The 57,671-nt window shown below is 67.7% G+C and carries 49 protein-coding genes, 3 tRNA genes and 1 other RNA gene (2 of these 53 only partly in view); 12 read left to right on the top strand and 41 right to left on the bottom strand.

The annotated features are described in order from the left end of the window. The 11 genes from IEV67_RS14030 to IEV67_RS14080 form a co-directional block, all read right to left on the bottom strand. Positions 1 to 6, bottom strand: the 5' portion of a protein-coding gene (locus IEV67_RS14030; RefSeq protein ID WP_188437185.1) for an isochorismatase family protein. It extends 594 nt beyond the left edge of the window; the window shows 6 of its 600 coding nt (coding positions 1-6); its start codon is at positions 4 to 6; its stop codon lies off the left edge, out of view. Positions 7 to 76: 70 nt separating this feature from the next. Further along, positions 77 to 152 (bottom strand) — tRNA-Thr (locus IEV67_RS14035). Between the two features lie 80 nt (positions 153 to 232). After that, positions 233 to 1,735, bottom strand: coding sequence for an alpha/beta hydrolase (locus tag IEV67_RS14040; RefSeq protein ID WP_188437264.1), 1,503 nt, complete (start codon positions 1,733 to 1,735; stop codon positions 233 to 235). Between the two features lie 65 nt (positions 1,736 to 1,800). Then, positions 1,801 to 2,958 carry a DNA polymerase III subunit delta' gene (locus tag IEV67_RS14045; protein ID WP_188437186.1) on the bottom strand — a complete coding sequence of 386 codons (1,158 nt, stop codon included), beginning with the start codon at positions 2,956 to 2,958 and terminating at the stop codon, positions 1,801 to 1,803. A 32-nt stretch (positions 2,959 to 2,990) separates the two neighbouring features. Beyond that, positions 2,991 to 3,617: a dTMP kinase gene (gene tmk / locus IEV67_RS14050; protein WP_188437187.1), complete on the bottom strand. Its 627-nt coding sequence runs from the start codon at positions 3,615 to 3,617 to the stop codon at positions 2,991 to 2,993. A gap of 6 nt (positions 3,618 to 3,623) precedes the next feature. Continuing rightward, entirely contained in the window at positions 3,624 to 6,455 is a 2,832-nt protein-coding gene (topA, locus tag IEV67_RS14055) for a type I DNA topoisomerase (protein WP_188437188.1), read from the bottom strand. Between the two features lie 77 nt (positions 6,456 to 6,532). Next, entirely contained in the window at positions 6,533 to 6,862 is a 330-nt protein-coding gene (locus IEV67_RS14060; RefSeq protein ID WP_188437189.1) for a helicase, read from the bottom strand. Continuing rightward, positions 6,862 to 7,206 carry a TadE family type IV pilus minor pilin gene (locus tag IEV67_RS14065; RefSeq protein ID WP_188437190.1) on the bottom strand — a complete coding sequence of 115 codons (345 nt, stop codon included), beginning with the start codon at positions 7,204 to 7,206 and terminating at the stop codon, positions 6,862 to 6,864. The genes IEV67_RS14060 and IEV67_RS14065 overlap by 1 nt, the downstream gene beginning before the upstream one ends. A gap of 30 nt (positions 7,207 to 7,236) precedes the next feature. Then, positions 7,237 to 7,434, bottom strand: a complete 198-nt coding sequence (locus IEV67_RS14070; RefSeq protein ID WP_188437191.1) for a DUF4244 domain-containing protein — start codon at positions 7,432 to 7,434, stop codon at positions 7,237 to 7,239. Between the two features lie 29 nt (positions 7,435 to 7,463). Next, a complete protein-coding gene (locus IEV67_RS14075; protein WP_229703132.1) occupies positions 7,464 to 8,381 on the bottom strand; it encodes a type II secretion system F family protein in 918 nt (305 codons plus the stop codon). Then, positions 8,375 to 9,379, bottom strand: a complete 1,005-nt coding sequence (locus tag IEV67_RS14080; protein ID WP_188437192.1) for a TadA family conjugal transfer-associated ATPase — start codon at positions 9,377 to 9,379, stop codon at positions 8,375 to 8,377. The genes IEV67_RS14075 and IEV67_RS14080 overlap by 7 nt, the downstream gene beginning before the upstream one ends. 373 nt (positions 9,380 to 9,752) lie before the next feature. Between IEV67_RS14080 and acs the strand changes: the two genes are divergently transcribed. Further along, the gene (acs, locus tag IEV67_RS14085; protein ID WP_188437193.1) at positions 9,753 to 11,720 is read left to right on the top strand and encodes an acetate--CoA ligase; all 1,968 of its coding nucleotides are present in this window, start codon (positions 9,753 to 9,755) and stop codon (positions 11,718 to 11,720) included. Positions 11,721 to 11,785: 65 nt separating this feature from the next. Here the strand turns inward: acs and IEV67_RS14090 are convergent, their stop codons facing one another. Next, positions 11,786 to 12,244 (bottom strand): RidA family protein, encoded by a 459-nt coding sequence (locus IEV67_RS14090; RefSeq protein WP_188437194.1) that lies wholly within the window; start codon positions 12,242 to 12,244, stop codon positions 11,786 to 11,788. Continuing rightward, positions 12,241 to 12,498, bottom strand: a complete 258-nt coding sequence (sp36, locus tag IEV67_RS14095) for a Sp36 family protein (protein ID WP_188437195.1) — start codon at positions 12,496 to 12,498, stop codon at positions 12,241 to 12,243. The genes IEV67_RS14090 and sp36 overlap by 4 nt, the downstream gene beginning before the upstream one ends. Before the next feature lie 78 nt (positions 12,499 to 12,576). Here sp36 and IEV67_RS14100 point away from each other — a divergent pair, with 78 nt between their 5' ends. From IEV67_RS14100 to IEV67_RS14120, 5 genes are all read left to right on the top strand, one after another. Continuing rightward, on the top strand, positions 12,577 to 15,162 hold the full coding sequence (locus IEV67_RS14100; RefSeq protein ID WP_188437196.1) for a transglycosylase domain-containing protein: 2,586 nt from the start codon (positions 12,577 to 12,579) through the stop codon (positions 15,160 to 15,162). Continuing rightward, a complete protein-coding gene (locus IEV67_RS14105) occupies positions 15,153 to 16,103 on the top strand; it encodes a metallophosphoesterase (RefSeq protein WP_229703134.1) in 951 nt (316 codons plus the stop codon). The genes IEV67_RS14100 and IEV67_RS14105 overlap by 10 nt, the downstream gene beginning before the upstream one ends. 59 nt (positions 16,104 to 16,162) lie before the next feature. Continuing rightward, positions 16,163 to 16,236: transfer RNA gene (locus IEV67_RS14110), tRNA-Pro, on the top strand. A 94-nt stretch (positions 16,237 to 16,330) separates the two neighbouring features. Then, positions 16,331 to 17,086 carry an HAD-IIB family hydrolase gene (locus IEV67_RS14115; protein WP_188437198.1) on the top strand — a complete coding sequence of 252 codons (756 nt, stop codon included), beginning with the start codon at positions 16,331 to 16,333 and terminating at the stop codon, positions 17,084 to 17,086. Between the two features lie 33 nt (positions 17,087 to 17,119). Next, positions 17,120 to 17,962: a DUF1295 domain-containing protein gene (locus IEV67_RS14120; RefSeq protein ID WP_188437199.1), complete on the top strand. Its 843-nt coding sequence runs from the start codon at positions 17,120 to 17,122 to the stop codon at positions 17,960 to 17,962. Here the strand turns inward: IEV67_RS14120 and IEV67_RS14125 are convergent. The 8 genes from IEV67_RS14125 to IEV67_RS14160 all read right to left on the bottom strand — a co-directional run bounded on the left by IEV67_RS14125 (position 17,951) and on the right by IEV67_RS14160 (position 26,501). Next, positions 17,951 to 19,210 (bottom strand): alpha-hydroxy acid oxidase, encoded by a 1,260-nt coding sequence (locus IEV67_RS14125; RefSeq protein ID WP_188437200.1) that lies wholly within the window; start codon positions 19,208 to 19,210, stop codon positions 17,951 to 17,953. The genes IEV67_RS14120 and IEV67_RS14125 overlap by 12 nt on opposite strands. A gap of 13 nt (positions 19,211 to 19,223) precedes the next feature. Then, positions 19,224 to 19,934: a FadR/GntR family transcriptional regulator gene (locus tag IEV67_RS14130; RefSeq protein WP_188437201.1), complete on the bottom strand. Its 711-nt coding sequence runs from the start codon at positions 19,932 to 19,934 to the stop codon at positions 19,224 to 19,226. 63 nt (positions 19,935 to 19,997) lie between these two features. Further along, complete coding sequence (locus IEV67_RS14135) at positions 19,998 to 20,651, bottom strand: thymidine kinase (RefSeq protein ID WP_188437202.1); 654 nt, start codon at positions 20,649 to 20,651, stop codon at positions 19,998 to 20,000. 9 nt (positions 20,652 to 20,660) lie between these two features. After that, positions 20,661 to 22,091 carry a malate dehydrogenase (quinone) gene (gene mqo / locus IEV67_RS14140; RefSeq protein WP_229703154.1) on the bottom strand — a complete coding sequence of 477 codons (1,431 nt, stop codon included), beginning with the start codon at positions 22,089 to 22,091 and terminating at the stop codon, positions 20,661 to 20,663. Positions 22,092 to 22,191: 100 nt separating this feature from the next. Next, positions 22,192 to 23,262 carry an aspartate-semialdehyde dehydrogenase gene (locus tag IEV67_RS14145; RefSeq protein WP_188437204.1) on the bottom strand — a complete coding sequence of 357 codons (1,071 nt, stop codon included), beginning with the start codon at positions 23,260 to 23,262 and terminating at the stop codon, positions 22,192 to 22,194. 43 nt (positions 23,263 to 23,305) lie between these two features. Next, the gene (locus tag IEV67_RS14150) at positions 23,306 to 24,592 is read right to left on the bottom strand and encodes an aspartate kinase (RefSeq protein ID WP_188437205.1); all 1,287 of its coding nucleotides are present in this window, start codon (positions 24,590 to 24,592) and stop codon (positions 23,306 to 23,308) included. Between the two features lie 92 nt (positions 24,593 to 24,684). After that, the gene (locus IEV67_RS14155; protein ID WP_188437206.1) at positions 24,685 to 25,302 is read right to left on the bottom strand and encodes a response regulator; all 618 of its coding nucleotides are present in this window, start codon (positions 25,300 to 25,302) and stop codon (positions 24,685 to 24,687) included. Then, positions 25,299 to 26,501 (bottom strand): sensor histidine kinase, encoded by a 1,203-nt coding sequence (locus IEV67_RS14160; protein WP_188437207.1) that lies wholly within the window; start codon positions 26,499 to 26,501, stop codon positions 25,299 to 25,301. The genes IEV67_RS14155 and IEV67_RS14160 overlap by 4 nt, the downstream gene beginning before the upstream one ends. Before the next feature lie 95 nt (positions 26,502 to 26,596). Between IEV67_RS14160 and IEV67_RS14165 the strand changes: the two genes are divergently transcribed. Further along, positions 26,597 to 27,049 carry a DUF2871 family protein gene (locus tag IEV67_RS14165; RefSeq protein WP_188437208.1) on the top strand — a complete coding sequence of 151 codons (453 nt, stop codon included), beginning with the start codon at positions 26,597 to 26,599 and terminating at the stop codon, positions 27,047 to 27,049. On the opposite strand, the gene IEV67_RS14170 is transcribed toward IEV67_RS14165, so the two are convergent. The 10 genes from IEV67_RS14170 to ffs all read right to left on the bottom strand — a co-directional run bounded on the left by IEV67_RS14170 (position 27,018) and on the right by ffs (position 38,984). Next, the gene (locus IEV67_RS14170; RefSeq protein ID WP_188437209.1) at positions 27,018 to 27,947 is read right to left on the bottom strand and encodes a DMT family transporter; all 930 of its coding nucleotides are present in this window, start codon (positions 27,945 to 27,947) and stop codon (positions 27,018 to 27,020) included. The two genes, IEV67_RS14165 and IEV67_RS14170, sit on opposite strands and share 32 nt — an antisense overlap. Positions 27,948 to 27,987: 40 nt before the next feature. Continuing rightward, a complete protein-coding gene (gene recR, locus IEV67_RS14175; protein WP_033106606.1) occupies positions 27,988 to 28,581 on the bottom strand; it encodes a recombination mediator RecR in 594 nt (197 codons plus the stop codon). Next, entirely contained in the window at positions 28,581 to 30,761 is a 2,181-nt protein-coding gene (locus tag IEV67_RS14180) for a DNA polymerase III subunit gamma and tau (protein WP_188437210.1), read from the bottom strand. Before IEV67_RS14180 ends, recR begins: the two co-directional genes overlap by 1 nt. Positions 30,762 to 30,802: 41 nt before the next feature. Continuing rightward, positions 30,803 to 33,286: a glycoside hydrolase family 65 protein gene (locus IEV67_RS14185; protein WP_188437211.1), complete on the bottom strand. Its 2,484-nt coding sequence runs from the start codon at positions 33,284 to 33,286 to the stop codon at positions 30,803 to 30,805. Beyond that, complete coding sequence (locus IEV67_RS14190; RefSeq protein WP_188437212.1) at positions 33,283 to 34,038, bottom strand: HAD family hydrolase; 756 nt, start codon at positions 34,036 to 34,038, stop codon at positions 33,283 to 33,285. Before IEV67_RS14190 ends, IEV67_RS14185 begins: the two co-directional genes overlap by 4 nt. A gap of 108 nt (positions 34,039 to 34,146) precedes the next feature. Further along, positions 34,147 to 35,367 (bottom strand): acetate/propionate family kinase, encoded by a 1,221-nt coding sequence (locus IEV67_RS14195; protein ID WP_188437213.1) that lies wholly within the window; start codon positions 35,365 to 35,367, stop codon positions 34,147 to 34,149. Then, positions 35,364 to 37,496: a phosphate acetyltransferase gene (gene pta / locus IEV67_RS14200; RefSeq protein ID WP_188437214.1), complete on the bottom strand. Its 2,133-nt coding sequence runs from the start codon at positions 37,494 to 37,496 to the stop codon at positions 35,364 to 35,366. Before pta ends, IEV67_RS14195 begins: the two co-directional genes overlap by 4 nt. Before the next feature lie 9 nt (positions 37,497 to 37,505). Next, complete coding sequence (locus IEV67_RS14205) at positions 37,506 to 38,066, bottom strand: type 1 periplasmic-binding domain-containing protein (RefSeq protein ID WP_188437215.1); 561 nt, start codon at positions 38,064 to 38,066, stop codon at positions 37,506 to 37,508. A gap of 149 nt (positions 38,067 to 38,215) precedes the next feature. Further along, positions 38,216 to 38,827 (bottom strand): rhomboid family intramembrane serine protease, encoded by a 612-nt coding sequence (locus IEV67_RS14210; protein WP_229703136.1) that lies wholly within the window; start codon positions 38,825 to 38,827, stop codon positions 38,216 to 38,218. A 60-nt stretch (positions 38,828 to 38,887) separates the two neighbouring features. Continuing rightward, positions 38,888 to 38,984: signal recognition particle sRNA small type (ffs, locus tag IEV67_RS14215), an RNA gene on the bottom strand. Positions 38,985 to 39,066: 82 nt separating this feature from the next. On the opposite strand from ffs, the gene IEV67_RS14220 reads away from it, so the two are divergent. The 4 genes from IEV67_RS14220 to IEV67_RS14235 all read left to right on the top strand — a co-directional run bounded on the left by IEV67_RS14220 (position 39,067) and on the right by IEV67_RS14235 (position 46,495). Beyond that, entirely contained in the window at positions 39,067 to 41,988 is a 2,922-nt protein-coding gene (locus IEV67_RS14220) for a DEAD/DEAH box helicase family protein (protein ID WP_188437216.1), read from the top strand. A 95-nt stretch (positions 41,989 to 42,083) separates the two neighbouring features. Next, entirely contained in the window at positions 42,084 to 43,061 is a 978-nt protein-coding gene (locus IEV67_RS14225; protein ID WP_188437217.1) for an AAA family ATPase, read from the top strand. Positions 43,062 to 43,074: 13 nt separating this feature from the next. Then, complete coding sequence (locus IEV67_RS14230; protein ID WP_188437218.1) at positions 43,075 to 44,274, top strand: DUF58 domain-containing protein; 1,200 nt, start codon at positions 43,075 to 43,077, stop codon at positions 44,272 to 44,274. Further along, positions 44,261 to 46,495: a transglutaminase TgpA family protein gene (locus IEV67_RS14235; protein ID WP_188437219.1), complete on the top strand. Its 2,235-nt coding sequence runs from the start codon at positions 44,261 to 44,263 to the stop codon at positions 46,493 to 46,495. The genes IEV67_RS14230 and IEV67_RS14235 overlap by 14 nt, the downstream gene beginning before the upstream one ends. Here the strand turns inward: IEV67_RS14235 and trhO are convergent, their stop codons facing one another. Together trhO and IEV67_RS14245 are read right to left on the bottom strand one after the other, a co-directional pair. Beyond that, positions 46,496 to 47,392: an oxygen-dependent tRNA uridine(34) hydroxylase TrhO gene (gene trhO, locus IEV67_RS14240; RefSeq protein WP_188437220.1), complete on the bottom strand. Its 897-nt coding sequence runs from the start codon at positions 47,390 to 47,392 to the stop codon at positions 46,496 to 46,498. Between the two features lie 9 nt (positions 47,393 to 47,401). Then, positions 47,402 to 48,703, bottom strand: a complete 1,302-nt coding sequence (locus IEV67_RS14245) for an LssY C-terminal domain-containing protein (RefSeq protein WP_229703138.1) — start codon at positions 48,701 to 48,703, stop codon at positions 47,402 to 47,404. A 108-nt stretch (positions 48,704 to 48,811) separates the two neighbouring features. Here IEV67_RS14245 and IEV67_RS14250 point away from each other — a divergent pair. Further along, a tRNA-Ser gene (locus IEV67_RS14250) sits at positions 48,812 to 48,899 on the top strand. A 41-nt stretch (positions 48,900 to 48,940) separates the two neighbouring features. Here the strand turns inward: IEV67_RS14250 and IEV67_RS14255 are convergent. The 8 genes from IEV67_RS14255 to IEV67_RS14290 form a co-directional block, all read right to left on the bottom strand. Next, positions 48,941 to 49,543, bottom strand: a complete 603-nt coding sequence (locus IEV67_RS14255; protein WP_188437221.1) for a GNAT family N-acetyltransferase — start codon at positions 49,541 to 49,543, stop codon at positions 48,941 to 48,943. Between the two features lie 13 nt (positions 49,544 to 49,556). Beyond that, positions 49,557 to 50,201: a phosphatase PAP2 family protein gene (locus IEV67_RS14260; protein ID WP_188437222.1), complete on the bottom strand. Its 645-nt coding sequence runs from the start codon at positions 50,199 to 50,201 to the stop codon at positions 49,557 to 49,559. 33 nt (positions 50,202 to 50,234) lie between these two features. Beyond that, positions 50,235 to 51,461, bottom strand: coding sequence for a multidrug effflux MFS transporter (locus tag IEV67_RS14265; protein WP_188437268.1), 1,227 nt, complete (start codon positions 51,459 to 51,461; stop codon positions 50,235 to 50,237). 225 nt (positions 51,462 to 51,686) lie between these two features. Beyond that, positions 51,687 to 52,841, bottom strand: a complete 1,155-nt coding sequence (locus IEV67_RS14270) for a cystathionine gamma-synthase (RefSeq protein WP_188437223.1) — start codon at positions 52,839 to 52,841, stop codon at positions 51,687 to 51,689. Between the two features lie 66 nt (positions 52,842 to 52,907). Continuing rightward, on the bottom strand, positions 52,908 to 54,290 hold the full coding sequence (locus tag IEV67_RS14275; protein ID WP_188437224.1) for a cystathionine beta-synthase: 1,383 nt from the start codon (positions 54,288 to 54,290) through the stop codon (positions 52,908 to 52,910). Between the two features lie 40 nt (positions 54,291 to 54,330). Next, a complete protein-coding gene (locus IEV67_RS14280; protein ID WP_188437225.1) occupies positions 54,331 to 55,308 on the bottom strand; it encodes a carbohydrate ABC transporter permease in 978 nt (325 codons plus the stop codon). Next, positions 55,305 to 56,444, bottom strand: coding sequence for a carbohydrate ABC transporter permease (locus IEV67_RS14285; RefSeq protein ID WP_188437226.1), 1,140 nt, complete (start codon positions 56,442 to 56,444; stop codon positions 55,305 to 55,307). Before IEV67_RS14285 ends, IEV67_RS14280 begins: the two co-directional genes overlap by 4 nt. Before the next feature lie 101 nt (positions 56,445 to 56,545). Next, positions 56,546 to 57,671: the 3' portion of an ABC transporter substrate-binding protein gene (locus IEV67_RS14290; RefSeq protein ID WP_188437227.1), read on the bottom strand. Its footprint extends 194 nt past the window's final position; 1,126 of the gene's 1,320 nt are visible here — the last part of the coding sequence; the start codon falls outside the window, past its right edge; it ends in the stop codon at positions 56,546 to 56,548.

Below are 57,671 nucleotides of genomic sequence, written 5' to 3' on the forward strand. Positions count from 1 at the left end.
CGTCATGATTCGAGGGTACGCCGATGCCTCGGCCGAACGGCGAAGCCCCGTGATGTCGTTCACATCACGGGGCTTGTGGAGCCGCCTGTCAGAATCGAACTGACGACCTTTTCATTACGAGTGAAATGCTCTGCCGACTGAGCTAAGGCGGCGTGCGCTGCAAGAGCGGCACGATCAACGATATTACCCTGTCGAAGCCACCATCGCGAACCGACGCCTTGGCGCGGTCAGATCAGCTGCATTCGAGGTCGGCCTCCGGCACGGCGTCATCGAGGAAGTACGCCTCGACCGCCTCGTCCACGCAGGTGTTGCCCTTGTTGTACCCGGTGTGCCCCTCGCCGACGCGGGTGATCAGCACGCCCTCTTCGAGCTGCTCGGCGAGCGACACCGACCACTCGTACGGCGTCGCCGGATCGTTCGTCGTGCCGACCACGAGGATGGGACCCGCGCCTTCGGCATGGATCGCACCGCGCGTGCCGGTGGGCGGATACGGCCACACCGCGCACGTGTCGGGACCGCTCCAGTACGGCGCGATCGTCGGCGCAGCAGCTTCGATCTTCGCCATCGTGGCGTCCTCGGCGGCCTGATCGTCCTCGACCGGGTAGTCCATGCAGTTGTACGCCGTGAAAGCCTCGCTGGAGTTGGAGAGGTAGACGCCGTCTTCACGTTCGTTGTAGAAGTCGGCGAGGTAGAACGCGCTGTACGGATCGCCCTGCAGCGTTTCGTCGAGCGCCTGGGTGAGGAAGTCCCAGCTGTCCGCGGAGTAGAGCGCGGCGATGATGGCGGTCATCAGCGAGTCGGCGCCGAGCATGCGCCCGTCGTCGTTCTTCAACGGTGTGCGGTCGACGCTCGCGAGCAGCGCTCCGAGGTCTGCCATGGCCTCATCCACCGTGCCGTTGAACGGGCATGACCCGGAGTCGAGGCAGTCCTGCATGTAGGCGCGCAGCGCCGCCTCGAACCCGATGGCCTGGGTCGCGCCGACCTCGAGTCCGGGAACGGCGGGGTCGATCGCACCGTCGAGCACGAGCCGGCCGGCCTTCTCCGGATACAGCTCGGCGTATGTCGCGCCGAGGAATGTGCCGTAGGAGTAGCCGAGGTAGTTCAGCTGCTTGTCGCCGAGCACGGCGCGGATCAGGTCCATGTCGCGGGCCGAGTTCACGGTCGTGATGTACGGCAGGATGCCGTTGCTGTTCGCCTCGCACGCATCCGCGAACGCCTGGTCGGCCTTGGTGAGTTCGGCCTCCCATGCATCGGTGCCGCGCGCGGCGGTGGGGATGTCGTAGAGGTACTTGTCCATGTTCGCGGCATCGAAGCAGCTCACGGCGCTGGAGTCGCCGACGCCGCGCGGGTCGAAGCCGATCACGTCGTAGTTCTCGATCAGGTCGGCGCCGACGGCGTAGTCGAGGCTGTCGAGGATGAAGCCGCGGCCGCTGCCGCCTGGACCGCCGGGGTTCGTGAGCAGCGATCCCATCGGCGTGCCAGTGGCCTGGTGGCGCACGATCGACAGCTCCATCGTGGCGCCGTCCGAGGGGTTCTCCCAGTCCAGCGGCGCCGTGACGTATGCGCAGTCGAATCCTGCCGCCGCTCCGCCGTCGCACTCGGTCCATTCCAGCGTCTGCTCGTAGAACGGCAGCAGTTCGGCCGCGACGCCCTCGGTGTCGGGCTCGTTCGTCGTGGACGGCCTCGGCTCTGCGCCTTCAGGGATGAGCGAGTACAGGCATCCGCTCAGCATCATGGATGCTGCGGCGAGACCCGCGGTGATTGCGACGATGCGTCGCACGCGAGAAGTCTGTCGAGTGGTCACGGTTTCCTCCCGCTCGCGACAGTCACGAGCAAACTCTCCAGGGCGAGCGTCGGGGCGACATTGCGCTCCAGCGATTCCCGGGTCTCGGCAAGATGGTCAAGAACAACCAGCGTACGTGTCACCGACCACGCGTGAGCCATCGCGCTCAGATCGTCACGCAATTCCCGGTTGATGAGGTCTTCGCCCCGGCCGTACTGCAGCATCACGACGTCGCGGAACATCGACTGCAGGTCGGTGAGCACTCGATCGATGCCGTCGCGCAGGCTGCGGGTCGCGCGCTTCTTCTGGTCGTCCTCCAGCGCGGATATCTGTGAGCGCAGCGCAGGCGGCACCGCCTGCCCCTCGGCGATGCCGACCGTGCGCAGCAGACTCGCGCGTTCCGCGGCGTCGCGCTCGGCGGTCAGCGCCTTGGCGTCATCGGTCGCCGCCTGGATGATGTGCCCTGCCACCTCGACCGCACTGCCGACTCCACGGACACCGAGCACGGAGCGCAGCGTCGTGTCGCGCCTGTGCCGTGCCGCGTCGTCGGTCGCCAGGCGCTGCGCCATGCCGATGTGGCGCTGGGAGTGGCGAGCGGCCTGCTCTGCCGTGACCTCATCGGCGCCGGTGCGCTGCACGATCAGCCGTGTGACGTCGTCGACATCGGGTTCGCGCAGCCGCAGGGGGCGAACGCGGGAGCGGATAGTGGGCAGCAGATCGGCCTCGCTCGGTGCGCAGAGGATCCAGACCGTGTTCTCCGGTGGTTCCTCGAGAGCCTTCAGCAGCACATTCGAGGTGCGCTCGACCATGCGGTCGGCGTCTTCCACGACGATGACCCGATAGCGACCGGCCGACGGTGCGAAATACGATCTCTCGACCAGCGCCCTGGCCTCTTTGATCGTGATGATGACCTTGTCGGTGCGCAGCGCCGTGACATCAGGATGCGTGCCGGCGAACACCTGCCGCATCGCGTGCTCATCGTCGGGGCTGTCCGCGACGAGCGCTGCAGCGAACGCGTAGGCGAGGGTGGATCGCCCGGATCCTGGAGGGCCGGTGATCAGCCAGGCGTGCGAGAGCGCGGAAGGATCGGATGCCGCGGTGCGCAGCGCCTCGACCGCGTCGTCCTGCCCCCAGACGTCCGTCCACGGGAACGGGGCGAGGGTGGGTGACGACATGGATTCAGCGTAACCTGCAGCGCCGACGTCGATCAGACGAGCCGCGCGACGCGGAGGCGGATGGCTTCGGCGATCTCCTCGGCGGATGCCGCGGCATCCAGCACCAGGAAACGCACGGGCTCAGCGGCGGCGAGCGCGAGGAATGATTCGCGCACTCGGGTGTGGAACTCGGCCTTCTCGGATTCCAGCCGGTCGAACGGCTTGTCCGCTGAATCGAGACGTGTTCTGGCCGTCGCAGGATCGAGATCGAGCAGCAGCGTCAGATCGGGCAGCGCACCCTCGGTAGCCCACAACGACAGTTCTCGCACCTCGGTGGCATCGAGCACGCGTCCGGCGCCCTGGTAGGCGACGGAGGAGTCGAGATAGCGGTCCTGCAGCACGATCTCGCCCCGCTCGAGCGCCGGTCGCACGACCGTCGCCACGTGGTGCGCGCGGTCCGCCGCATAAAGCAGCGCCTCGGCGCGCGGTGCGATGTCGCCGCGGTGATGCAGCACGATGTCGCGGATCAGCTGACCGACCTCGCTGCCGCCCGGCTCTCGCGTGCGCAGCACGGTGTGCCCGGCATCCGTCAGCCACTTCTCGAGCATCTCGGCCTGGGTGGTCTTGCCGGAGCCGTCGCCCCCCTCGAGAGTGATCCACACTCCTGAGCGTGCACTCACCGGCGCCTACTTCTTCGCCGCGTTCGCGGCACGCGTGGCCGCGGCCTTCTTCGCCGCAGCCGAACGTGCGGCGGCCTTCTCCTCGTCGGTCTTCGCCGCGGGCTTCTTCGCGGGCGCCTTCTTGGCAGGCGATTTCTTCGCCGGAGCCTTCTTCGCGGGGGCCTTCTTCGCAGGTGCCTTCTTCGCGGCGCCCCGCTTCGGAGCCGGACCCTTGGCGCGCTTGTCCGCGAGCATCTGCGTGGCGATCTCGAACGTGATGTCCTCGGGCTTCTGACCGCGCGGGATCGTGACGTTCGTCTCGCCGTCGGTGACGTAGGCGCCGAAGCGTCCGTCGCGGATGCGGATCGGCTTGCCGCTGACGGGATCGGCCTCGAACTCGGCGAGCGCGCTGGAGGCACGGCGGGAGCCTGCACCGTATTTCGGCTGCGCGTAGACGGCAAGGGCCTGGTCGAGGGTCACATCGAAGATCTGCTGCTCGCTCTCGAGCGAGCGCGAGTCGGCGCCCTTCTTCAAGTACGGCCCGTAGCGGCCGTTCTGTGCGGTGATCTCGTCACCGGACTCCGGGTCGGCGCCCACGACGCGCGGCAGGCTCAGCAGAGTCAGTGCGGTGTCGAGGTCGATGTCCTCCACGGACATCGAGCGGAAGAGCGAGGCCGTGCGCGGCTTGGGCGCATCCTTCTTGGCCGTCTTCTTCTTGGGCTTGTCGACGACCTCCCCTGTCGCCTCATCGACCGCGACGTCCTCCTCCGGCAGGTTCTCCTGCACGTAGGGACCGTAGCGGCCGTCCTTCACGACGATGAGCCGACCATTCTCGGGGTTCTCGCCGAGAACACGGTCACCCGCGACAGGTGCGTCGATGAGCTCCTGCGCCTTCGCCGCTGTCAGCTCATCGGGTGCGAGTTCCTCGGGAACGTTGACGATGCGTCCGCGCTCCTCGGGCTTCGTCGGATCGATGACCTCGAGGTAGGGGCCGTACTTGCCGAAGCGCAGTGTCGCGGTGTCGGTGATGGGCGTGGAGTTGAGCGCACGCGCGTCGATCTCGCCGAGGTTGTCGACGACCTGACGCAGACCCACCTGCGCCTCGGTGCCGAAGTAGAACGACTTGAGCCATTCGACGCGCTTCTGCTCACCGCGCGCGATCGCGTCGAGGTCGTCTTCGAGGGCGGCGGTGAAGTCGTAGTCGATCAGGTCTGCGAAGTGCTCCTCGAGCAGACGTATGACGCTGAACGCCATCCAGGTCGGTACGAGCGCCTGTCCGCGCTTGGTCGCGTAGCCGCGATCGATCACTGTGCCGATGATGCTGGCGAACGTCGAGGGGCGGCCGATGCCGTGCTCTTCGAGCGCCTTGACCAGCGAGGCCTCGGTGAAGCGCGGCTTCGGAGTGGTCTTGTGGCCCTTGGCCTCAGCATCCGACATCCCGAGCTCGTCGCCGACGGCGACCGCGGGCAGCGACTGGTTCGAGTCGGCGTCGGCGTCGCCGCGCTTCTCGTCCCGGCCCTCTTCATAGGCTTCGAGGAAGCCCTTGAACGTGTAGACGGTTCCGGACGCCGTGAACTCGGCGACCTCGCCGGCGGCATCGACCGACAGCGTGACCGTGGTGGTCTCGTACTTGGCGTCGGCCATCTGGCTGGCGACCGTGCGCTTCCAGATGAGGTCGTACAGTCGCAGCTCTTCGCGGTCGAGCTCGCCGGATACCGAGGACGGCTTGCGGAAGTTCTCCCCCGATGGGCGGATCGCCTCGTGCGCCTCCTGCGCGTTCCTGCTCTTGGACTTGTACACGCGGGGCTTGAGCGGCACTGCCTTGTCGCCGTAGAGCGCGACCGCCTGGCTCCGTGCCGCCTGCACCGCCTGGGTGCTCAGCGCGACGGAGTCGGTGCGCATATAGGTGATGAAGCCCTTCTCATACAGGCGCTGGGCGACGCTCATCGCCTGCTTCGCGCTCATCGAGAGCTTGCGTCCTGCCTCCTGTTGCAGCGTGGAGGTGGTGAACGGGGCGTACGGGCTGCGCGTGCCGGGCTTCGCCTCGACCTTGGTGACGGTGCCGGCACCCGTGGCGTCGACGGCGTGCGCGAGAGTCAGCGCCCGCTTCTCGTCGAGGACGACGACGGCCTTCTTGAGCTTTCCGTTGTCATCGAAGTCGGTGCCCCTGGCGAGCTGACCCCCGTCGACACGGACGAGTCGCACCTTGAAGGCCGTGCCGGTGGCGGAGGCGGATGCTTCGACATCCCAGTAGTCGGCGGAGACGAACGCCATGCGCTCGCGCTCACGCTCGACGATCATGCGAGTGGCGGCGGACTGCACGCGTCCGGCGGAGAGACCGGTCTTGACCTTGTACCACAGCACCGGGGAGACATCCCAGCCGTAGAGACGGTCGAGGATGCGACGGGTCTCCTGGGCGTCGACGAGTGCGAGGTCGAGCTCGCGGGTGTTGCCGATGGCCGCCTGGATCGCGTCCTTGGTGATCTCGTGGAACACCATGCGCTTGACGGGCACCTTCGGCTTCAGCGTCTCGAGCAGGTGCCAGGCGATCGCCTCGCCTTCGCGGTCCTCATCAGTGGCGAGCAGGAGCTCGCCGGCATTCTTCAGCGCACGCTTGAGTTCGGCGACGGTCTTCGTCTTGCGATCCGAGACGACGTAGTACGGGTCGAACCCGTTGTCGATGTCGATCGAGTACTTCCCGTATGCGGCCTTGTCGGCGGCGGGGATGTCCTTCTTATCAGCGAGGTCGCGAATGTGGCCGACGGAGCTGAGCACCTCGTAGTCATCACCGAGGTACCCCTGAATCGACCTCATCTTCGTCGGAGACTCGACGATGACGAGCTTCTTGCCTTCAGCCAAGGGTGCGTCCTTTCTTCGAAGCACACCATACACACCACTGACGTGGTGCATTCACAGCGGAGCCGTGGGTGGAGCCGTCAGAATCCCTCGGGTGGCCCGGCACGGGCTCGGGAGACGGCAGCAAGACCAGCGTACGCCGCCTCGACCTGCACGGTCGCCACCGGTCCGGCCAGCGTGCACGATGTGAGCGTCGCTCCGGATGCCGCTGCCACCCTCACGGCGAGTGCACAGGGCTCTTCTCCGGTGACGATCGCACCGGAGGACGCATCGGCGGCCGCGAGCGCGGCAGCGTCCGCTGCGCCGGCGGCGCGCTGGGCGGTGACGGCCGCACCTCCGACGGCGGCGAGTCCCAGTGACAGGGATGCCGCGACCGCCAGCACACCGGCGGCGAGCGCACTGCCGGCCATCAGAGTCCTCCGCTGAGCGCACAGCTCGAGGCGGTCAGCGGGATGTGGATGATGCGTCCGATCACCGCATCGACCCTGGCGCTGACACAGCTGAGGTCGCCGCGGAGCTCGCTCGACACGTTCGCATCGCTGACGGAAGCCGTCACCGCCGCATGAGCGATCGCAGCGCTTTCGCCCCGCCCCAGCAGACGTGCGGCGTCTGCCACGGCATCCTGCAGCGACACCTGTCGTGCGGCGGCGCCGAGCGCGCCGACGCCCAGCAGCAGTGCGAGCACCACTGCGGGGAGGGCGATCGCCAGCTCGGCGGCGACCGATCCGCGTTCGAAGTCGCGCCTCCTTGTCATCTCATTGTTCGTCCGCCGCATCCTCATCGTCTACGAGACCGTGAGCGCACGGCGCACGAGATCCGTCAGAATGCCGCGCACCTCGTCCGATCGCATGATGACCACTAGTAACCCCGCGAACGCGACGGCCGCCATCGTCGTGATGGCGTACTCAGCGGTGGCGGCACCGGATTCATCGGTGAAGAGCGACGCAGCGCGGCGTCTGGTGAGGGTGGGGATGGTGTGCATCGTGTTTCCTTCTTTCTGTTGTGCTGCCGTCAGATCGGCAACGGGGTTGATGACATGACGGAGAGCATGAGCGGCGCGACGCCGAGCAGCAGGAAGGCGGGGAGCGTGCAGACGCCGAGCGGGATGATCAGCTGCGAGGAGAGCTTGGATGCACGCAGCCGTCCGCGGATGCGTGCATCATGACGCTCCTGCGCGGCGGCGGCGCGCAGCAGCTCGCCCGCGGGTACGCCGGCCGCGCGCGACAGCTCGAGTACGCCCCTGGTATGTGTGCCGCTGATGCGATCGCGCGCCGGACTGTCGTCGACGAGGCGCAACGAGCGCTCGATGGATGCGCCACCCGACAGGGCCACGGACATGAGTTCGGCATGCATCCCTGGGGTTCCCGGATCCGGCTGCGCCCGCCGGAGCAGTCGACGAGTCCACAGGCGGGCGCCGAGCACGAGAAGCAGGCCGACGATCAGGCAGGCAGTGCCGAGGGGATTGCTGAAGAGCACACTCACCGTGTCGAAGCCGAGCGCGAATCCGAGCAAAAGCCCCGCGAGCGGCATCCAGAGCAGCAGCCGTGCGGTACCGGCCGGCTCTGCGAGCGCGATGCGCACGTCGTCGGCTGCGGCAGCCGCATCGCGCATCGTCTCCGCGAGCGACCTCAGCACTTCCGCGAGCGGAGCCCCCACGGTCGTCGCGACATCCCACGCGGCCGCGACATCCGCCCACGCCCCGCCCTCGGCCTCGATCGCGTCGACGAGGCCGGCACCCTCATCGCAGCGCGCGACCACGCTCTCCGCATGCACGTCGCCCGAATCGGCGAGATGACGCCAGGCATTGAGGGGAACGGCGCCCGCCTGCAGCAGCACGGCGAGTGTGCGCACCGAGACCGCGGCCTCCTCTGCACCGGCATCCGCTGCCGTCGCCGGCCGCAGGCCCGGCATCGAAACGAGACTCACCATGGCCGTACCTCCTCGATGTCGAGTCGATCGGCACGCAGCAGAAATCGTCCCACCTTGGCGATACGCCGTACGCCGTCACTGCCGCGCGCCAGATGAACCACGATGGTGAAAGCGCTGACGGCCTGCCGCGCCAGTGCCGTTGCGTCCATTCCGGCCAGCGCTCCCAGCGCCTCCAACCGCGCCGGTACGTCGACGAGCCCGCTGGCGTGCAGAGTGCCCGCACCGCCGTCGTGGCCCGTGTTCAGTGCGGAGAGCAGTTCGCGCACCTCCTCGCCGCGGCATTCACCGACGACGAGCCGGTCCGGACGCATGCGCAGCGACTCGCGGACGAGCCGGGCGAGCGTGATGGAGCCGGCCCCCTCGAGATTCGCCTGCCTGGCTTCAAGAGCGACATGGTGCGGATGCGCCGGCCGCAGTTCCGCGACGTCTTCGATCGTGACGATGCGCTCGGATGCTGGAACGCTGTGCAGCAGCGCGGTGAGCAGTGTCGTCTTTCCTGTGCCGGTGCCACCGGTGATGAGGATGTTCGCGCGGTCAGCGACCAAGTGCTCCAGCCACGCCTGCTGCGATGCGTCGAATGCCCCGAGCGCCGCCAGAGCATCGAGATCGACTGCGCGCACGCGCGGAATGCGCACCGACACAGCGGTGCCCGACGTCGACACCGGCGCGAGCACCGCATGCACTCGGATGCCGGACGCGAGCCGCACATCCACGCACGGCGACTGATCGTCGAGATGGCGTCCGCCTGCTCCGATCAGCGCGACGGCGAGGTCGCGCACCTCCCGCTCCGATGCGGCCCATCCCGCCACTCGCTCCGCACCGTCGCCGCGATCGACGAAGAGTCCGTCCGCACCGTTGACGAACACGTCTGTCACCCGAGGATCTGCGCAGTGCTCGGCGAGCGGCCCGAACGCGGCATCCACGTCGGCGGGGAGCGCGCTGACGCCCTCGTCGGCGGGCACCGCATGGCGCGGCTGGATGATGAACGGCTGTGGCATGCCCCGACGCTATGCGCCGCTGCGTTCCCGTGAGCGCCGGAATCCCACGGGCTGTGCGCAACCCGGCACGTCCAGGCCACAGTGCAGAACGACTGCGTGCCCAGCGCAGAAGACGGCTTGACGCGGAGGAGGGCGGCACCTCACGGGGGGAATGGGATGCCGCCCAGAGGCGTGCCGGATCCGGGGGACGACGGGCACGCCATGGCCGAATGAATACACGGCTGACGTCGAGTGTACGCAAGGCGACCGTCCTCACAAAACCCGTCGCGCTACCGACTTTCGGGAGTATTTGCGCATTGAGGCGCAGACTAGATTCACCGTGTCACGGTCGTGCGCTCTGCACGATCTCGTCCGCCGCAAAGGAGCGCATGCCATGAGCAGCCAGATCGATCATCTCCTCGACGAGACTCGCAGGTTCCCGCCTTCGCAGGAGTTCGCCGCATCCGCCGTCGCCCAGCCCGAGCTGTACCAGCACGCCCACGCCGATCGCGACGCGTTCTGGGGCGAGCAGTCCAGAGAGCTGCTGCACTGGCACAAGCCCTTCACCCGCGTGCTCGACTGGTCCACTCCCCCGTTCGCGAAGTGGTTCGACGACGGCGAGCTCAACGTCGCCTACAACTGTCTCGATCGGCACGTCGAAGCCGGCAACGGCGACCGCGTCGCCATCCTCTGGGAGGGCGAACCTGGCGACACACGACGCATCACGTATGCCGAGCTGACCGAAGAGGTCAAGCGCGTGGCGAATGTGTTGGAAGGGTACGGGGTCACCGCCGGCGACCGTGTCGCCATCTATCTGCCGATGATCCCCGAAGCGGTCGCGTCGATGCTCGCGGTGGCACGCCTCGGCGCCGTCCACTCGGTGGTGTTCGGCGGTTTCAGCGCCGACAGCCTTCGCTCCCGCATCGATGACGCCGGCGCGAAGGTCGTCATCACCGCCGATGGCGGCTATCGCAAGGGGCGCGTCTCTGCGCTCAAGCCCGCCGTCGACCAGGCACTCAGCGACCGCGGCGACGGCGAGCAGCAGACCGTCGAGCACGTGCTCGTCGTCAAGCGCGGCGAGAACGAGGTCGATTGGACAGAGGGCCGCGATCACTGGTGGCACAACGCGGTTCCCGCCGCATCCGCAGAGCACGAGGCTCGGGCCTTCCCGGCGGAGAATCCGCTGTTCATCCTCTACACGTCGGGGACGACCGGAAAGCCGAAGGGCATCCTGCATACCTCGGGCGGCTACCTGACCCAGGCGGCGTACACGCACAGGAACGTCTTCGATCTGAAGCCGGAGACGGACGTGTTCTGGTGCACGGCGGACATCGGCTGGGTCACCGGCCACACCTATGTCACCTACGGGCCGCTCGCGAACGGCGCGACTCAGGTTCTCTACGAAGGCACCCCGGACGCCCCGCATCCTGGGCGCTGGTGGGAGATCATCGAGAAGTACGGCGTGACGATCTTCTACACCGCCCCCACAGCGATCCGCTCGTTCATGAAGATCGGCCGCAGCGTGCCGCGGAAGTTCGATCTGTCGTCCATCCGGCTGCTCGGCTCGGTGGGCGAGCCCATCAACCCCGAGGCATGGATGTGGTACCGCGAGGTCATCGGCGGCGGCAACGCCCCGATCGTCGACACCTGGTGGCAGACCGAGACCGGAGCCATCATGGTCTCGCCACTGCCAGGCATCACGGCGACGAAGCCGGGCTCCGCGCAGGTGCCGCTGCCCGGCATCACCATCGACGTCGTCGATGAAGCCGGAGAAGAGGTCGGCAACGGCAACGGCGGTCTGCTCGTGATCACCGAGCCGTGGCCGAGCATGCTGCGCGGCATCTGGGGCGACCCAGAGCGCTACAAGGAGACGTACTGGGACAAGTTCGAGAAGCAGGGGTACTACTTCGCTGGCGACGGTGCGCGCCTGGACGAGGATGGCGACCTGTGGCTGCTCGGACGCGTGGATGACGTGATGAACGTCTCCGGCCACCGCCTCTCCACGGCCGAGATCGAGTCGTCGCTGGTCGCCCACGAGGCGACCGCCGAGGCCGCAGTGGTCGGTGCGTCGGATGAGACCACCGGACAGGCCGTCGTGGCCTTCGTCATCATCAAGGAGAGCTACCTCTCCGCACACGATGCGGCGGGACTTGCGACGCAGCTACGCCAGTGGGTCGGCGAGCAGATCGGCGCGATCGCCCGACCCCGCGATGTCTACATCGTCGGCGAGCTGCCCAAGACCCGCTCGGGCAAGATCATGCGTCGCCTGCTGCGCGATGTCGCAGAGGGCCGCGAGGTCGGCGACACCACGACGCTGGCGGACACCGCCGTCATGAGCATCATCTCGGCACAGGTCAAGTAACCAGGACATGAAGAAGGTCCCCGCACTCACGGTGCGGGGACCTTCTTCATGTAGAGACGAGTTGCTCAGGCGAGGGTGAAGGTCACCTCGACCTCGACCGGGCTGTCCAGAGGCAGCACGGCGACGCCGACGGCTGCGCGAGCATGCTGTCCGGCGTCGCCGAAGATCTCGCCGAGCACGTCGCTCGCGCCGTTGATGACGCCGGGCTGGCCGGTGAAGGCCGGATCGGATGCCACGAAGCCGCCGACGCGCAGTACGCCGCCGATCTTCTCCAGTCCGCCTGCGGCGGCGGCCGCGGCGGCGAGAGCGTTCAGCGCGCAGGTGCGCGCGTAGGTCTTGGCGTCTTCGGCGGTCACCTCTGCGCCGACCTTTCCGGTCGCGGGCAGGGCACCGGATGCGAACGGCAGCTGACCCGAGGTGTACACGAGGCCGGCGTGCACGACGGCGGGGACGTAGGCCGCGACGGGGGCGGCGACGTCGGGCAGCTCTATCTCGAGCTCACTCAGCCGGGCCGCGATGCTCATGCGGCACCGCCCTTCGACTCGCTGCGCTCGCTCAGGACATCGCCCTCGAACTGGCGCGATGCCTGCTCTGCGGCTGCGAGCCCAGCGCTGTTCGATCCGTCCTGCGACACTGGCCGCTTGAAGTACGCCACGAGGCCCCCTTCAGGACCTTGGACGACCTGCACGAGCTCCCAGCCCTGCTTTCCCCAGTTGTTGAGGATCGCGGCGGTGTTGTGGATCAGCAGCGGGGTGGTGAGGTACTCCCACGTGTTCATGGCACTCCTGCGGTCAGAGACGGTCGACACGTCGAGCGTCAAAGGCGGTATTCAGGGAACTCCCCTACGATCTAGCGTATGCCTCAGAAGAATCGCACGGCGAAAGGCGTGCTCGGCGGCCTTCTCGGTCTGATCGGGCTCAGCGCTGTCGCCGGGATCCTGGTGACCGCGACGGTCACGCCCGCGCTCGCCGTCGCCGGAGCCGCCGGATCCCAAGCCCTCGATCTGTTCGAGAACCTGCCGTCGTACCTGAAGCCGGACGCGCCGATGGAGCCGAGCAAGTTCTACGCGATCGGCTACGACGGCCAGCCGGTGCAGATGGCGACGTTCTTCGACCAGAACCGCACGCAGGTGGAGTTCGACCAGGTCTCCCCCGTCATGTACGACGCCATTCTCTCCAGTGAGGACAAGGGCTACTACGAGCACGGCGGAGTGAACCTCGGTGCGACCGCGAAAGCGCTGATCGACAACGTGCGCGGCACGTCGTCGCGCGGCGCATCCACGATCAGCCAGCAGTACGTGAAGAACGTGCTCGTGCAGCAGTGCGAGCAGAAGGTGCTCCCTGGCGACGAGAACTACGCCGACAAGACCGCGCAGTGCTGGCTGGACGCCACCAACGCCGTGGGCACCGACGGCATCGAGCGCAAGCTGCAGGAGATGCGATACGCGATCCAGATCGAGAAGGACTACTCGAAGAACGAGATCCTGCTCGGCTACCTGAACATCGCCAGTTTCGGCGGCACCGTGTACGGCATCGAGGCCGCCGCGAATTACTACTTCAGCACCAGCGCATCGAATCTGACGATCGCGCAGGCCGCGACACTCGCCGGCATCGTGCAGAATCCGAACCGATACCGCATCGACAAGACGGGCGGCTCCGCCACCGATACCGACGGCAACGCTGTGAACAGCGAGGCGGACGGCTATTCGCTGACGAAGGTTCGCCGCGACTACGTCATCAACCGCATGTACGCAGACGGCAAGATCACCGAAGCGCAGCACGCCGAGGCGATTGAGGCTCCCATCGTCCCCGCCCTTCAGCCGCCGTCGCAGGGTTGCGCGGCCGCGCAGAACAACGCCTACTTCTGCCAGTACGTGAAGACTGTGGTTCTGAGCGACCCCGCCTTCGGCGACTCTCCCGAGGAGCGCGTGAAGGCACTTCAGCGCGACGGCTTGGAGATCTACACCTCGCTGGATCTGCGCATTCAGGACCCTGCTGTGGCCGCTCTCAAGGACCGGGTGCCGGCGAATTACGACAACCAGTACTTCGGCGGTGCCGGTGTCACGATCGAACCCGCGACCGGCAGGATCCTCGCGATTACGCAGAACACGACTTTCCAGGAGACTCCGACCGAGGATCAGGCATATTCGAGCCTCGTGTACGCCGCGGACTACGCCCACGGCGGATCCGCAGGGTTCCCGGTCGGATCGACGTACAAGTTGTTCACGCTGATCGACTGGCTCGAGACCGGGCACTCCGTCAACGAGTCGATCAACGGCCGCCACCAGACGTTGAAGATGAATGTGTGCGATGGACAGACCCAACCTCTCAAGACCAGTGAGGTCAACAACTTCAACAACAATCCCGGCTATTACGGCACACCCATGCGGTTCACGAAGGACTCGCTCAACTCGGGCTACTTCGCCATGGCATCCAAGCTGGAGATCTGCGACATCAACGCCGTGGCCGATCGCATGGGTGTCACGACGTGGGACCCCGACGCGCAGAAAGTCGTGAAGACGACGGACTTCAACTACCCCTACAACGTCCTCGGGGACAAATACATCGCACCGCTCGACATGGCCAGCGCGTACGCGACGGTCGCCAACAAGGGCGTCTACTGCCCCCCGAAGGCGATCGACCGGGTCGTCAACCAGAAGGGCGAGGAGTTGCCGGTCCCGGAGACCGCCTGCTCGCAGGTGATCACTCCCGAGGTCGCGGCCACCGCTGCCTACGCACTGCAGGGAGTCATGGCCCAAGGCGGAACCGGTTCCGGCGCGAACCCGTGGGACGGAACCCCCCTGATCGGCAAGACCGGTTCGCACCAGACGTACGCGACGATGATGATCGAGGCGAGCACCAAGGCAGCATCTGCCGTGTACATCGGCCGCACAGAGGGCCAGGCGAACATCTGGAACGAGTGGTTCAACGGCAACTACCTGCAGAACATCCGCTACGACGTCGCCCGCGACATGCAGGCCGCAGCGAACGCCGTACTCGGCGGGGGCGACCAGTTCCCCGCGCCGGACAACAACCTCACCCGCCGGGTGCTGGTCGATCTGCCGAACGTCGTCGGCCAGAGCGTGGCGGATGCGACCTCGACGCTCGAGGGCGCCGGATTCTCGGTGAACGTCGGCGCGCCCGTCGACAGCGATGCTGCCGAGGGCATCGTCGCCACGCAGGATCCTGGGGCGGGTCAGGTGTCCAGCGGCACGACGGTCACGATCTCACCGAGCAACGGACAGGGCGCGACGGTGCCCGACGTCTCCGGAAAGCCGCTCGCCGATGCCGTCGAAGCTCTGAAGGCCGCCGGGTTCACCAGCGTGACCCCGCATGCGTCATGCGCTGCCGGCGACGACGACGACAAGACGGTCAACAGCACCACGCCGGCAGCGGGAACCGCGACGAAGAAGTCGACTGCCGTGACAGTCAAGTGCTCGTAGCGGGCCAGCGCGCCGCCCACCCGGCCCTCATCGCGCTCGGCGCGGTGGGGGCCGTCGGCGCCGCCTGCGCGGTGTGGGGCATCGGCATCGAGCGCTACCTGTTCACCCTCAGGGAGGCCTCAGCCAGGGCTCTGCCCGCCGGGGCACCGCCGATCCGGGTCCTGCATATCTCCGATGCCCACATGGCGCCGTGGCAGCACCGAAAGCAGGACTGGCTCTCGTCGCTCGCCGAGCTGGAACCCGACCTCGTCATCAACACGGGCGACAATCTCGGCCACCGCGACGGTCTGCAGGGCATCCGTCGCTCTTTCGACGCGTTCGCGGGGATCCCCGGAGTGTTCGTGCACGGCTCGAACGATGTCTACGGCCCTTCGCCGCGCAATCCGCTGCGGTATTTCGCCGGGCCTTCCAAGCGCCACCAGGAGCCCGAGCACCTCGATACGGATGCGCTCGACGCGTACTTCATCGACGAGCTCGGCTGGACCGATCTCAACAACGCGGCCACGCGACTGAACGTCGCCGGCACCGACGTCGACCTGTTCGGCGTCGACGACGCGCACCGCGACTGGGACGAGCTCGATGCCCTGCCAGCGGCCATCGAGTCACTCGGTGCTCGTGACGCGGCCACTCCCCTGCTGGGCGTCACTCATGCGCCGTACCAGCGCGTCCTCAACACGTTCACCGACCTCGGTGCGCAGGCGATCTTCGGCGGGCACACCCACGGCGGCCAGGTCTGCCTGCCCGGATTCGGCACCCTCGTGGCGAACTGCGACATCCCGCTGAAGCAGGCCAAGGGCCTCAGCACCTGGACGCACGACGGGCGCAGCATCCCGCTGAACGTCAGTGCCGGCTGCGGACACTCGATCTACGCGCCAGTACGCTTCGCATGCCGTCCGGAGGCGACTCTCCTGACGCTCACGGCGCAGGACACGCCCACCTGACGTGAGAGAGCGTCGATTCGGCGCAGCGCTCGTTTCCCTGTAGACTCAAACGGTTGCAACGGGGTGTGGCGCAGCTTGGTAGCGCGCTTCGTTCGGGACGAAGAGGCCGCAGGTTCAAATCCTGTCACCCCGACCGCTGTTGCAAGAAGGCCGCCCCACCGGGGCGGCCTTCTTCACGTCCTGGCTGGAACGAATGCCGCGCCCCGCTCGCCTACGCTGGAGACATCATGACCACTCCCCGACTCGTCGCATTCGACCTCGATGACACCCTCGCTCCGTCCAAGAGCGCCATCGACCCCAGGATCGCCGCTCAGCTGCTCGCGCTCCTGCGCCGCGTCGACGTCGCGATCATCTCCGGTGGCAACGAACAGCAGTTCCGCACCCAGGTGATCTCGCAGCTCGGCGACGCGGATGTCGTCGACCTGGGCCGCCTGCACCTGCTGCCGACGTGCGGCACACGCTACCTCCGCCATGACGGGGTCGGGTTCGACACCGTGTACGCGCACGACCTGTCGGACGAGCAGAAGTCCGCTGCACTGCAGGCGCTTCGTGAAGAGGCGGAACGCCTCGGACTCTGGGAGCAGAGCCCCTGGGGCGAGATCCTCGAGGACCGCGGCTCGCAGATCACGTTCTCGGCGCTCGGGCAGAAGGCCCCGCACGAGGCGAAGCAGGCATGGGATCCGACCGGAGCCAAGCGCAGGCTGCTGCGTGATGCCGTCGCCGCGCGACTGCCTGAACTCGAGGTGCGCTCCGGTGGTTCGACGTCGATCGACATCACCCTCGCCGGAATCGACAAGGCGCACGGTATGAAGGCCCTCGCCGAGCACACCGGCATCCCGCTGAGCGACATGCTGTTCTACGGCGACCGCCTCGACGAGGGCGGCAACGACTTTCCGGTCAAGGCGCTCGGTGTCCGCTCCGTCGCGGTGACCGGATGGGAGCACACCGCGACCGAGTTGGACGAGCTGCTCCCCACGCTGTAGCCGCGCCGGGTGGCCGAGTCGTAGCATTGCGGCATGGACCCGCTGACGCTCACCATCGTCGTCGCCGCGTGCGCCAGCGCGGCGTGCTGGCTGCTGTCGCTTTTCACCCGCGACACCTCCTGGGTGGACCGCGCCTGGTCAATCGTGCCGGTCGTCTACGTGTGGATCTTCGCCGCGGCTGCGCTCGCCTCCGGCGCAGACCCGACACGACTCGTGGTCATGGCACTCCTCGTCACCGCCTGGGGCGCCCGGCTCACCTTCAACTTCGCGCGCAAGGGCGGTTACAGGGGCACCGAGGACTACCGGTGGGCGATCCTGCGCGGTCGAATGCGGCCGTGGCAGTTCCAGGTCTTCAATCTGCTGTTCATCATCGGATTCCAGATGACGCTGCTCGTGCTCATCACGCTGCCCGCGCACGTCGCCCTGCAGCATCTCGCACCGTTCACCGCAGGGGATGCCGCATTCGCCGTGCTGTTCCTCGCGCTGCTGAGCGGTGAGACGATCGCCGATCAGCAGCAATGGAACTTCCACAGCCGCAAGAGCGCCGGTCAGGCATCCGGGTTCCTCACCGCCGGCCTGTTCCGCTACAGCCGTCACCCGAACTTCTTCTTCGAGCAGGCCCAGTGGTGGGTGTTCTACGCGATCGGGGCGACAGCGGCGGTGACATCCGGTCTCGGCCTCCTCGGTGGGGCGCTGAACTGGACGATCGTCGGTCCGCTGCTGCTGACGGCGCTGTTCATCGGCTCGACGATCTTCACCGAATCGATCTCGGCATCCCGATATCCGGAGTATGCCGAGTATCGGCGCACGACCTCGATGCTCGTGCCCCTTCCTCCGCGGGCCACCCGCCTGCGTGCACGGCGTTCAGCGGGCTGAGACGGCCGTCGCCGTGGTGCCCACCGGCACGAGCCGGGTGAGCTGCGTCACATGCCCCGGCTCGAGTTCGGCGAGGGAGGCGACGCCGAGCAGACGCATCGTGCGCTCGATCTCGGTGCGCAGAATCGTGATCGTGCGATCCACGCCCTGTCGGCCACCGGCCATCAGCCCGTAGAGGTACGCGCGTCCGATGAGGGTGAAGTCCGCGCCGAGGGCGACGGCAGCGACGATGTCGGCCCCGTTCATGATGCCGGTGTCGACCATGACGGTGAAGTCGTCACCGACCTCCTTACGCACCTTCGGCAGCAGATGGAACGGGATGGGTGCACGATCGAGCTGACGACCGCCGTGGTTCGACAGCACGATGCCGTCGACGCCGGCGTCGCGGAGCCGCACTGAGTCCTCGACGTTCTGCACGCCCTTGATGACGATCTTGCCTGGCCACAGATCGCGGATCACCGCAAGGTCGTCGTAGCTGATCGTCGGGTCCATCGCAGCGTCCAGCAGTTCGCCGACCGTGCCGCCCGTGGTGCTGAGTGACGCGAACTCGAGCTTCGGCGTCGTCAGGAAGTCCCACCACCACCAGGGTCGGGGAATCGCGTTGATGATCGTTCCGAGCGTGAGCTGCGGCGGGATCGAGAATCCGTTGCGCTTGTCGCGCAGACGTGCGCCGGCGACCGGGGTGTCGACGGTGAACTGCAGCGTGTCGAAGCCTGCGGCAGCGGCACGACGGGTGAGCTCGTAGGAGATCTCGCGGTCGCGCATGACGTACAGCTGGAACCAGTTGCGTCCGTTCGGGTTCGCGGCCTTCACGCCCTCGATCGACGTGGTGCCGAGCGTGGAGAGCGTGAACGGGATGCCGGCGGCTGCTGCTGCGCCCGCGCCGGCCTCTTCGCCCTCGGTCTGCATGAGGCGGGTGAAGCCGGTCGGCGCGATGCCGAAGGGAAGTGCGCTGGGGCCGCCGAGGATGTCGACCGACGTATCGACGTCAGGGGCGGGCTTCAGGATGCCGGGATGGAACTCCACGTCGCGGAACGCCTGTCGCGCGCGCGTCAGCGACAGCTCGCCCTCTGCGGCGCCGTCGGTGTAGTCGAACGCTGCTGTCGGTGTGCGGCGCTTCGCGATCGTGCGCAGATCGTCGATCGTGAGGGCCGCGTCGAGGCGGCGCTTGCGTCCGTCGAGTTCGGGCTTCTTGAACTTCATGAGCTCGAGGAGCTCTGAGGGCTTGGGTACCTGGCGGGTGACCATGGGCCTCTTCCTTTCAGTGGGCGGGACGAGCGGCGGTGAGACCGGCCGCGGTGTAGTAGCCGGTGATGTGGTCATGGACGAGGATCCGCGCGGCATCCGCGTCTCCCCCGTCGATCGCAGCGATCAGTGCGCGGTGCTCGTGCCGCAACCGGATCGACATCGCGTCCCAGTCGTCGATGGATGCGGAGCCGGTGAGCACGTACGACTCGATGGACGTACGCAGGCCCGCCATCATCGCGGCGATCACGGTGTTGCCAGTGGACTCGGCGAGTGCCAGGTGCAGCTGTGCGTCGAGCGCGAGGAACTCGCCGGTGGTGAGCCCCGCGGCATCCATCGCGTCGAGCACCTGGTGCGCCGCGGCGGTGTCACGCGCGGGGCTCGATGCGAGGTCGGAAACGACAGCATCCTCGAGCACGAGTCGGGTGCGTACGACATCTGCCAGGGCGAAGCCCTGTGCGGCCACCTGAAGGCGCAGCAACGCGGACATCCCCCCGGAGGGTGTGGCGATGACGATCGCGCCCGCCTGCGGCCCTGAGCCGGTCGCCGTGCGGATCAGCCCCATGACCTCGAGCACGCGCAGCGCCTCGCGGACGCTCGAGCGACCGACTCCGAGATCAGCGGCGAGTTCACGCTCGGAGGCAAGCCGGTCGCCGGGGGCGAGGTGGCCGTCCAGCAGGTCGCGCTCGATGCGTTCGAGCACCGTCTTCCAAGCACGATCCGTCACGATGCCTCCTGTGGTCTGACCACAGCGTACATCGTGTGGTCTGACCACACAAATACGTGCGGGTCAGCCCAGGCGCCCGCCGGACTCCTGCAGGTAGCAGTCGCCGCACAGCGACTCGTAGGTGACGACATCCGCCGGCGCTCCGGCGGCCGCACCCTCGTCGATCGCGACCTGATCGCCGTCGAACACGAAGCGGCCGTTGATCACACGACCGTTGAAGACGGCCTTGCGGCCGCAGCGGCAGATCGTCTTGAGCTCCTCCAGGGAGTGCGCGATCGCGAGCAGCCGCGCAGAGCCGGGGAAGGCGTGGGTCAGGAAGTCGTTGCGGATGCCGTAGGCCATCACCGGGATGCCGTCGACCACCGCGATCCGGAACAGATCGTCGATCTGCGCGGGTGTGAGGAACTGCGCCTCATCGATGAGCAGGCACGCCACATCGATGGGCTCCCCCGGGATGAGCTCGTCGTCGTGGTGTCGCTGCACTCGCGTGCGCTGTTGCTGGAACAGCGCACGCGCGTCACCGTCGGGCGGGATCAGGAAGTCGACCTCGCGGGTCATACCGAGCCGGCTCTCCACCTGGCTCGCACCCTTGGTGTCGATCGCCGGCTTGGCGAGAAGCACGTGCTGGCCGCGCTCCTCATAGTTGTACGCGGCCTGCAGCAGCGCCGTCGACTTGCCGGAGTTCATCGCCCCGTAGCGGAAGTACAGCTTCGCCACGGTGCGCTGCTACCTCGAGATGCCGAGCGCGGCCGCCGTCGCCGTCATCGACTCGTCTGCACCGGCCTCGTTCTCGTTCAGCTTCTCCCCGTACGTCGGGATGAGCTCGCGCAGCGCGGGCTCCCACCCGGCGTACTGCTCGGGGAAGCAGGTCTTCAGCAGGCTGAGCATGATCGGCACGGCGGTCGATGCGCCGGGCGATGCACCGAGCAGGCCGGCGATCGAACCGTCGGCAGCCGAGACGACCTCGGTGCCGAACTGCAGCACCCCGCCCTTCTCGGCATCCTTCTTCATGACCTGCGCACGCTGGCCCGCATCGATGAGCGACCAGTCCTCGTCCTCAGCCGTGGGCATGAAGACGCGGAGGCCGTCGACCTTCTTGCGGTGGTTCTTCAGCAGTTCGCCGACCAGGTACGTGATCAGGTCGGGGTTCGCGAAGGCCACCCGCAGCATGGGCCAGAGGTTGTGGGGGCGCACCTGGCTCACGATGTCGAACATCGAGCCGTTCTTGAGGAACTTCGGGCTGAACGTGGCGAACGGGCCGAACAGCAGCGACGCTTCGCCGTCGACGACACGGGTGTCCAGGTGCGGCACCGACATCGGCGGAGCGCCGACGGATGCCTGGGAGTAGACCTTCGCCTTGTGCTGCGACACGATGGCGGGGTTGGTGGTCTTGAGGAACTGACCGCCAATCGGGAACACTCCATAACCCTTGATCTCAGGGATGCCGGAGCGCTGCAGCATCTTCAAGGCCCACCCGCCGGCGCCCACGAAGACGAACTTCGCGTTCAGCTGCCCCGGGGTGTGTCCCAGAGCGCGTCGGTACGAGACCTGCCAGCTGCCGTCCTTCTGCTTCTTGAGCTTTCGCACCTCCTGGTTCGTGCGCAGCTCGACGCCGCTCGCGGCGAGGTGATCGAAGAGCTGGTGCGTCAGAGCGCCGAAGTCGACGTCGGTGCCGGCCGGCACCCTGGTCGCGGCGAACGGCTCGCCCTTGCGGCGCTTCTGCATGAGCAGCGGCGCCCACTGGTTGATGACGCGGGAGTCCTCGCTGTACTCGATGCCCTCGAACAGCGGCTGCTTCTTGAGCACCTCGTAGCGCGCCTTGAGGTACGCGACATCCTTCTCGCCGCGCACGAATGTCATGTGCGGGGTGGCGTTGATGAACGTCGAGGGCTCGTCGAGCACGCCCTTGGAGACCAGCGACGACCAGAACTGACGACTCTGCTGGAACTGCTCGTTGATCGAGACGGCCTTGGCCGGATCCAGCGGGCCGCCGTCGTTCTTCGGCATGTAGTTCAGCTCGCAGAGCGCGGCATGGCCGGTGCCTGCGTTGTTCCAGGGGTTGGAGCTCTCCTGGGCGACATCAGACAGTCGCTCGAAGGCGACGATCTTCCAGTCGGGCTGGAGTTCGTGCAGCAGAGTGCCCAGTGTGGCGCTCATGATGCCACCACCGATGAGGACGACGTCGACGGATTCAGTCACCAGACCAGTCTAGTTCGCACGCCGGATGCCGCGGACCACGGCCGCCGCTCGGTATGCGTCAGGCCGCGACGGTGAGACGAGCGGCGACGAGCTCCGCGATCTGCACGGCGTTCAGCGCGGCACCCTTGCGGAGGTTGTCGTTGCTGATGAACAGCACGAGCCCCTTGTTCTCGGGCGCGGACTGGTCGGCGCGGATGCGACCGACATAGCTCGGGTCGTTGCCAGCGGCCTTCAACGGCGTCGGGACCTCTTCGAGCTCGACACCGGGAGCCGCGGCGAGCACCTCGGCCGCGCGCTGCGGCGTGATGTCACGCGAGAACTCCGCGTGGATCGACAGCGAGTGGCCGGTGAAGACCGGGACGCGCACGCAGGTCCCGGCGACACGGAGGTCGGGAAGCTCGAGGATCTTGCGGCTCTCGTTGCGGAGCTTCTTCTCCTCGTCGGTCTCGTTGAAACCGTCTTCGACGATGGAGCCCGCGAGCGGGATGACGTCGAACGCGATGGGCGCGACGTACTTCTCCGGTGCGGGGAAATCGATGCCCGAGCCGTTGTGCACGAGCTGCAGGACGTCGCCCTGCGCGACAGCCGCCTCGACCTGGCCGAGCAGCTCCTGCGCCCCGGCGAGCCCGGATCCGGAAACCGCCTGGTAGGTGCTGACGATGAGCCGTTCGAGCCCTGCTTCGATCGCCAGGGGCTTGAGCACGGGCATCACTGCCATCGTCGTGCAGTTCGGGTTGGCGATGATGCCCTTGGGACGCTCATCGATCGCGTGCGGGTTGACCTCGCTGACCACGAGCGGAACCTCGGGGTCATTGCGCCAGGCGCTGGAGTTGTCGATCACGACAGCACCGGCGGCGGCGAAGCGCTCGGCGTACGCACGGCTCGCCGTCGCGCCTGCGGAGAACAGCGCGATCTCGATGCTGGCGGCATCCGCCGTCTCGACATCCTCCACGACCACGTCCACGCCGGCGAACTCGATCGTCCTTCCGGCCGAGCGAGCGGACGAGAACAGCCGCAGTTCGCGAATCGGGAATGACCGCTCCGCGAGAATCTCGCGCATCACGGTGCCCACCTGGCCGGTGGCGCCGACGATGGCGACGGAGTGTCCTGAGTCGGAGATGCGGGTCATGAAAGGCTCTTCCTACGGGGTTTGGGCGAGTCTATCGCGGGTTTCAGCGGCCGGTGCCGGCGTGGACGACGGCGTCGTCCTGACCGTCGAGACCGTACGCGGTGTGCACGATGCGGGCGGCATCGGCGAGGTCCGAGCCGCGCAGCACCACCGAGATGCGGATCTCGGAGGTCGAGATCATCTCGATGTTGATGCCTGCGGTCGACAGCGCCTCGAACAGCGTCGCCGACACTCCGGAATGCACGCGCATGCCCGCACCGACGACGGAGAGCTTGCCGATCTGGTCGTCGTGGATCAGACTGTCGAAGCCGACGTCCGACTGTTCGGCGGCGAGCGCCTTCAGCGCCGTGGAGGCGTCGCCCTTCGGCAGCGTGAACGAGATGTCGGCACGACCGGTGGCAGCCACCGAGACGTTCTGCACGATCATGTCGACGTTCGCACCGGACTTCGCCACGATCTTGAAGATCTCGGCCGCTTTCCCAGGGACGTCCGGCACGCCGACGACGGTGATCTTGGCCTGCCCCAGTTCGGTGGCGACACCGGCGACGATCGGCTCTTCCATGACTTCTCCCTCGGCTTCGCGAGGGTTCTTCATGCCCTCGCCCAGAACGTATGTGCCTTCACTCGATGAGAACGTCGAGCGTGCGTGGATGAGCACGCCGTGACGGCGTGCGAACTCGACGGCGCGGATGTAGAGCACCTTCGCGCCGTTCGCAGCGAGCTCGAGCATCTCCTCGCTGGAGACGTGATCGAGCTTCTGCGCACGCGGGATCACGCGCGGGTCGGCCGTGTAGATGCCGTCGACGTCGCTGTAGATCTCGCAGACATCGGCATCGAGAGCCGCGGCGAGTGCCACAGCCGTCGTGTCGGATCCGCCGCGTCCGAGTGTCGTGATGTCACGGGTGTCGCGGTTGAACCCCTGGAAGCCGGCGACGATGACGATCGCGCCCTCGTCCAGAGCTTCACGCAGGCGAATCGGCGTCACATCGACGATGCGCGCCGAGCCGTGGTGGTCATCGGTGATCATGCCGGCCTGGCTGCCGGTGAACGATCGGGCGTCGAACCCCATCGAATGGATCGCCATCGCCAGCAGCGCCATCGAGATGCGCTCCCCGCTGCTCAGCAGCATGTCCATCTCGCGTGGCGCGGGGATCGGGGCGACTTCACCTGCGAGTTCGAGCAGTTCGTCGGTGGTGTCTCCCATCGCGCTCACGGCGACGACGACATCGTTGCCCGCGCGCCGTGCGTCGACGATGCGCTTGGCGACGCGTTTGATGCTCTCGGCGTCGGCGACGGATGAGCCGCCGTACTTCTGCACAATGAGGGCCAACGTACACTCCCAGGGATCTCGGGCAGATCCGCCCACGGCCATTGTACTTTCGACGCGTATTCCCCTCAGCGCATGTGACGCTCCGGCTGTCGTCAGAGCAGGCCGAGCCGGCGTGCCTCGCTCGCGGCAGCCGTGCGGCTGGCCACCCCGAGCTTCTCGAGCAGATGCACGATGTGGGTCTTGACCGTGGATTCGGAGATGAACAGCCGTGCGGCGATCTCCTTGTTCGCAGCTCCCTCGTCCACCTGCATCAGCACGTCGCGTTCGCGTTCGGTGAGCGTCACGCGCGGGGCGCGCAGCGCCGCGATCAGGCGTTCGTCGCCTCCGGGGGTGAGCACCATGGCACCGGATGCTGCGTCGATGATCGCCCGCGCGATCGTGTCGTTGTCGACATCCTTGAGCAGATAGCCAGCGGCCCCTGCTTCGAGCGCACGGATGATCTGCGCGTCATGGTCGAAGGTGGTGAGGATCAGCACGGCGGGGGCATCCGGCATCCGCCGCAGTGCCGCCGTCGTCTCGACACCGTCGATGCCAACTCCCAGCCGCAGATCGCACAGCACGACATCGGGTCGCAGATCGGACGTCACGGTGAGTGCCTCCTCTCCGGTGGAGGCCTCCCCGACCACGGTGAATCCGCGCGACTCGACGATGGAGCGGAGCCCGGCCCGCACGACGGGGTGATCATCGATCAGCAGCACGCGGATGCTCATGCCTGTGCCTCCCCCTGGACGGAGGAGACCGGTACGGCGGAGACGGGCACAGACGCGACCAGGATCGTCCCCTCCCCGACAGCGGAGCGCACCTGGAGTTCGCCGGCGAACTCGCGCAGACGTGAGCGCATCGCGGAGAGGCCGTACGATGATCCGCCGGGCGCTGGGGCGGCCTCCGAGAATCCGACGCCGTCATCCGTGACGGTCAGCCGCGCAGAGGCTCCGGCCATCGACAGTCCGACGCGGACGGCGTGCGCCTCGGAGTGCTGCCGCACGTTCGCGAGAGCGGATTGCGCGACACGCAGGAACACCACCTCGACGGGTGTGGGCAGGGCGGGCAGCGCGGCGTCCACCTCGAGCGAGACCTCGATGCCGGTGTCGGAGTGCAGCGTCTCCAGCATCCGCTCGATCGCCGCCGCGAGCGCCGATCCCTCCAGCTCTGCCGGTGCGAGGGCTGCGACGATGCGGCGCAGGTCGGTCAGCGAGTGCTGAGCGAGGGATTCGATCTGCGGCATCCGCTCGGCATCCGCGCTGCGCGCCAGCATCACCATCGAGCTGAGCTCCTGAGCGATCGTGTCGTGCAGATCGCGGGCGAGCCGGGTGCGCTCGTGCGTCGCGCCGGCCTCGCGCTGAGTCTGCGCGAGCTCTTCCTGGAGGGCCGCCGTCTCGTCGCGGGCACGCACGAGCGACGCGATGAGGCGGTCTCGTTCGACCGCATCGCGCAGCAGGGCGTCATAGCCCAGCGAGATCGCGAGAGCGAACCCTCCGCCGAGCAGCGGGCCGGCGATGTGCGCGAACGAGATCGGCGACTGGTGCAGGATCGGTGCGAGGATGGCCGCGGCCAGCACCGGCACGGCGAAAGCCACCGACGCCCACGCGCGCAGCAGATGCCCGGCGAGCAGCAGCAGCGGGAACGACAACCACACGAACTCGGCGGACACCGCGAGCATGACGAGCCAGATGACGCCAAGACCGATCAGCCACCAGCGAGCGAAACGCCCTCGGGCGAACGCCGCCCCCGCGCCGTACCAGGCCAGGAAGACTCCCGGCAGCAGCATGGCCGGCAGCAGCGGCACGTCGACGGCTGCGGCGCGGAACGCCGTCACGACGGCCAGCAGCACGGTGATCAGATGCAGCGCGAAGCGCGCGGACCTCAGCATCCGTCCCCTCACGGGGTCTGCAACGGTCGGCTCGGACATGATCTGATTCTCCCTCTTTCACGCGCAGCATGCCCGAAGGCAAGATCGATCATTCGATGGATCCCGTTCGCGGACGCGGCGATCAGGCTGAAGACATGACTCTCGACACCATCACCCGCACCGCTTCACGTACCGCCCAGCTCCTGCTCCTGCGCGCCATCGCCGTCTACACCGTGATCGGCCTCGCCGCAGGGCTCTTCTACCGCGAGTTCACCAAGGCGAACGGCTACCCGGAGGGCCTGATGGGCCAGCTGGGGCTCGCGCACACGCATATCCTCACGCTCGGACTCATCGTGCTGCTGATCGTGCTGGCCCTCGAGAAGGTGTTCACGCTGTCGGCGAGCCGCCTCTTCCGCTGGTTCTTCTGGATCTACAACGCCGGCGTCGCGCTGACGGCCGCGATGCTGGTCTGGCACGGGATGCTGCAGGTGCAGGATCTCGAATCGTCGAAGATGATCGCCGGCATCGCAGGCGTCGGGCACATGCTCGTCGGCGCCGGTCTCGTACTGCTGCTGCTCAGCCTGCGGACGGCGATCCGTCGGGCATGACCGGAGGGCGGGCGCGGAGGCGCCCGCCGGTCGCGGCGAACCAGCATCCTGCGAGGATCACGGGGAAGCCGATCAGCAGCCCAGGGGTCACGGGCTCGGAGAGGATGATCGCCCCGAGCACGATCGCGACGACGGGGTTGATGTAGGTGAACAGGGGCGCTCGTACCGGTCCGACTTCGCGGATGAGCGCGAAGAAGGCGATGAACGCAACCGCCGTGCAGATGACGCCGAGCAGCACGAGCGACACGGTCGAGCGGATCGTCGGCACCTCATGCTGCGTGAGGAGTGCGGCGGGCAGGTAGCCGAGGCCGATCGCGAACAGTGCGAGCGTGATGGTGCCGATCGACGGGACGTCTGAGAGCTTGTGGGCGATGATGAACGGTGCGATGGCGTACAGCAGCGCCGTCAGCAGGATCTCGCCGATCGCGAAGACGCTCGCCTGACCGTGCGGGAAGAGACCGGGGCCCGCCACGACGATTCCGACGCCGATGAAGCCGAGGAGAAGTCCGCCCAGGCGCACGGGAGCGAGGACGGTGCGGTCGCCCCGCAGCAGCGCGATGATGACCGCGAACAGCGGCACGGTGGCGACGAGCAGCCCGGTGAGGCCCGATGGCAGTTGCGTCTCGGCGTGGCTGAGGAGCAGGAACGGCCCCGCCATCTCGACCAGGCCGAATGCGAGCACCCATGGCCAGTGCCGCAACGCCCCCTTCAGCGCCCCGCTGCGGATCGCGAAGGGCAGCAGGATGAGTCCGCCCAGCAGCGTGCGACCGGCCACGACGGCCGGCGGGGTGAACGACTGCACCGCCTCTTTGATGAAGAGATAGGTGATGCCCCACACGAAGGCCATGATCGCGAAGAGGATCCAGCCTCTGCGCGTGAAGCCCCCGTCGGCGTTCATCCGGCCGCTGCCGCGGCGATGACGACAACCGCGAGGACGCTCACAACGTCCGTCGCCCTTCGAAGGCGCGACCGAGGGTGACCTCGTCGGCGTATTCGAGGTCGCCACCCACCGGGAGACCCGATGCGAGGCGCGACACCGTGATCTGCATCGTGGTCAGCAGACGGCTGAGGTAGCTGGCGGTCGCCTCGCCCTCGAGGTTCGGGTTCGTCGCGAGGATGACCTCCTGCACGGTGCCGTCGGCGAGACGCGACATCAGCTGGGTGATGCGCAGATCGTCGGGGCCGACGCCGGCGATCGGGCTGATGGCCCCGCCGAGCACGTGGTAGAGCCCGCGGAACTCGCGGGTGCGCTCGATCGCCGAGACGTCCTTGGCGTCCTCCACGACGCAGATCAGCGCCGGGTTGCGGCGCGGATCGCGGCAGATCGTGCAGCGATCCTGCTCGGAGACGTTGCCGCAGATCTCGCAGAACCGCACGCGCTCTCGCACGTCGGTGAGGAGCTCGGCGAGCCGGGCGACGTCGAACGTCGGGGTCTGCAGGATATGGAACGTGATGCGCTGCGCCGACTTCGGGCCGATGCCGGGCAGGCGGCCGAATTCGTCGATGAGCTCCTGAACGATGCCGTCGTACATCAGGCGAACCTCGTCGGCGGCTCATACGGCTCTTCGCGCACGAACGTCGCGCCGAGCACCTGGCGGATCACGGCCTCGCCGTAGCGCTGCACACCACCGCCTGCGGCACGCTCGGTGGTGACGGGAGTGGAACGCTGCGGTGTCGCGGCGGAGCCCGGCTGCGGGACGGATGCCCGGGCCGACGGCTCGGCCTGTGGCTTCACCTGTGACTGCGCCTGCGCCGGGGAGAACTGCGCCGATGGGACGGGTGGTTCGTACGGCGGCTCTTCATCGGGAGCGTCTGCGTCATCGGGCGCATCCGCATCGTCGGGCAGGGGCGGCGTGTCGTGGTCGACCTCGCCGTCCCGCGGCGGGAGCGGGGCGGATGCCGCGGACTCGACGTCTGCGGGCTCGTCATCGACGGGGAACTGAGGTTGAGTCGCGACCGGCTGCTGTTCTGCGCTCGGGATCGACGCGACCGCCCACTCCGTCACCGGCGTCGAAGCCGCAGGGGCGGGGGCCGTCGCGGCTGGCGCCGAGCGCTCGCGTTCGGGCCCGGCTGATTCGGCGGGCGTCACCGGCGGTAGCGGCTTCGGGAGGTATTTCACACGCACCCCGAGCTCCTGCTCGATCGCCGTGCGCAGGTGGTCGGACGGGCCGGGGCCCGGCGTGGAGCCCTTGAACGCCTTGACGTCCTGCGGACTCGCGAAGCCGAGCGTGAGCACCTCGGAATCGGTGACGTAATCGAGCGGCTGCACGGTCGTGACAGTCAGCCACGCTGTGCGGCTGACGTCTTCGAGGCGCTTGAGGATCGCCGGCCATGACGAGCGGATGCGGGCGAAATCGACCGGGCCGGATGCGGCTGGCGCGGGCTCGGCAGGCTCAGGGACGGATGGGACGGGCTCGGGCTCGGCAGGCTCAGGGACGGATGCGGCGGGCCCGGCCGACTCGGCGGCGGATGGGACAGGCTCGGCAGGCGCCGCAGCGGGAGCAGGAGCGGCAGCGGGAGCAGGAGCAGGAGCAGGAGCAGACGTCGCAGGCGCAGGCACCGCGGACGGAACGGGCTGAGCGAGCCCTGGCGAGCCGGAGCCCTCACTCCCACCCGCGGCGTTCAGAACTCGCGCGATCATGAGTTCCAGGTGCAGCCGTGGTGAGGTCGCCCCCGTCATGTCGTCGAGAGCTGCGCTCACGACATCCGCCGTGCGCGAGAGGCGCGCGGCGCCGAACGCCGTGGCCTGAGTGCGCATGCGTGCGAGCTCGTCTTCAGCGAGGCCGCGCAGCACCGCGCCCGCTCCTGCGCCGACCGCGGCGATCACGATGAGGTCGCGCAGCCGTTCGAGCAGGTCGTCGACGAAGCGCCGCGGGTCCTGCCCGGTCTGCACCACTCGGTCGATCGCAGGGAAGGCGGCAGCGGCGTCGCCGGCGGCGAGCGCGTCGACGATCTCGTCGAGCAGCGCGCCGTGGGTGTAGCCGAGAAGCGAAACCGCCCGCTCGTACGCGACCGAGTCGCCGTCGGAGCCGGCGATGAGCTGGTCGAGCAGCGACAGCGTGTCTCGAGGAGAGCCGCCACCGGCGCGCACGACCAGCGGCAGCACGCCCTTGTCGACGTTCACGCCCTCTTCGGCGGACAGCTTCTCGACGTATTCGAGCATCGCCGCAGGCGGCACGAGCCGGAACGGGTAGTGGTGCGTGCGGGAGCGGATGGTGCCGAGCACCTTGTCGGGCTCGGTGGTCGCGAAGATGAACTTGACGTGCGCCGGCGGCTCTTCGACGAGCTTGAGCAGGGCGTTGAACCCCTGCGGGGTGACCATGTGCGCCTCGTCGAGGATGAAGATCTTGAAGCGATCGCGGCTGGGAGCGAACGTCGCCCTCTCACGCAGGTCGCGCGCATCGTCAACACCGTTGTGGCTGGCCGCGTCGATCTCGACGACGTCGAGCGATCCGCCGCCGGCGCGAGACAGCTCCACACAGCTGGGGCAGGTGCCGCACGGGGTGTCCGTCGGACCCTCGGCACAGTTCAGGCAGCGGGCGAGGATGCGCGCGGAGGTCGTCTTTCCGCACCCGCGGGGTCCGGAGAACAGATACGCGTGACCGACGCGGTCGCTGCGCAGTGCCGTCATGAGCGGATCGGTCACCTGCGACTGCCCGATCATCTCACCGAAGTTCTCGGGCCGGTAACGGCGGTACAGGGCTGTGGTCACTGCTCCAGCCTACGGCGTACCGCAGACACCGGACTTCCGGCTCAGTCCTCGATCACGCTGATCACCGGGATCGTCGTCGTCACCACCGGCACTGAGGCGGATATCAGCGTGCCGTCGTCACGACGCGCGTCCTCGAACTGCCCCAGGGTCGGACGGCCCGACAGCACCGGCCCCTGGTCGGCGAGCGCCACGACGACCTCCTCGTCCGTGCTCACCGTGCACTCGACGCCGCGCACCGTGAACGTGACCGGCTCGCCCGATCGCGCGACCACACGAAGCTGATCGCGGGTCACGGTCACGTGCAGCGCAGTGCCCTGCCATTGCAGCTGATACGACAGCGATGGCCAGTCGACAGGCAGTCGCGGGTCGAAGCTGAGCTCGCCGGCGTGATCGCGCATCCCGCCGAAGCCGCAGACCAGCGCGGTCCACACGCCGCCGGCCGACGCCACATGCACGCCGTCGGATGCGTTGTGGTGCAGATCGCCGAGGTCGACGAACAGCGAATGCTCGAAGTACTCCCGCGCGAGGTCCTGATATCCGACCTCGGCCGCGAGAATCGACTGCACGACGGCCGACAGCGTCGAATCGCCGGTGGTCAGCGGATCGTAGTACTGGAAGTCGGCGAGCTTCTCCTCCGGAGTGAAGTGGTTGCCCTGCAGGAACAGGGCCAGCACGACATCGGCCTGCTTGAGGACCTGGAATCGGTAGATCACGAGCGGGTGGTAGTGCAGCAGCAGGGGCCGCTGGTCGTCCGGGGTATGCTCGAGATCCCACACCTCGCGCTCGAGGAACATCGCGTCCTGCGGATGGATGCCGAGGCTCTCGCTGAACGGAATGAACATCGCCTCTGCAGCGCGATCCCAGGCGTCCGGCTCACCGGCATCCAATCCGATGCGCTCCACGAGTGCGTCGTACGCTCGCGGATTCGCGGCTGCGATCTCACGCACCACGCGGGCGGCGTAGCGCAGGTTGTACCGCGCCATGACGTTCGTGAAGAGATTGTCGTTCACGACCGTCGTGTACTCGTCAGGGCCGGTGACACCGTGGATGTGGAACGTGGCGTCGCCGTTCGTGCCGCGCCAGAACCCGAGCGTCGCCCAGAGCCTCGCCGTCTCCACGGCGATGTCGACGCCCTCCCTGCGGAGGAACTCCACATCCCCCGTGGCACGCACATACTTGCCGAGCGCGAAGCTGATGTCGGCGTTGATGTGGTACTGCGCCGTCCCCGCCGCGTAATACGCAGATGCCTCTTCGCCGTTGATCGTGCGCCAGGGGAACAGCGCCCCCGCCTCGTTCAGCTGCGCGGCCCTGCGCCGCGCAGCCGGCAGCATGAGCGCCCGCGCACGCAGGGCGTTGCGCGCCCACTGCGGGCTCGTGTACGTCAGGAACGGAAGCACGTAGATCTCGGTGTCCCAGAAGTAGTGCCCGCTGTAGCCGGACCCGGAAAGGCCCTTCGCCGGCACGCCGGAGCCGTCTGCACGCGCCGATGCCTGCGCGAGCTGGAACAGGCACCAGCGGCTGGCCTGCTGCAGATCGTCATGTCCTTCGATCACGACATCCGACCGCTCCCAGAACGCGTCGAGCCACTCCCTCTGACGACGGAACTGCGCATCGACGCCCTCGACGCGCGCACGGTCGAGCGAGCGGCGGCAGCGGTCGACCAGCTCCCGAGCCGGCACGCCGCGCGAGGTGTGGTAGCTGACGAGTTTGGTGATGCGGATCGGCACTCCGGCCTTCGCCTGCACCCGGAAGACGTTCTTCGCGACGTCCTGCTCGACGAGCCGGCGCGCGCTGTAGTCGTTCTCCGTCTCGATCACGTGGTCGGCGACGACCGCCACGGTCATCCCCGACTCGGTCGTCTCGTACGACAGCGCCGATCGCAGTCCGTCCTGCCAGAACTCGACCGGCTGCAGCACCCGCTCGGTGATCTTCTCGGTCTTGCGCGGGTCGAATCCCGCCTTCTTGGCTGCCCTCGGCGCACCGCCGTACACGCTGCCGCCGTCCTGCCTGTTCAGCAGCTGGCAGCTGATCGTGACCGGCGCATCCGAGTTCTCGACCGTGACCTCGAGGCTCAGGATCGCGAGATGACGCTCTTCGAAGCTGACCAGTCGCTCGTCGCGCATGCGGATGCGCTTGCCCGATGGCGTCTCCCAGACGAAGCTCCGCTCGAGCACACCGGTGCGCATGTCGAGCGAGCGCGAGTAGTCCCTGACCTCCGACTCGTCGAACGAGATCGGCTCGTCGTCGACGTACACGCGCATGATCTTCGCATCTGGAGCGTTGACGATCGTCTGGCCGACCTCGGCGAAGCCGAACGCCTGCTCGGCGTGGCGGATGCGCCAGGTCTCGTGCAGCCCGTTCAGGAACGTGCCGTGCTCGTGTGCGCCGCGACCCTCGATGTGGTTGCCGCGTAGGCCGAGATAGCCGTTTCCGACGGCGAACAGGGTCTCCGAGAGGCCATCCTCGTCATAGCGGGTCTCGGTGAGACGCCAGGGTTCGACGGGGAAGCGTTCGCGATCGATCATGCGGTCTCCGGGTTGTCAGTCGAGTTCAGAAGCAGACGGGCAAGATCATCGACGATACATGTTGCGCCGGCGGCGCGCAGGGCGTCAGGGCCGGCGCCGCGGTCGACTCCGACGACGGTGGCGAAACCGGCGGCCGCGGCGGACGCGGCGCCGGAGACGGCATCCTCCACGGCGATGCTCTGCGCGGGATCCACGCCCAGCGCGGCGGCGCCGGCGACGAACATGTCGGGGGCAGGTTTCGACGCCAGCCCGTCGCGCTCGGCGACCGTTCCGTCGACCACCACGGTGAAGAACCCACGGATTCCGGCGGTCGCCAGCACCTCTTCGGCATTCTTCGAACTCGAGACGACGCCCTGGCGGATGCCGGCATCGCGCAGCTGCTCGATCAACGCGAGCGAACCGGGGTAGGCGGCGATGCCTTCCCGGCGCAGCGACGCCGAGAACGCGGCGTTCTTGCGGTTGCCGATGCCGCAGATCGTCTCAGCGTCCGGTGGATCGTCGACCTGTCCCCAGGCGATCTCGACGTTGCGGCTGCGCAGCAGACTCGCGACGCCGTCGTAGCGCTTCTTGCCGTCGACGTACGCGAAGTAGTCGTCGTCGGTGTACGCCGGCTCGATCCCCCAGTTGGCGAAAACCTCGTCGAACACCGCCTGCCAGGCGCGCATGTGCACTTCGGCGGTCGGCGTCAGCACACCGTCCAGATCGAACAGGATGCCTTCGGCGAGGCCGAGGTCTGGCAGAGAGTCGGGCATGCGGGCCTCCAGAGTTTCACGCGAAGGGACCGGCACCTCACTGTGCCACCCAGCCAGCGTAATGGCGCAGGGTTCGCGGGCATAACCCCTTGAGGCGCGTTCCGCCACTCAGACCTGGCTCAGGGTCTGCCGTGCGATCTCGAGCTCTTCGTCCGTCGGCACCACGAGCACCGAGACCGACGATGAGTCGGTCGAGATGCGCCGGATGCTGTGGCTGCGCGCCTCGTTGCGGGCCTGGTCGATCTCGATCCCTAGGAAGCCGAATGTCGAGAGCGCCTCGGCTCGCACCCGGGCCGCGTTCTCACCCACGCCGGCGGTGAACGAGATGACATCGACTCCGCCGAGCTGTGCGATGTACGCGCCGGCGTAGGCGCGCAGGCGATGGATGTAGACGTCGAAGGCCAGGGTGGCCGCCTCCGCACCCGCATCCACGCCGGCGAGGATGTCGCGCATGTCGCTGTGTCCGGCCAGTCCCTTCAGTCCGCTGCGGGTGTTGAGCAGCGTGTCGATCTCGTCGATCGAGTACTCGGCCACGCGTGCGATATGCACCAGGACGGCGGGGTCGAGGTCGCCGGAGCGCGTGCCCATCACCAGGCCCTCGAGAGGCGTGAACCCCATCGAGGTCTCCACCGAGCGTCCGCCGTCGATCGCCGTGACGGAGGCGCCGTTGCCCAGGTGGAAGACGAGCTGGCGCAGCGAGGCGAGATCGCGCCCGAGGAAGGCCGCGGCCTGCTCGCTGACGTACTTGTGGCTGGTGCCGTGGAACCCGTAGCGGCGGATGCGGTGCTTCTCGGCGAACGCCGCATCGATCGCGTAGGTGTACGCGGAGGGTTTCAGCGTCTGGTGGAACGCGGTGTCGAACACGGCGACATGAGGCACGTCCTTGAACACCGCGCGTGCGGCGCGGATGCCGGCGAGGTTGGCCGGGTTGTGCAGTGGCGCGAGCACCTCGAGTTCGCCGATCGACTGCTCCACGGCATCCGTCACGAGCGTCGGCGAGAAGAACCGCGCGCCGCCGTGCACGACGCGATGCCCGACGGCGACCGGCGCGTGCTCGTCCAGTGCGGGGCCGTGCCTCTCGAACTGCTCAAGCATGACGGCGAACGCCTCGTCATGATCGGCGATCGTCCGCTCGCTCTTCTTCGTGACGTCGAGCACCGTGGGGGCGGCCTCACCGTCGCCTGGGCGACGGACGGTGTGCGAGATCGCGCTGACGTCCTGCCCGATGCGCTCGATGAGGCCCTCGCCGAGCGGCGACTCGCGGTCCATGTCGATCAGACTGTACTTCAGCGACGAGGAGCCGCTGTTGATGATCAGGACGACGCTCACCGTGCGGCCTCCGCACCCGGGGTGGCACTTTGGGCCTGGATCGCGGTGATGGCGACCGTGTTGACGATGTCGTCGACCAGCGCACCGCGTGAGAGGTCGTTGATGGGCTTGTTCAGCCCCTGCAGCACGGGGCCGATCGCGACGGCTCCTGCGGAGCGCTGCACGGCCTTGTACGTGTTGTTGCCGGTGTTCAGATCGGGGAAGACGAACACCGTCGCACGTCCCGCGACGGCTGAATCCGGCATCTTCGCCTTGGCGACAGCGGCATCGGCTGCGGCGTCGTACTGGATCGGCCCGTCGACCGGCAGCTCGGGAGCGCGCTCGCGCACGAGTGCTGTCGCCTCGCGCACCTTCTCGACGTCGGCGCCGGTTCCCGACTCCCCGGTCGAATAAGACAGCATGGCGACGCGCGGCTCGATGCCGAACTGCCGCGCGGTCTGCGCAGACGAGATCGCGATGTCGGCGAGTTGAGTGCTCGTCGGATCGGGGATCACCGCGCAGTCGCCGTAGACGAGCACGCGGTCGGCGAGAGCCATCAGGAAGACGCTGGAGACCACCTCTACGCCAGGACGGGTCTTGATGATCTCGAACGACGGACGAATCGTGTGCGCGGTGGTGTGCGTCGCACCCGAGACCATGCCGTCTGCGAGGCCGAGATGCACCATGAGCGTTCCGAAGTACGACACGTCTGTGACGGTGTCGGCGGCCTGCGACAGCGTCACTCCCTTGTGCGCCCGCAGACGCGCGTATTCCTCGGCGAACCGCTCGATGTACGACGGATCGGTCGGACTGATGATCTGCGCCGCGGAGATGTCAATTCCGAGCTCAGTGGCCCGTGCGCGGATCTCGCTCTCATCGCCGAGGATCGTCAGGTCGGCGACGTCACGCGCGATCAGGCTCGACGCCGCACGCAGGATGCGGTCGTCCTCGCCCTCGGGCAGCACGATGCGCTTGCGATCGGCTCGTGCGCGTTCGATGAGTCCGTACTCGAACATCAGCGGCGTCACGACGCGCGATTCCGCGAGCCCGAGCTGTGTCGCGAGCTCGGTGATGTCGACGTGGGTCTGGAACAGTCCGAGCGCGCGATCGTACCGATGACGCGAATCGGCGGCCAGCCGTCCGCGCGCGCCCATCACGCGCACCGCGGTGTCGTAGGTGCCGTGATCGGTCGCGATGATCGGCACGGTGGATGCCAGTCCGTCGAGCAGCCGCTCGATCGACTCCGGCAGGGGGAACGGTCCGTTCAGGATGATCCCCGTGATCGAGGGGAAGGTTCCCGCCGCATCAGCCATCAGCGTCGCCAGCAGCACCTCGGTGCGATCCGCCGGGATGACCACGACGGCGTCCTGCGTGAGACGCGGCAGCACGTTCACCATCGACATGCCCGCGACCACGACGCTCAGTGCCTCGCGGGTGAGCAGATCGGGGTCGCCCTTGATGAGTCGCCCGTCGACGGCGGCCAGGATGCCGCGGATCGACGGCGCCACGAGCGTGCGATCCTCCGGGATCGCCCACACCGGGGTGTGCTCCGACTGCGCGGTGCGCACCGCATCGACGCTCTGCTGCAGGGCATCGGGGTCGGCGCGGTTGACGATCACGGCGAACAGCTCTGCCCGTTCGTCATGCAGCTCGGCGAGCGCGAGGGCGGCGATCTGGCCGACGGCGTCGGCTGTGCGCGCGGTCGACGTGCCGAGCTGCTCGCCGCCGCCCTGCTGGTCGCGGCCGCTGAGCACGAGCAGCACCGGAGCGCCGAGGTTCGCGGCGATGCGGGCGTTGTAGCCGAGCTCTGCAGGGCTGGCCACATCGGTGTAGTCGCTGCCGATGATCACGACGGCGTCGCACTGCGCCTCGACCGCCTTGAATCTCGAGACGATGGTGGCGAGTGCGCGGTCGGGATCGTCGCGCACATCGTCGTAGGTGACGCCGAGGCTGGCCTCGTAGTCGAGGTGCACGCCGTCGTGCGCGAGCAGCAGCTCGAGGACGTAGTCAGCCTCGGCGGAAGAGCGCGCGATCGGGCGGAACACACCCACGCGGGGCGTCACGCGCATGAGCGCATCGAGCACACCCAGCGCGATGGTGGACTTGCCGGTGTGCCCCTCGGCGGAGGTGATGTAGATGCTTCGCGCCACGCTGCCACCCTACGCCGGGCAGGGCCCGGAAAGCGCGTCGACGATCGCCGTGGCATCATCCTCGAACCGGGCGTAGTGGTCGGGGTCGGTGTTGATCTGAACGCGGTTGATCGCATGCGACGGCGCCATCTGCTGCCACCCTGCGAGTCCGGCGAGGCGCCCGTAGAACAGGGCCGCGGATGCCGCCGGGTCCATCCTCGTCTCGACGCTCCCCCACCACTCCTGCTGCTGGAACAGTCCGATGCTGCTGGTGCGCGAGCCGTCGGGATTGGTGAATCCGGACGTCTCCCAGTCGCCGTAGTCGATGTTGTGCAGGCTGCTCTCCCCCATGGCCGCCATGACGCCGAGGACCTTGCCGTCTGTGCCGAAGCCCTGTTCCGAGGCCGTGCGCACGATGATCGCGGCGTTCTCGAGCTGCTCGCCCTGCCAGCCGGCCACACCGTCGTCTGGAAGATCTCCAGGCGCGTCCATGCACACCGCGACCGGATCGTGCGAGGTCGCCATAGGAACGAGCACGATGAGCAGGGCCGCGAGCGTGAGTGCCCCAAGCGTGAGGATGACCGGCCGCACACTTCGTCGCGACCACCGACGCGCAGCGCCCGCTCTTCTCCCACCCGCGGACCGGCGAGTCGTCGTCCGCTTCTTCGCCCGCTGTCCGATCCGCTTTCGCGGCTTCGCGCGACGCTTCTTCCCGCTGGGCGTGCGGCGCGTTTTCGCCTTCACGCGCTGCGCTCTCCCTGGTCGTGCGGACGTCGCGCTCCGGCGAGCGCCGCCGCACCGCCGCCGATCGCACCGAACAGATGCGCCTGCCACGAGACGCCTGGCCCGACGCCGACGATTCCGGCGAGCATCGACCCGCCGTACAGCACGAGCACGATCACGGCGATGAGGGCGTGCGCGATGCGGTGTGCGATCGGCCGCGGCGAGAACACGCGCACGACGATGTACGCGAAATACCCGAAGACGAGCACGGAGGCCCCGACCGTGAGCGTTCCCGGCGCGTTGAGCAGCCAGGTGCCTGCACCGCCGACGAGCGCGGTGACGGCGGTGACCATCCAGAACCGGGCTGCGCCTTCGATCGCGATGAGGCAGCCGAGCACGAGGAGCGGCAGCGTGTTGCCTATCAGGTGGGCCCACCCTGCGTGCAGCAGCGGCCCCAGCACGAGACCCTGCAGACTGCCGAGATCCCACGACCTGAGGCCGAACCCGGTGAACGAGCCGGGAAGGATCGCGTCGAGGATCTGAATCGCCCACATCACGGCCACGAGCACGACCGGCGAAGCGAAACGCGCGAGGGCAGCGGAACGCGGAGGACTTGCCGAGATGCTCACACCACGATCCTCGCAGGAGAAGCTGTGCGCCGGGGGCTGATGCGAGAAGTTCCAGGCAAAAGAAATGACCCTCCGCGCACCCAGCAGAGCCCGGTTACCCTTGCTACGTTTCCGTCCTGGGGGAATTGGCCTGGATGCTGCCACGCGGAGAGCCTCGGACAGTCTACCCGGCGTTGAGCAGAGACACGAACCTGCGCCGGATAGGCTCGAAGTCACGGCATTCGAACGACTGGGGGCACATGGATCTGCCCGCAGACGCCGTCCCCTTGGCATCGTGGCGCTTCACGGGGACGCTGCGCACATACCAGGCCGAGGTCCTCTCCCGGCTGACTCCGTCGGCAGACGGGCCCCTGCACGTCGTGGCCCCTCCCGGCTCCGGCAAGACGCTTCTGGGCCTGCTGCTCGCCGCACGCGAAGGCCATCGCACACTCGTGCTGACCCCGACGAACACGATCCGGCGGCAATGGCTGCGTGCCGCGCGAGAACTGGCGCCGCAGCCCGACGCCGTCTCCGACGACCCGGCTCGCCTCGCCGACCTCACAGTGCTCACCTATCAGCTGCTCAGTGTCACCGGCGACGGCTCCCCGTTCGAGGATCTCGCGCGCGCCGAGTGGGTGGACGAGCTCGTCGCCGCCGGACGCAGCGAAGTGGACGCGGCCACCTGGCTCGCAGAGCTGGCAGTGGACAACACGTCCGCGTACCGCAGCGGCATCCGTCGTCGGGTGCGTCGTCTGCGCGGCCGATTCGCGCGGCAGCGCCCAGACGAGCTGGCGAGCGTCCTGCATCCGAACGCCGTCGCGCTGATGGATTCGATCGTGGATGCCGGCATCCAGACGATCGTGCTGGACGAATGCCACCACCTGCTCGACCATTGGGCGCTGGTGGTCGCGTACCTTGCCGGACGCATCCGCGAGAGCGGCGGCACCGGGCTGCTGATCGGGCTCACCGCCACGCTCCCGTCACCGGATGACGAGGCGGAGTTCGAAAACTACGACCAGCTCCTCGGTGCGGTCGATTACGAGGTGCCGACTCCGGCAGTCGTCAAGGAGGGCCACCTCGCGCCGTACCGCGATCATGTGTGGTTCACCGAGCCCACCCCCGCAGAGGCGACGTTCATCCGCCGCCACGAGGCACTGTTGCACGAGCTGATGCTCCAGGTGCTGTCGACACCGGACGGTCTCTCCTTCATGGAAGAACAGCTGCAGCCTCGCGGCGATGGTGGGGATGCCGTGACGGACGAGGATCCGCTGGTCCGGCTCGACCGAGCACTCTCCGAAGACTTCGCCCTCACCCGCTCCTGCGCCGTGGTGCTGCGCGAGATCGCCCCGCAGCATCCCTTGGCGATCGCCCTGCCGGCGGCGCTGTTCGACCGATGCACCACGGACGACCTCCTCTCGGTGCTCGCACGTTTCGCGCACACCCGCCTGCTGGCGGACCCGGATGCCGGGGCGCAGTGGGAGTATGTGCGACGGTCGTTGGCGGATTTCGGCTACCACCTCACCGATCGTGGCATCCGACGCGGGCGGAACCCCGTCGAGACGACGCTCGCGTATTCCGCCGCGAAGGACCACGCGGCCGTCGACATCCTGCGCCTGGAGCTCGACGGCGCCGACGCCGATCGCATCCGGGCTGTGGTCGTCACGGATTTCGTCGTCCACGGGAATCACCGCGGCCAGGCCGGCGACGACGCTGCCGGCGCACTGCGCGTGTTCGACCTGCTCGCGCACGACCAGGCGACAGCCGCGATGCGGCCGGTACTCATCACGGCGGAGCATCTGCGAGTCCGCGACGGTGACGCATCGACGATCGCGGCCGCGCTGACCGAACTGCTCGGCACGCAGGTCGAGGTCTCCGACGGCGTCGGCGCTGTCCGCGACCTTCGTGCTCCGAAAGTCGGCAGCGGCCGGATCGTCGCGGCCGTGTCCGAACTGATCCGGCGCGGCGAGGTCCGCGTGCTGGTGGGAACGCGCGGACTGCTCGGCGAGGGCTGGGACTGCCCGTCGGTGAACACCCTCATCGATCTGACCGCGGTCGCGACGTCGGCGGCCACGCAGCAACTGCGCGGCCGAACGCTCAGGCTCGATCCCGCATGGCCGCAGAAGGTCGCCCATAACTGGTCGGTCGCCTGTCTGATCCCCGCAGACGTCGTTCTCGACGATCTGGCGGAGCCTCGCCGTCTGCGACGCAAGCACAGTCACCTGTGGGGGCTGGATGCCGATGACCCCACCCGCATCGTCGCGGGTCTCGAGCACGCCCTCACGACCGAGGCCGCCGAGGCGCTGGAGCGCGTGCTCGGCAAGGACCGGACGGCCACCATCGAGGATCTGAATCGGATCACGATCTCGGCTCTGCCGCCGCGCGCGCAGACGCACGTCGATTGGCGGATCGGCCATCCATACGTGCCCCGCGAGCGCGACGTGGTGTCGGTGCGCGACAGCCGACGCGCACCGCCGTTGTTCCGCACGGCGCCGGCCATCGCGGCCCGCGCACCTATGCGACTCCTCCTCGGCGGTCTGGGCGTCGGCACGGCCACCGCGATGCTGAGCGAGTGGGGTCTCATCTCGATCGAGCCGGCAGCGGGTCTCGGTGTGGCACTGGTCGGTGGTCTGCTCATCGCCGCATCGCTCTCTGCGCCGGCGTTCATCCGCTCGCTGCGCGACCGCGCGCATCCTGACGCGGTGTATCACGGGGCTGCCATCGCCGTCGTCCGCGGTCTGCGCGCGGCGGGCAGGATCGGGGAGCTCGACGAGAGCACGATCACCGCGCGGATCGAGGCGGCAAGCCCGGAGCGGATACGCATCGAGATCGGCGGGAGTGAGACTGACCGACGAATCATCGCCGACGCGCTGGAAGAGCTGTTCGCCCCGGTCCGCACCCCACGGTTCCTGCTGCGCGTCGACCACGGCGCTTCCGGCGGCTTCTGGCCGACGGCGTGGCTCGCCGATCGCCTCTCCCCCGGAAGAACGCTTCTCCCTGTGCCGCGCATGCTCGGTCGCCGTCGAGCGGATGCCGAGAGTTTCAGCGAGTACTGGGCGCAATGCGTCGGCGGCTGCTCGCTCCGCGAGCTGAACGGCCTCGAAGGAGCCGTGCTCCTCCGAATCGCCCGCACTGCGCAGAGCCGTCTCGACCCGACGGCGCCGAGGACTCGGATCTGGGGCTGACGCCGGTGTCGGCAGGAAATCCGCCGGAGCGGAGGCCGCTCCAGCGGGTTACGATCAATTCACGCGCACAGAAGCGCTGGGGCGAGAGGGAACGCATGGACGACACCGGACCCGAGATCACGGCCGAGCAGTTCCGGACGCAGACCTCTGCCATTCTGACGTCCGTCGGCGAGGTGATCGACGGGAAGCCGGATGCCGTGCGCAGTGCGCTGGCCTGCCTGCTGGCCGAGGGCCACCTGCTCATCGAAGACGTCCCCGGCGTCGGCAAGACGATGCTCGCCCGCGCGATCGCCGCGAGCGTCGACGCCACGGTGCGTCGCATCCAGTTCACCCCTGATCTGCTGCCGGGCGATGTCACCGGCGTCTCCGTGTACAACCCGGTCGACCGCGAGTTCGAGTTCAAGCCGGGTGCAGTGTTCGCGCAGATCGTGATCGCCGACGAGATCAACCGCTCGTCCCCCAAGACCCAGTCCGCTCTTCTCGAGGCCATGGAGGAGGGGCAGGTCACCGTCGACGGGCGCACGCACCCCCTGCCGGAGCCGTTCCTCGTCGTCGCGACGCAGAACCCCCTCGAGATGGAGGGCACCTACGCTCTTCCGGAGGCGCAGCGCGACCGGTTCATGATGCGCATCTCGATGGGCTATCCGGATGCCGCGGCAGAGGCCCTCATGCTCCGGCAGCGCGACAGCGTCAATCCGCTCGCCGCGATCACCCCGGTCGCCGACGCTCGCGCGATCAGGCGACTGATCGGCTTCGCCCGCGCGGTGCATGTCTCCCCCGCCGTCGAGGAGTACGCCGTCGCTCTCTCGCAGGCCACCCGCACCGATCCGAGCCTGCACCTGGGCGCGAGCCCGCGCGCCACTCTTCAGCTCGTTCGCGCGGCCAAGGTGTGGGCGGCTCTGGACGGACGCGAGTTCGTGATCCCCGACGATCTCACCGCGCTGCTCGTGCCGGTGTTCGCCCATCGGCTCCTCCCGGCCCGCGGCGTGCACCGTGCGGGTGCACAGCCCGTTGAGGCCGCGCTCGCTCAGATCGTGGACCGCGTGCGCGTTCCGCTGGCCGCCAGATTCTGACGTGAGTCCGGCCATGCCTCGACGTCGCTTTCTCACGGGCAGGGGTGCAGCCGCGCTCCTGACCGGTCTGCTGTTGGTGATCGCGGCCAATCTGACGGCAGCGCCGATCCTGCTCTACGTCGCGATGCTGCTGTTCCTGCTCGTCGTCTTCGCCGTCCTCGTCGTGCACGTCCCCCGGCGCACCGGTCCGGTGAGCAGACGCATCTCCACCGACCTGCTCACGGTAGGCGAGGTGTCGCAGGTGGCCGTGCGATTCGACATGCGCGCCCTGCGCATCCCGCTCGGCATCTGGCGTGACCAGCTGCCCCCCGCGGTGTCCGGCGACGCGACAGGCGAGTTCCCCACCGACAACGGCACCAGCATCCGCTATGCGATCACGGGCGTGCGGCGCGGCGTGTGGGCCGTGGGGCCGCTGTCGCTGCAGACGATCGACCCGTTCGGATTCGCTCAGCGCGTGCAGGAGTTCGGAGACACTCGCACGGTCACCGTGGTCCCCGAGGTCGTGCCACTGGCTCCGCTCAGCTCGAATTTCGGTGCGGCAGGCGGAACCGCGCACACATCATCCACAAGGCTCGGGCAGGGCAGCGACAACCTGTCTCCCCGGCGCTATGTCTCGGGCGATTCGATGCGCCGCATCCACTGGCGTGCGACGGCTCACCGCGGCGACCTGATGGTGCGCCAGGAAGAGGAGGAATCCAGTCCTGATGCGCTGGTCGTCCTCGATCGCACAGCCAGGCACTGGGACAACCAGCGCGAGCATGCCGACCCCGCGTTCGAGGCCGCCGTCTCCGCGTGCGCATCCGTCGCCCTTCATCTGGTGCAGGAGGGGTACAGCGTCGACGTGCTCGACTCGGCGGGCGCCGTGCTCGGCAGGCTCCGCGGGCACGAGGATGACCGCGACGGCCTGCTCGTGGCGCTGGCGCTCACGCGGCCGCAGGGTGAGGGCCGCGACATCATCACGCTCTTCGATGGAACGCCTCCCGGGCCGCTGGTGCTGATCACGGGGCACCTCGACGAAGAGGATGCTGCGCTGCTGCGCCATGGCGGGGCTGCGGCTCCGATCCTCCTCGCAACCGACCTCGGTCCCGGCGCCGGAGACGCCGCCGCCCGACTGGGGTGGTCGTCCGCTCCGCTCACGGAGGATGTCGCGGCCGCCTGGGAAGACGCGCTCCCGGCCCGCATGGCGACAGGAGGCGGTCATGTCGCCCGCTGAGCCGCCTCACGCACCGTGGGCCGAGGAGGCCGCTGCCGCTTACCGGCAGACCCGCACGCTGGCGATCGCCCTGCTCACAGCCTGCGCGGGGTTCGTCGCGCTGTGGCCGTACTCGTCGGTCATCGCGGCGGGCCCGTGGTCGCTCGTGAGCATCACCGTCATCGTCCTCATCGCCGCCACCGGCGCTCTGGTGCGTAACGTGGGCGCACGCCGCCGCGCGCGCGATGCCTGGGCCCTGCTCGCACAGCTGGTCGTCGCAGTGTGCGCGCTCACCTTGATGCTGGTCCCGCAGGGAGCCCTGCTCGGCATCATCCCGACCGGTTCGACCCTGCAGTCCCTGCCGCCACTGGCCGCCCAGGCATTCGAGCAGGTGCAGTTCGGCACCGCTCCGCTGAACGACACGCTGGCCATTCGCGCCATGCTCGCCGCGGGGTTCGCCGTCATCACGATCATCATCGACCACCTGATCGCTCAGCGGCTCACTCTGCTCGCGGCGGTCCTCGTCACCGCGGTCGGCGTGGCGCCGATGATCATCTCATTCGACGATGCCAACGTCCCGTGGTTCGTGGTGCTCGCGATCCTGACTCTCTTCCTGCTGCGTCACAGCGCTCGTCACGACGCCCGGAGGCCGCGGCGAGCATCGGTCGGGGTCGCTCTCGGCGTCGGCGCCGCGGCGATCACCGGCGCACTCATCATCGCTCCCGTGCTGCCGGTCTCTGCGAGCTGGGTGGGCACGGGGACGGCCGTCGCGCTGAATCCGTCGCTGCGGCTGGGAGACGACCTGCGCCGGCCGGCACCCACCGACGTCATCACGTTGGCTACCACGGCGGCGACGGCACCGTACCTGCGGATCGCCACCCTGTCCGGGTTCGACGGACGCGTCTGGCATGCGGATGAGGACGACACGCAGCCGCTGTCCGACGGCTTCGGAGACGGGGAGTGGGCAGAAGACGTCGCCACCACGGAACGGCGCACCTCGATCCGCGTCGTCGGCATCTCGAGTTCCTGGTTGCCGGTGCCGTATCCGGCGACGAAGGTCGCCGGCACCTCCTCCGGCTGGGAGATCATGCCCGGCAACCGCACCGTGGTCTCCGAGACGCGGAATGCGGCGGGCGAGGACTACACCGTGACGGCCGCCACTGTGCAGCCGACTCTCGAGCAGATCCGCGCATCCGCCGCCATCCGCGGCAACGAGGATCCGCAGGTCCCGGAAGACCTTCCGTCGGTGATCGCCGAGAGCGCCCGCGAGGTGACAGCGGGTGCCGAGACCGACTACGACCGCATGATCGCGCTCCAGGCGTGGTTCCGCTCGGAGTTCTCTTACTCGCTGGACGCCCCGGTTGACGGCGGCTTCGACGGCACGGGTGCGGACGCGGTCGCAGAGTTCCTCGATGTGCGCTCGGGATACTGCATCCACTTCGCCGGCGCGTTCGCATTGATGGCGCAGACTCTCGATCTTCCGGTGCGGATCGTGGTCGGCTACCTTCCTGGGCGTCTGACCGACGAGAAGCGCGGCGACGAGTTCGTGTACGTCGTCAGCAGCGATCAGTTGCACGCCTGGCCGGAAGTGCGTTTCGAGGGCATCGGCTGGGTGCCCTTCGAGCCGACCGCATCGCTCGGCGTGCCGACCGGGTTCCAGCCGGCTTCGGTGGAGGGCGGCCCGGTCACGGGACCTGCGACACCAGCGCCGAGCGCGGCACCCTCGACGACACCGACGAGCGGTCCTGAGCTCGACGACGAAACGGACGACCCTTCTGCCGCGGGCGGCGACGCGCTTCAGCGACTCGATCCCATGCCGGTCATGCTCGTGATCGGCGGTGCACTGCTGGTGCTGCTGCTTCCGGCGCTGATCCGTCTGTTCGTGCGGATGTGGCGCCGCTCACGCGCCCGAGACGGCGACGCCGTCATCGCGTGGCGTGAACTGCGTGCCACCCTGACCGATCTGGGTCTGCCGGTCTCGGATGCCGACTCTCCCAGGGCACGGGGCGCCGATCTTATCGACCGCGGCGCCGACGCCAGGGCTGTGCACACCCTGGTGGATGCTGTGGAGCGCGCCAGCTACGCCAGGGAGAAGCTCGACGCAGGCGATCTCGCGCCCGCACTCGTCCGTGTGAGCGCAGATCTGCACCGTCATGTCGACGCGCGTGTGCGCGTCACTGCACTGCTATTGCCGCGCTCGCTGTTCGCCGTCGACAGCTCGCGTCGGCCGGTGTTCTCCTGATCAGGCGGGGCCGGTCGCGTGCTCATCGCACGGCACCGCGTCGCAGCTCTCGCACACGACGAACTGGCGACGGCACGCGGCATCCGGGCAGTTCGCGGTGCGCTTGGTCTGCGCACCGCACCCGGCGCACGTGCCGATGACGGCGGTGTGGTCGCTGAAGTCCACCGATCCTCGCTTGTCGAACACGTAGAGCGAGCCGTCCCACAGGCCGTCGTCACCGAAGCGCTCCCCGTAGCGGACGATGCCGCCCTCGAGCTGGTACACCTCGCCGAATCCGCGCGCCGTCATGAGACTCGACAGCACCTCGCATCGGATGCCGCCGGTGCAGTAGGTGACGACGGGCTTGCCCTTGAGATCATCGTACGCTCCGGAGTCGAGCAGCTCGACGAAGTCGCGGGTCGTCTCGGTGTCAGGCACGATCGCACCGCGGAAACGGCCGATCTCGGCCTCGAGCGCGTTGCGGCCGTCGAAGAACACGACGTCGTCGCGTGCCTGCACGAGGTCGTGAAGCGCATCCGGGCTCAGGCGTGCGCCGCCACCGACGACTCCGTGCTCATCGACCCGCAGCTCCCCCGGCGCACCGAAGGAGACGATCTCGTCGCGCACCTTGACGCTGAGCTTGGGGAAGTCGACACTGAGGCCGTCAACATCGAGCCCCGTCCCCTCGCTCCATTTGATGTCGACATCCTTGAACGCCGGGTAGGAGCGGAACGAGCGCACCCACTTCTTCAGTGCCGGAAGGTCACCGCCGAGGGTTCCGTTGACGCCGTCCTTCGAGATGATCAGCCGGCCGCGCAGCCCGAGGGCCTCGCCGAGGTCGCGCTGCCACAGGCGGATCGCCTCGGGGTCGGCGAGCGGCGCGAACGCATAGAAGAGGACGATCTTGGGTGTGGCCACCCTGCGATTTTACGCGGGCCGCGATCTGCGGCGCCTGCGCGCCCATGCCCCTGCGGTCTCACTCGACAGGCACAGCAGCGTGATGGCCTGAACGGATGCCGTGAGCAGTGTCCAATCCAGCCCGAGCACGGCGCTGCCGTCCAGGTAGTCGATGGCCATGAAGACGATCTGGAGTGTGATCAGCACCATCAGCACCGCGCGCGATCTGCGGCCGCCGCGCAGGACGAGCCAGGCCATGATGAGCTGCCAGATCATGAAGGACGCGAACAGCGCGACGACGATGACGATCAGCACGCGTTCGTCTGATTCGGCGTCGACGAGCAGCTGCCAGAACGTCGCGTCGGTGACGACATCGACCAGTTGGATGACAGTGACGAGCGCGATGAGTGTCACTGCGGTGATCACCGGCAGCGGAGCTCGAGCGATCTGACGTGCGGTACTCGGATCGGGTTGCACCACGGCGACGGGCTCGGGCGGCACTGTGCGCGAGACGTCGACGATCGGGAGGTTCCCGTCGGTCACGAACCGGTCGCCTCCGCCGTTGCGCGAGTGGTAACCGGTGGTGAAATCGCGGAGCAGGCGCACACGGACGGCACTGTCCGCGGTCTGCGCCGTCGTGACCACATGGTCGCGTTCCACATCGGTGTTCTGGTCGATACGATGCGTGACCTGCAGCGTGAACAGCGACAGGCCGACGTCGGTGTCGTAGGTCGCCGCGCCCAGCCAATCGGCATGGGCACCGCCGGGCAGCAGCCACCCGGGCGGGCTGTGCCAGAAACGCACGTGGTGACGCTGCTTCGGATTGCCCTCCACCTCCTGCTGATACGCGACGTCGTGGCGCCTGCCGAACAGCATGAGCGGTGACACCGGCGCGGTCGAGTAACTGCGCCGGGTGAGGGTCGACACGATGATCCGCCACGTCGACAGGGCGGTGATCTCATCCGCCCGATGCCATCCGGCCGTGGTCATGACGTGGTCGAGCTGAGCCCCGGAGCCGTCCACTCCGAGGTTCACCGGATCACCGAGCAGCCCGTCGGCCGTTCGGGTGCGCCCGAAGAAGTAGTCGGGCACGTAGAGGTCGGAGAGCATCCTGTGCAGCCGAGGAAGCACCAGATACGCGGTGATCGCCCAGATCGGGATGAACCAGACCAGCGCCCACGGTGTGCGCACGCCCTGGATCGCGATGATCGCCGCGAGCCAGACCGCTGCCGCCGTTCCCACGAGGAATGTCGACCGATCGAACACGGTCGCCGGCGGCAGCGGCTGCTGCATCTGCAGCATCCATCGCCGGCGGTTCGGAAGCTCGTTCACCCGTTCCCCCTGTGCGAGTCGGCATCGGTGTCTCCCTCACCTTATGGCGCCGAGGGCGGCTGGCGCAGGCGGCTTCGGCGATCGGATAGACTGTTCAGGTTGTTCCCTGGTGACGTGTCCGAGCGGCCGAAGGAGCACGCTTGGAAAGCGTGTGTTGTGCAAGCAACCGCGGGTTCGAATCCCGCCGTCACCGCCAAACGACTGAAGGGCTCCGCGCCAGCGGGGCCCTTCAGTCGTTCACACCGCGAACCGCTCCCCGTAGCTGCGCCCGCCGTCTTCCGACGGCAGCCGCTCCATCCCGAGTCGCTCATAGAAAGCGGCCGCACCCGTGTTCTCTGGGTTCATGCCCAGGTGCAGCCCCTTCACGCCGCGACGGCGCAGCTCGGCGAAGAGCGTCTCGATGAGCCGACGCCCGAGTCCCTGCCCCTGGGTCTCCGGCAGCAGATCGATGTGCAGATGCGCCGGGTACTGCGCCGTGTTCGGATTCTGCCCCGGACCCCGCCGATACCCGTACTCGATCATCTTCTCCTCAGGACTCTCCGCATGGACCGGCCGGGGGAAGCGTCCTGCGAACTGCGGCCACCACTCGTCGCGGAACCATCGCTCGAATGCGTCGGTGTCGTCCGTGGCGACGATGTAGCCGATCGCTCGGCCGTCATCGGCCTCGACGATCCAGCACAGGTCAGGATGCCGTTCGACATACGGCACCGCGAACAGCAGCCCCCAGAGGTCGTCGTCGCTGAAGATCCCGGTCGCGTCGGCGCCGGCATCCGCGGTCTTCAGGCAGATCTCGAACATCGCCGGGCGATCCTCGGTGCGGTACGGACGGATGCTTGTCACTGACTGCTCCTCATCATGGCTCCACCGTATGTGCCGCGTCTGCCGCGATGCGCGGCCGACGCACCCACGCCAGCATGATCGCACCCACGATCAGCACGGTGCCGACACCGACCAGCATCCCGCCGATCGTGTCTGTCAGCCAGTGCACTGACAGCAGCGTGCGGGAGAAGGCCATCGTGAGGATCCAGAGCACACCGAGCAGTATCACCCACAGGCGCGGAACCAGCAGTACGGCGATCGCCGCGATCGTCGCGGCGTTCGCCGTATGCCCTGAGGGGAATGAACCGTAATCGGAGAGCACGAGCATCCCTTCGGGCCTGGAGCGGCCGAAAAGCAGCTTGAGCAGTTGCACCACCGCGACGCTGGCCAGCAACGACACCGCCACGAAGATCGCGGCCCGCCATCGCCGCGTGAGAAAGAGCGCTGCCAGGACCGCGAGCGGAACCAGATAGGTCGCGACCCAGCCGCCTCCCACGACGTTCATGACCTCTCCGAACCCCACCATCGCAGGGCTCTGGATGCCGACCATGAGCTGGTTCCAGCCGCTGTCGATCGTCGAGGGAACGTCAGGGCCCGGTGCGGTGATGGCCGCGCCGAGCGCCAACGCGGCAAGCAGAGAACCGATTCCCCACCAGAGCAGTGCCGGTCGTCGAGTCATCCGCCCATTCTCACCCACTCGAAGTCCTGGCGGCTACGGCGCGAGCATTCCGACCGTGCGCGGACGCACGATCAGCCACAGGGCGAGCGTGCCGACCACGGCGCAGCCGACCATGACCGAGGCCATCGTTGTCGCCGTGATGGCGCCTGCCGAGACGAATCCGACGACCGGCGAGATGATCGCGGCGATGCCGTTGTTGCTCGCGCCGAGGATCGATGCCGCGGTTCCAGCCGCCTTGCCGTGACGGTCGAGCGCGAGCACCTGCACGCAGGGGAATGAGAATCCGCATGCCGTCATGAACACGAACAAAGGGATGACGGTGCCCCAGAAGCCGAGGCCGACCTGGTCGCACACGATGATCGCGGTGCCGCTGAGCAGCAGCACCGCCGTCGAGAACGCGAGCACCCACTGCGGGCCGAATCGTGCGGCGAGCCGCGATGCGGCCTGTACGCCGAGCACGACGCCGACCGAGTTGACGGCGAACAGCCAGCCGTACTCCTGAGCGTTCAGGCCGTGCGTCTCCTGGAACAGGAACGGCGAGGCCGACAGATACGAGAACAGCCCCGAGAAGGTCATGCCGCCGATCACCAGCACGCCGAGGAACACCCGGTCGCTGAGCACGCTGCGGTAGCGCTGCCAGATCGTGGTGCTGCCGCGTTCGTGTCGTCGTTCCTTCGGGAGCGTCTCGGGGATGAAGATCAGCGCGGCCAGGAACATGACCGCGCCGTATGCGGCGAGGACGATGAAGATGCCGCGCCACGGCATCACGCCGAGCAGCCACGATCCGATCAGCGGTGCAGCCACGGGCGCGACGCCAGAGACCAGGGCGAGCCTGGACAGCATCACCACGAGTCGTCGACCGCCGAACAGGTCGCGCACCACCGCCATCGCGACCACGCCTCCGGCCGCCGCGCCGATGCCCATGACCACTCGTGCGCCACCGAGGAGCAGCAGATCGGGGGCGACTGCCGCGGCGACGCTGGCGAGCACGTGCAGCGCCGTGACCGTGACCAGCGGGATGCGGCGACCGACCTTGTCCGAGAGCGGACCGACGACGAGCTGACCGACCGCGAAGCCGATCATCGTGCCGGTGAGCGTGAGCTGGATCGCGGCCGAGGTCGTCTGGAAGTCGGACTCCAGCACCGGGAACGCGGGCAGATACAGGTCGATCGTGAACGGGCCGAGAGCCGTGAGCGCGCCGAGCAGGATGATGTACAGCACCCGGCGGCGATGCGAGATCGCATCGCCGGGATGCAGCATGATCGGCGCGGTCGCCGGGTTCGGGCCGAGTACCCGGATCGCACCGGTGGGCGTGCTGGTGCGGATCGTGCCGGTGATGGCGCGGATGCTGCCGGTCGGCGTGCGTTCGAGATCTGTGCGTTCGAGATCTGTGTGTTCGAAATCGGGAGTGGGGACGTCAGACGGCGTTGAATCGTTCAAGATCCCTCAATGCTACCCGCGTCGCTCTCCGCGCCGCAGAGCCGCTCAGACGTCGATGCGCGCCAGCCCCTGCTCGAGGTCGGCGATCAGGTCTGCCACGTCTTCGATCCCGACGGACAGTCGCACGACGTTCTCCGGCACGGCGAGGGATGTGCCGCGCACCGAGGCGTGCGTCATGTCCGGCGGATAACCGATCAGCGATTCGACGCCGCCCAGCGACTCCGCGAGCTGGAAGAGCTCGGTCGACTCGGCGAAGGCGCGAGCGGCATCGGGGCCCGCGGCGAGCGCGAGCGACAGCATCCCGCCGAAGCCGCTCATCTGACGCGCGGCGATCTCATGACCGGGATGCGAGGAGAGTCCGGGGTAGAACACCGTCTCGAACTCGGGGCGTGCCGCGGCCCACTCCGCGATCGCCTGCGCGTTCTCGCTGTGCTGGCGCACGCGAACCGCGAGGGTCTTGATGCCGCGGGTCGTGAGCCAGGCGTCCAGCGGCGCGGACACAGCACCGACCGCGAACTGCTGGAACTTCACCTGGTCGTAGAAGCGATCGTCGGCGAACACGACAGCACCGCCGAGCACGTCGGAGTGACCGCCGAGGTACTTCGTCGTGGAATGAACGACGAGGTCGGCACCGAGCGCGAGCGGAAGCTGCAGCGCCGGTGAGGCGAACGTGTTGTCGACGACCACGATCGCACCGGCCGCGTGCGCGATCTCGGCGGTCGCTGCGATGTCGACGATCTTCAACAGCGGGTTGCTGGGTGTCTCGAGCCAGACGATCCTGGTCTCGGGGCGCAGCGCCTGGCGGATCGCGTCGGCGTCGCCGAGCTCGACAGTGGTGGTCTCGATGCCCCAGGGTGCGAGCACCTTGGTGAGCAGCCGGTAGGTGCCGCCGTACACGTCGTTGCCGAGCAGCACGTGGTCGCCCGGCTTCAGGATGCCGCGCAGCAGTGCGTCCTCCGCCGCGAGACCGGACGCGAACGACAGAGCGCTCGCACCGCCCTCGAGCGCGGCGAGCTGCGTCTGCAGCCCGCTGCGGGTGGGATTACCAGCCCTGTTGTACTCGTATCCCTCGCGGAAGCCGCCGATGCCGTCCTGCACGTGCGTGGAGGCCTGGTAGATCGGCGGGATGATCGCACCCGTCAGCGGGTCTGGCGCTTGGCCTGCATGAATGGCACGGGTGGCGAAGGAGTGGTCGGACATGCCCTCAGCCTACGTCCGCCCGCCACAGCATCCGCCCCTGTTACGCAGGGTGACCAGGCGTCTCGCTCAGCGCGCGAGATAGGCGAGCAGATCCTGGCGGGTGAGCAGGGTGTGCGGCTTGCCGTCGATCGTGACGAGCAGCGCGTCGGCGTCGGCGAGCGCCGTGCGTGCCTGGTCGACGGATGCGTGGATGCCGACGAGCGGCATTCGTGCGCCGACATGCGCGCCGATGGCATCCGTCGGCTTCGCCTCGTCGCGGAAGAGCAGATCCAGCAGCCCGCGTTCGTCGACCGTGCCGACGACCTCGCCCATCATCACGGGGGGCTCTGCACTGAGCACGACGAGCTGTGAGACGTCGAACTCGGTCATCATCCTGATCGCGTCGAGCACCGTGTCGCTGGGGTGCGCGTGCACGAGGTCAGGGACGACGTTCTGCCCCTTCCGGAGCTCGGTGCGCGCGTCGAGCACGTCGGCGACCGTCTCCCCCTCTTCGACCTCGCTGAACCCGTACGAGCGCATCCAGGAGTCGTTGAAGATCTTCGACAGGTAACCGCGACCGCCATCGGGTAGAAGCACCACCATCACGGCATCCGCGGGCAGGGTTTTGGCCACACGCAGAGCGCCGACGACGGCCATGCCGCTCGACCCGCCGACGAGGATGGCCTCTTCACGGGCGAGCCTACGGGTCATCGCGAACGACTCTGCATCGTCGACGGCCACGATCTCGTGAGGAACGGCAGGATCGTACGAGCCCGGCCAGATGTCCTCCCCCACACCTTCAACGAGGTACGGGCGGCCGGTGCCTCCCGAGTACACACTGCCTTCGGGGTCGACGCCGATGATGCGCACCCGGTCCTCCGACACCTCGCGCAGATACCGCCCGGTGCCGCTGATCGTGCCGCCGGTTCCGACACCGGCGACGAAGTGCGTGACCCGGCCGTCCGTATCGCGCCAGATCTCGGGTCCGGTGGTCTCGTAGTGGCTGCGCGGGCCGTTCGGGTTCTCGTACTGGTTCGGCTTGAACGCCCCGTCGATCTCGCGCACGAGCCGGTCGCTGACGCTGTAGTACGACTCCGGACTGTCCGGCGGCACGGACGTCGGCGTCATCACGATCTCCGCGCCGTATGCGCGCAGCACATCGATCTTGTCCTCGCCGACCTTGTCCGGCAGCACGAACACGCACCTGTAGCCGCGCTGCTGAGCCACCAGCGCGAGTCCGACGCCGGTGTTGCCGCTGGTGGGTTCGACGATGGTGCCACCCGGTCGCAGCTCGCCTGCGGCTTCGGCCGCATCGATGATCCGCTTCGCGATGCGATCCTTCGACGAGCCGCCGGGGTTGAGGTACTCGAGCTTCACCAGCACCGTGCACTCCACACCCTCGGTGACATGCTGAAGCTTCACGAGGGGCGTGTCGCCGACGAGGTCGGCGATGTGCTCGGCGTAGTCCATGCTCCCAGGGTACGGCCACTGCCCGGTTCCGAGAGCTGTGTTACCCCTTGGTCGAACCCGCCAGCAGTCCTCGGACGAAGTACCGCTGCAGCGCGAAGAACACGATCAACGGAACGATGATGGACACGAACGCACCAGCGGTGAGCAGATGCCAGTCGTTTCCGCGGGTGCCGGTGATCTCGGCCAGCAGCTTCGTGATGGGGGCCGCGCCGCCGTCGGCGAACACCAGAGCCACGAGCAGGTCATTCCACACCCAGAGGAACTGGAAGATCGCCACCGATGCGATGGCCGGCATGGTCAGCGGCAGAACGATCCGGAAGAAGATCTGACCGCGCGATGCCCCATCGACCCGTGCAGCTTCGACGATCTCGCCGGGGATCTCCGACATGAAGTTGTGCAGCAGGTAGATCGCCAGCGGCAGAGCGAACATTGAGTGCGCGAACCAGACCTGTGCGTACCCACCCGATGCGCCGAGCGGCAGCGTCACCTGCAGGCCGAAGAAGCTCAGCCCCCTGGAGAACGTGCTCAGCAGCGGCACCAGCGCCATCTGAATGGGCACGATCTGCAGCGCGAAGATGAAGATGAAGAGGAAGTTGCGCCCCTTGAAGTCGATCCACGCGAACGCGTATGCGGCCATGGATGCGATCATCAGCGGGATGAGCGTGGCGGGGATCGTGATCGCGATGGAGTTCACGAACGACTCGATCATCGTGAGCTGGGTGGTTCCGGATGCGAGGACGTCGACGTAGTTCTCGCCGGTCACCTGGGGGTTGAGGAAGAACTCCCACCATCCGCTGGTGAGGATCTGGTCCCTGGGCCGGAACGAGGAGATGAACAGGCCGAGGGTCGGGATCGTCCACAGGAACGCGATGAGGATGGATGCGACGGATGCCCACGGCCGCGAGAGCTTCTTGCGGGTGCGTCCTGCCGACGCGTTGAGCTTGCCGCCCGTCGTGATCGCCCGGGTGCTGGTAGGAGTCGCAGTCGTCGCAGTGCTGGACTTCATCGTGTCGCTCATCGGATCTCCCGCTGCTTCTGGATCTGGCGTGCGTTGTAGATGACGATCGGCAGCACGAGGATGAACAGGATGACGGCGAGCGCAGCACTGCGTCCCGCCTCGAACTTGGAGAACTGCGTGTACATCTCGTTGGCGAGCACCGAGGTGTCGTAGTTTCCGGCGGTCATGGTGCGGACGATGTCGAACACCTTCAGCGAGGCGATCGAGATCGTCGTCAGGACGACGATGAGCGCCGGCCGGATGGCGGGAACGGTGACGGACTTGAATCGCTGCCAGGCGTTGGCGCCATCGAGCTCGGCCGCCTCGAGCAGTTCCATCGGCACCCCCTTGATGGATGCCGACAGGATCACCATCGCGAATCCGGTCTGCACCCAGATCAGCACGATGATCAGGAAGAGGGTGTTCCACGGTGGATTGAGCAGGAACTGCTGCGGCTCTCCCCCGAACCACACGAGGATCTGATTGAGCAGACCGATCTGCTCATACTGCGGACCCCGGTATTCGTACATGAATCGCCAGATGATGCCGGCGCCGACGAACGAGATCGCCATGGGCATGAAGACGAGGACCTTGTACACCTTCTCGCCGCGAGTCCGGTCGATGAACACCGCGTAGGCGAGACCCACGATCGTCGACACGGTCGGAACGACCAGCACCCACACGATCGTGTTGACCACGACGCGGATGCCGTCGGGCTGACCGAAGATCCAGGTGTAGTTGGCCAGGCCGACGAAGGACTTTCCTGACGAGTTCATGAACGACGAGACGAACGTCTGCAGCGACGGGAGGATCAATCCGACCAGCAGCAGGAGGAAGGCCGGCGCCAGGAAGGCGACGAGTTGGATCAGATAGCCCTTGCCCGCCCTGGAGCGGTAATCGAGGAGGAAGAACACGGCCCCGACCACCACCGCTACGCCGATCGCCCAGTAGTACGAACGGAAGAACCACATCACCGCAAGGGGGATCAGCAGACACATCGCCAGACGGATGAACGTGTAGATCCGTCCGGTCCGTGGGGCGATATCCACCAGGAGGAGGATGACGGCCACCACCACCGCAAAGGCGATGACGACGACCACCGCCTGCAAGACCGACGGCAGCGCGCCGATCCATCCGAAGAAGTCGATCGCGGTCACTGGATTCCCCTTCACAAGTGCGTGCAGATCTTCGTCGGTTCGCGCGACGATGCGTGAACCGGAGCGGCGGGTCGCCCCCAGGGCGACCCGCCGTCAGGCGATCAGCCCGCAGGCCAGCCGGTCTCGATCTGCTCGAGGACCGCATCGGTCGGATCGCCGTTCACCCAACCGACCATGCCCTTCCAGAACGTTCCCGCACCGACAGCGCCCGGCATCAGGTCACTGGCGTCGAAGCGGAACGTCGTGTCCGGGTCCTGCAGGATCTTGATGGTCTCCTGAAGGATCGGATCCTGAGCCGCGTCGGGCTCCAGTCCGTTGTTCGCCGAAGTGACACCGCCGAGGCTCACGCGGCTGTTCGCCCACTCAGGGCTGGACAGGTACGCCAGCACCTTCTGCGTGGCCTCGCTGTCGCTGAACGCGCCGACGATCTCGCCTGCACCGGTCACGGCCTTCTCATCCGCGCTCTCACCCGGAAGCATGAACGCCCAGACATCGCCGTCTTCGGCGATGTTCGTCCCCTCAGGGAAGAACCCCGACAGGAACGATGCCTGGTGCGTCAGAGCGCACGAGCCGTCGGCGACCTTCGGCGCGACATCGCCGAACGCGGTCGAGTTGATCGAGCGGACGTCACCGAAACCGGCGTTGACGTTCGCCGGGTTCAGAAGGATCTCGCCGACCGAATCGAACGCGGCCTTGATCTGCGGGTCGGTGAAGGGGACCTCGTTGGTGACCCACTGGTCATACACGTCTGGGCCCGCCTGGCGGAGCACGTAGTCCTCGATCCAGTCCGTTCCGGGCCAGCCGGTGGCGGTTCCTGATTCGAAGCCGGCACACCACGCCGGAGTTCCGGTCGCGGCCTGGATCGTCTCGGTCAGGGCGGTCAGGTCACCGAGGGTCTCGGGAACCTCGACTCCCCACTCGGCGAACTTCGCCGGCGAATACCAGATCCAGCCCTTGACGTTCGCCATCAGCGGTGCGCCGTAGAACGTTCCGTCGTAGGTGCCGTAATTGACCCAGTCCTCGGTCCAGTACTCGTTCGCATTCTTCTCGACCTCTTCCGGAGCCGGCTTGAGGAAGTCTCGCGACGCGAAGTCGGCGAACAGACCCGGCTGCGGGAAGATCGCGATGTCAGGAGGATTGCCGCCCTGTGCGCGGGTGCCGAGCTGCGTCTCGAAGTCCTGACTGCCCTCGTACTTGATCTCGATGCCGTTCTCGTCGGCCCAGTCG

The organism is Microbacterium murale, from assembly GCF_014635185.1.
Classification (GTDB): Bacteria; Actinomycetota; Actinomycetes; order Actinomycetales; family Microbacteriaceae; genus Microbacterium; species Microbacterium murale.

Bases quoted from the DNA above. Each gene is read 5' to 3' on its own strand.
- IEV67_RS14235 (WP_188437219.1), top strand. From the start codon at position 44,261: ATGTCGCCCGCTGAGCCGCCTCACGCACCGTGGGCCGAGGAGGCCGCT.
- IEV67_RS14120 (WP_188437199.1), top strand. From the start codon at position 17,120: ATGGACCCGCTGACGCTCACCATCGTCGTCGCCGCGTGCGCCAGCGCG.
- IEV67_RS14225 (WP_188437217.1), top strand. From the start codon at position 42,084: ATGGACGACACCGGACCCGAGATCACGGCCGAGCAGTTCCGGACGCAG.
- acs (WP_188437193.1), top strand. From the start codon at position 9,753: ATGAGCAGCCAGATCGATCATCTCCTCGACGAGACTCGCAGGTTCCCG.
- IEV67_RS14070 (WP_188437191.1), bottom strand. From the start codon at position 7,434: ATGCACACCATCCCCACCCTCACCAGACGCCGCGCTGCGTCGCTCTTC.
- IEV67_RS14275 (WP_188437224.1), bottom strand. From the start codon at position 54,290: ATGGACTACGCCGAGCACATCGCCGACCTCGTCGGCGACACGCCCCTC.
- recR (WP_033106606.1), bottom strand. From the start codon at position 28,581: ATGTACGACGGCATCGTTCAGGAGCTCATCGACGAATTCGGCCGCCTG.
- IEV67_RS14230 (WP_188437218.1), top strand. From the start codon at position 43,075: ATGCCTCGACGTCGCTTTCTCACGGGCAGGGGTGCAGCCGCGCTCCTG.
- IEV67_RS14220 (WP_188437216.1), top strand. From the start codon at position 39,067: ATGGATCTGCCCGCAGACGCCGTCCCCTTGGCATCGTGGCGCTTCACG.
- sp36 (WP_188437195.1), bottom strand. From the start codon at position 12,498: ATGAACACGTGGGAGTACCTCACCACCCCGCTGCTGATCCACAACACC.
- IEV67_RS14060 (WP_188437189.1), bottom strand. From the start codon at position 6,862: ATGGCCGGCAGTGCGCTCGCCGCCGGTGTGCTGGCGGTCGCGGCATCC.
- mqo (WP_229703154.1), bottom strand. From the start codon at position 22,091: ATGAGCGCCACACTGGGCACTCTGCTGCACGAACTCCAGCCCGACTGG.
- IEV67_RS14270 (WP_188437223.1), bottom strand. From the start codon at position 52,841: ATGTCCGACCACTCCTTCGCCACCCGTGCCATTCATGCAGGCCAAGCG.
- IEV67_RS14045 (WP_188437186.1), bottom strand. From the start codon at position 2,958: ATGTCGTCACCCACCCTCGCCCCGTTCCCGTGGACGGACGTCTGGGGG.
- IEV67_RS14280 (WP_188437225.1), bottom strand. From the start codon at position 55,308: ATGAGCGACACGATGAAGTCCAGCACTGCGACGACTGCGACTCCTACC.
- IEV67_RS14170 (WP_188437209.1), bottom strand. From the start codon at position 27,947: ATGAACGCCGACGGGGGCTTCACGCGCAGAGGCTGGATCCTCTTCGCG.
- IEV67_RS14075 (WP_229703132.1), bottom strand. From the start codon at position 8,381: ATGGTGAGTCTCGTTTCGATGCCGGGCCTGCGGCCGGCGACGGCAGCG.
- IEV67_RS14125 (WP_188437200.1), bottom strand. From the start codon at position 19,210: ATGGTCACCCGCCAGGTACCCAAGCCCTCAGAGCTCCTCGAGCTCATG.
- IEV67_RS14160 (WP_188437207.1), bottom strand. From the start codon at position 26,501: ATGTCCGAGCCGACCGTTGCAGACCCCGTGAGGGGACGGATGCTGAGG.
- IEV67_RS14145 (WP_188437204.1), bottom strand. From the start codon at position 23,262: ATGACCCGCATCTCCGACTCAGGACACTCCGTCGCCATCGTCGGCGCC.
- IEV67_RS14190 (WP_188437212.1), bottom strand. From the start codon at position 34,038: ATGCCCGACTCTCTGCCAGACCTCGGCCTCGCCGAAGGCATCCTGTTC.
- IEV67_RS14040 (WP_188437264.1), bottom strand. From the start codon at position 1,735: ATGATGCTGAGCGGATGCCTGTACTCGCTCATCCCTGAAGGCGCAGAG.
- IEV67_RS14265 (WP_188437268.1), bottom strand. From the start codon at position 51,461: ATGCTGCATCCCGGCGATGCGATCTCGCATCGCCGCCGGGTGCTGTAC.
- IEV67_RS14100 (WP_188437196.1), top strand. From the start codon at position 12,577: ATGCCTCAGAAGAATCGCACGGCGAAAGGCGTGCTCGGCGGCCTTCTC.
- IEV67_RS14185 (WP_188437211.1), bottom strand. From the start codon at position 33,286: ATGATCGATCGCGAACGCTTCCCCGTCGAACCCTGGCGTCTCACCGAG.
- IEV67_RS14090 (WP_188437194.1), bottom strand. From the start codon at position 12,244: ATGAGCATCGCGGCCCGGCTGAGTGAGCTCGAGATAGAGCTGCCCGAC.
- IEV67_RS14080 (WP_188437192.1), bottom strand. From the start codon at position 9,379: ATGCCACAGCCGTTCATCATCCAGCCGCGCCATGCGGTGCCCGCCGAC.
- IEV67_RS14165 (WP_188437208.1), top strand. From the start codon at position 26,597: ATGACTCTCGACACCATCACCCGCACCGCTTCACGTACCGCCCAGCTC.
- IEV67_RS14260 (WP_188437222.1), bottom strand. From the start codon at position 50,201: ATGACTCGACGACCGGCACTGCTCTGGTGGGGAATCGGTTCTCTGCTT.
- IEV67_RS14115 (WP_188437198.1), top strand. From the start codon at position 16,331: ATGACCACTCCCCGACTCGTCGCATTCGACCTCGATGACACCCTCGCT.
- IEV67_RS14155 (WP_188437206.1), bottom strand. From the start codon at position 25,302: ATGAGCATCCGCGTGCTGCTGATCGATGATCACCCCGTCGTGCGGGCC.
- IEV67_RS14065 (WP_188437190.1), bottom strand. From the start codon at position 7,206: ATGACAAGGAGGCGCGACTTCGAACGCGGATCGGTCGCCGCCGAGCTG.